Source organism: Paractinoplanes abujensis, from assembly GCF_014204895.1.
Classification (GTDB): domain Bacteria; phylum Actinomycetota; class Actinomycetes; order Mycobacteriales; family Micromonosporaceae; genus Actinoplanes; species Actinoplanes abujensis.
This window is the reverse complement of record NZ_JACHMF010000001.1, coordinates 7,620,049-7,675,541: the sequence shown is the minus strand read 5'-3', so window position 1 is coordinate 7,675,541 and position 55,493 is coordinate 7,620,049. Positions and strand designations below refer to the sequence as shown.

Sequence of the window (55,493 nt, the reverse complement as noted above, 5' to 3'; positions counted from 1 at the left end):
TGTTCGCCGGGCTCGGACCCGCGGTGATCGCCATCGTCGCCCAAGCCGTCTGGCGTGTCGGCAACCGGGCCCTGACCAGCCGGGTTCTGCTCGGCTTCGCGGTCGCCGCGTTCGTCGCGCTCGCGGTCCTCGGCACGCCGTTCCCGATCGTGATCGCCGTCGCCGCCGTGGCGTCCTGGGCGCTGCACCGCCGCCGGCCCGGCCTGATCACCGCCGGCGCCGCGCACCAGGCGGCCGGGGAGACGTCGCCACCGCTGATTCCCGACGACACCCTGCACCACGAGCAACCGTCGGCCCGCCGAAACATCACCGTCCTGGCCGTCGGCCTGGTCGCCTGGTTCGCCCCGGTGGCCGCGTTCGCCCTGGCCACCGGCGGCGACAGCGTCTACACCGAGCAGGGGTTGTTCTTCTCCGGCACCGCCGTCGTCACCTTCGGCGGCGCCTACGCCGTCCTCGCGTTCGTGGCCCAACGAGCCGTCGAACACTACGGGTGGTTGACGGCCGGCGACATGGTCCGCGGTCTCGCGCTCGCCGAGAGCACCCCCGGCCCGCTCATCATGGTGGTCCAGTTCGTCGCGTTCCTCGGCGCCTACCACCAGCCCGGCCCGCTCGACCCCTGGACCGCCGGTATCGCCGCATCCCTGCTGACCACCTGGGTGACGTTCGTGCCGTGCTTCCTGTTCGTGCTGCTGGGCGCGCCCTACATCGAACGACTGCGCGGCAACGAGGGCATCTCGGCCGCCCTGACCGGCATCACGGCGGCGGTCGTCGGCGTCATCGCCAACCTCGGCCTCTACTTCGCCTTGCACACCCTTTTCGCCCGCACCGACACCGTCGACGCCGGCATCATCCACCTCACCGTGCCCGATCCCGGCACCCTCCGGCCCGTGCCCCTGGCCATCACCGTCGTCGCGGTCGCCTTGATCTTCTGGCGGAAGTGGTCGGTCTTGCGGGTCCTCGCAGTCTGCGGCTTGCTGGGGCTCGTCGCCGGTCTCGCCGGGTTGCCCGGCCTGTAGCCGCAACGGCAAAAGGCCCGTCCGCAGGTGTGCGGACGGGCCTTCCGGCTCTGGTTCGATCTTCAGTCAGGTGCGGTTGTCGCGGATCAGAATCGCCGTCCGCCGAGTTCGCGGGTGGCGGCGTGACGCGCCTCCAGGGCTACCTGGCGAGCGGGACGGTGTGCCTCAGGTGTGTAGTCACTCTGAGGCCGACGCATTCGGGCCCGTGATAACGCCTCTTGGAGAAGTCTCATCTTCATTGCTCCGTTCGCGGAGGTCGAGGACATCGCGGTGGTCTGCTTCCGGTAGTCGGTGAGGTTGTCGCTGATCGTGGTCATGTCAGGCCGCCAGTCGGACGGCGTTGCGGGAGTCGAGTCCGTTCGCGGCGAGCCGCTCCTCGACCTCGTGGGCCAACTCGGCGTCACGCGCCACGTCGACCTTGCGAGGACGGCCACGCGGCCGCTTGCGCGGAACCACGGCACCGCGCTCGAAGATCTCGCCGCCCCAGACACCCCAGGGCTCGTTCCGCTCGACCGCGCCGGCCAGGCACTCGACGCGCAGCGGGCAGTCCCCGCAGAGCGACTTGGCCAGTTCCAGCTGGGCCGGGGAGTCCGAGAACCACAGGTCCGGGTCGAACTTCCGACAGGGCAGGTTTGCCTCGATCTCGACGCTCACGTCGAGTGGGGCCAGCGCCAGACTCATAAAGCCCGGTCACCTCTCTCTTCTCATCGATCTTGATGGATCGCCGTTCGGGTCGTGCACCGGCAGTGAACCGGCAAAAAATTAAGGCCGCGGATCCCGGTTAAGGGTTCCGCGGCCTCGAGGTGAGCCAGGGGTCTGTTGATCAGACCGGCCTTCCTCGAGGCGGGACACCGCTGCCACCATCCGTGTAGCGCTTGCTGATGGAGACATTGCTGCCCTTGAACCCAGTGCTGCCTTCGACCCGCTGAAGCTCCAGTGCGCCACCCAGCTCGGCCCGGGCGGAGACCTGGTGCACCTGCGACGCCGGAGCCCGCTCTGCGGCCAGAACCGGACCCGAAACGGGAGCGGTGGCCACGAACGGAGCCCGCTCAGCAGCTGCCGGAGCCCACACGGGGGCCAAGGCGAGCAGCGAGGCGGACGGAGCGCAGGCACGGGTCAGCGGCATCGACGGTCGCGTCATGCTCATCGTGTAGATCTCCATCGGTGCCACCTCCTCCATCGCGTTGCGCTCGTAGTGGTATCGCTGTGTTTCTGCCCGCCGAACATCCCTGCTCGGCGAGGTGTGATCTGAGGCTATGCCTGCCCTACAGGAGAGGGCAAACGAATTATCCAAAGTTTTTTTGAGCAACTTCCTCGACGCTCGCTCCGGCCACCAACGCGAAGACCGACTCGCCGTATTGGCCCAGCTTGCGGGGGCCGATCCCGGCGATCGCGAGCAGCTCGGCCGGGCTGCCGGGCTTGCGCTCGGCCAGGGCCACCAAGGTGGCGTCGGTGAAAACGACATACGCAGGGACTTTGAGCTCGCTCGCGGTGGCCGCACGCCACTGCTGAAGCCGCTCGAACAGCTCCTCGTCGAGGTCCGACGGGCAGGTCGGGCAGCGGCCCAGCTTGCGGTCGGCCCCGGCCAGCAGGGTGGCCCCGCAGACCCGGCAGGAGGACACCTGGGGCCGCCTTCGGTCGGGTTTCCGACTCCGATCGCCGGCCCGCTCGGTCGACGAGTTCCGTTCGAGCTGAGGCAGGAAGCGGCACGGGCGCCGGGCCCTGCCGCCGGGTGAGCGCGACTGCCCGTACGAGAGCCAGAGCCACTGCCGGGCCCGCGTGACCCCCACGTAGAGCAGGCGGCGCTCCTCCTCCAGCTGCTCGGGCGTCTTGGCGTACGTGGTCGGCAGCGTGCCGTCGGCCAGCCCGGTCAGGAACACCGCGTCCCACTCGAGCCCCTTGGCCGAGTGCAGTGAGGCGAGCGTCACACCGGCCATGGTCGGGGCGTGCTGCTGCTCGGCCCGCCGGCTCAGCTCGTCGTTGAAGGCGGTGAGCGTCACCTCGCGCTGCACCGCGCCGGCCTGCCCGATCGGCTCCAGCGTGGGCGACTTGGCGTAGTCCTCGGCCAGGGCGACCAGCGCGGCCAGCGCCTCCCACTGCTCACGGGCGGCGCCACCGGGCGGAGCCTGCTCACGGTGCCAGCCGGTGGCCGCGAGGGCCTCCACGACCGCCTGCACCAGCGGGGTCTCGCCCGGGGTGGACCGGACCGCCGCCCGCAGCGCGATCATCGCCTGGCGGATCTCGGGTCGCTCGAAGAAGCGCTCGGCCCCCCGTACGACGTAGGGCACCTCGGCCTCGGCCAGTGCCTTCTCGTACGTCTCGGACTGCGCGTTAGTGCGGAACAGCACCGCGATCTCGCTGGCCGGGGTGCCCGACGCGATCAGGTCGCGGCAGCGGCGGGCCACCGCGACCGCCTCACCCGCCTCGTCGGGGAAGATCTTGAGCTCGGGCTCGGCCCCGGGCGGCCGTTGCCCGACCAGTTCGAGCCGCAGCCGGGCCTCGTTGCCCCGGGCCTGCCGGATCACGGCGTTGGCCAGCCCGACCACCTGCGGGGTGGAGCGATAGTCGCGGACCAGGCGGATCACCACGGCCTCGCGCCGCTGCCGCGGGAAGTCGATCAGGTACGCCGAGGTGGCTCCCGTGAACGAGTAGATCGTCTGGCTGGCGTCGCCGACCACGGTCAGGTCGTCCCGCCCGCCCAGCCAGGCTTCGAGCAGCCGCTGCTGCAGCGGGTTGACGTCCTGATACTCGTCGACCACGAAGTGGCGGTACTGCGAGCGGATCTGCTCGGCCACGTCCGGGTGCTCCTCGATGCCCCAGACCGCGGCGCGCAGCATGTCCTCGAAGTCGATCACGCCTTGGCGTCGCTTGAGCGACTCGTACGCCGCGAAGACCTCGGCCACCTTGTCCGGCTCGAAGGGCGGCTCGCGCAGCGCCTTCTTGGCCGCCACGGCGTATTCGCCCGGCTCGACGAGCGACGACTTGGCCCACTCGATCTCGCCGGCCAGGTCCCGGGCCCCCGTACGGTCGGCGCGCACGCCGGCCCGGGCGGCGGCCAGCCCGACCGTGCGCGCCTTGCTCTCCAGCAGCTCCGGCATGGCCCGCCCCTCGAGCAGCCGCGGCGCGAAGTAGCGCACCTGGCGCAGCGCCGCCGCGTGGAACGTGCGGGCCTGCACGCCGGCCGCGCCCAGCTCGGTCAGCCGGGAGCGCATCTCGGCCGCGGCCCGCGCGGTGAAGGTGACCGCGAGGATGTGCCGGGGACTCACTTCGCCGGTCAGCGTTCGATAGGCGATCCGGTGGGTAATCGCTCGTGTCTTGCCGGTGCCGGCGCCGGCCAGGATGCAGACCGGGCCGGCGGGGGCGGTCACCGCCGTCCGCTGTTCGGGGTCGAGCCCGGCCAGCACCGCATCAGTCCGCACGGTAGGGAATCATGGCACCCGGGTCGGACGTTGTGCCGGAAGGCGCCATGCCATGTGACCCCTCCGAAGGGATTTGCGACCGATGTTGACCATGTACTCGACGTCCTGGTGCGGCTACTGTCACCGCCTCAAGTCGCAGCTCGACCGTGAGGGCATCACCTATGAGGTGGTGGACATCGAGCAGCAGCCCGACGCGGCCGACTTCGTGATGAGCGTGAACGGTGGCAACCAGACCGTGCCCACGCTGAAGTTCGACGACGGTTCGGCGCTGACCAACCCGTCCATCGTTCAGGTGAAGGAGCGGCTCGCCGCGCTGGCCGCGAGCTAATTCCGTACGGTTTCCGCGATCGCGTCGACGGCGAGCTCCTCGGCCTGCACCACCAGGGCCTCGAGCTCGCCGTCGGTCATTGCCAGCTCGTCCACGAGGCCGGCGAAGAGCAGCAGGTGGGCCCGGCTGCGGACGGCGTCGCCGAGCTCCTCGACCGGCACGGTCTCGCCCAGCGCGTCACGGATCAGCATCTCGGCGGCCAGCGGGGGCACGGCCGCGGCCGAGTGTTCCCGCAGCGTCGTCGTCACGGTGCGCCGGATCTCGGCCAGCGGGCTGTCGGGGTCGAAACGACGCCGCACGGCGAGTCCGAAAGCGATCTCCCACACCTGGCGCGTGGCGGAGGTCGGTTCCTCGCTGTGCGCGGGCGCGTCCTCGTAGGCCACGCGCTGCAGATAGCGTCCGGCGGCGGTGTGGATGCCGGGGACGGGCGTGAAGATGGTGCTCACCGGGCGAACCGCGTGAGCCGCCACTCGGCCTGGTGCACCAGCGCCACCAGTTCGGCCTCGGGCACTCCGGGCGGCCGGGCCAGGTCACCCACGACGCAGCAGATCAGCTCGAAGCGCCGCGGATCCGGGATCCCGTACGCCAGCTCGGGCTCGCCGAGGACCGAGCGGATCACGGCCTCGGTGTCGCGCGCCAGTTCCCCGCCGACCGGCAGTTCCTGATAGTCGAGCAGGTCGCGAACGTACGCCGTGATGTCGCGCGGATCGCGCCCGACGAAGCCGCGCCGCACCGCCACCGTGAAGAGCTCGCGCAGCAGCCGGACGGCACGCGGCGAGTCGCTCAGACGTGACAGCGACCGCGCCGGGCTCTTCCCCCCGAGCGCTTCGAGGAGAAGCCGGCCCGCCGCGGTCGCCGACTTGTCTAGTGTCCCGGTTTGCCCCACATCATCAGATTATCGGGGAAACCGGTGTTACGGGATGAGAGCCGGGATGCTCGAGTCCAGCAGGCCCCGCTCCTTGAGCGCGCCGTAGAGCGGCGTGGTCTCGGGGTAGTGGCCCCAGGCGTGGTCGCCGCTGCCGTCGCCCTGCGGGCAGTGGCCCAGCAGCTGCTTCTGCACGTCGTTGAAGCCGGCCCACTCCGGGGTGTTGGGCAGGTCGGCGACCTCGTCGCGACCGGCGATCCACCGGTAGGTGTAGCCGAAGAAGGCGCCGACGCGGGTCACCTCGGAGTAGTTGTCGGAGCGCGCGTGCCACAGGCGACGGTCAAAGACGACCAGGTCGCCGGGGTTCGCGGTGATCTGCAGCGCGCCCTCGGGCTGCGGCCACGGGGTGCCCCGGTTCGGCGGGCCGGGCAGCCAGTTGGTCTTGTGGCTGCCGGGCAGCACGGTGAAGTTGCCGCGGCCGGTCTCGCTCACGTCGGACAGCCAGTAGGCCAGCTTGACCGAGAGCGTCGGGCGCGGGTCGGTCTCGATCTCGCGGTTCTGCCGGCCACCGTCCTGGTGCCAGTGCCACCAGTCCTTCTGCTTCTCGTGGATCTGCGGGTGCACGTCGATGTGTGAGTGGTAGACGTGCACGTTCCAGCCCAGCAGCGACCAGATGTAGCGGAACGCCACCGGGTGGTCGAGCAGGAAGGCCAGCTCGGGCAGCGAGGTCACCGCGGAGAGCTGGTGCAGCGCACCGGTCGAGCCGAGCCCGTGGCCGCCGGGCTGCCCCGCGCGCTCGAAGGCGCCGAGAACGGCTGTGCGCGCGACCTCGATCTCACTCTCGGAGAGCACCCCCGGCACCACGAGGAACCCGTCCCGGTCGAACTGGGCCCGCTCGTCGGCGGTCATGGGGGTCCAAGTGGGTGCTTCCACCTGCGTCATCGATCTTCCACCTCTCGGTCTTTGTAAACCGTGACGCGGCTGAAGCCCGTTCTGGTTACTCGCTCAGGCGAAAACTTTTCTGATTAGATCAACTTGAATCCGTTAGCGGGTCAAACCGCCCAACCAGCGCTCAATCAGGTAGAAGGCGATGGACGAGGGCATCGGCAGACTCATCGGGACACCACTGGCCGGATCGTGATATTCGCCCGCGATCATCTTGGCCACGGCCTCGCGGGTGAACCAGTGCGCCTCGTCGATCTCGGCCGGGTCCAGCGTGATCGGCTCGGCGGGGTCGGCAGTGGCGTGGAAGCCCAGCATCAGCGAGCCCGGGAACGGCCAGGACTGGCTGCCCGAATAGGTCAGCGAGGTGAGCGTGAGCCCGACCTCCTCGCCGACCTCACGGGCCACACTGGCCTCGGCCGACTCGCCCGGTTCGACGTAACCGGCCAGGCACGAGAAGCGCAGCCCGCCGTCGGCCGCACGACCCCAGGCCGCATTGTGACCGAGCAGGCAGCGCCCCTCGGGGCCGGGCACGTCGTCGTGCACGAGCACGATCATGGCCGGGTCGGTGCGCGGCCACATCGTGTTGCCCGCGGTGTCCTTGCGCGCCCAGCCCGCCTCGACGGCCGTGGTGGGCAGGCCCGTACGGGGGGAGAACTTGTGGCTCGCATGCCAGTTGCCCAAGGCCACGGCCGCGGTGAACACACCCGCATCCCGGTCGTCGAGCAGGTGGCCGACGTCGCGCAGGGTCACCGCCCGGGCGCCGTCGACCTCGGGCAGCGGTGCGTCCACCGTCCACAGCGGGGTCCCGTCGGGGTCGATGCCGAGGAACCAGCGCTCGGCCGCGGGCGCCTCGGCCGCGGGCAGCAGCACCAGCCCCTCGTCGGCCAGCAGGGCCCGGCCGCCCTTGCTCAGGTCGATGACCAGCACGCGGCCCCGATCCCAGGCCGCGGCCAGCCACTCGTCGTCGGTGCGGTGCTCGGCGGCCCGGTCGAGGGTGCTGCGGGCCAGCGGCGGGGCGTCGACCTGACCTCCGGGTTGCTCGCGGACGTCGGGCTCCTCGGGCGCGCTCACTCGGCGCTACGTTCCACCGCGGTAAGCGCCGCCAACGGCTCCTGCACCTTCTCGGCGTCGCCCAGCACCACGGTGACCGCGTTGGTCGGCGCGAGGAAGCGGGCGGCCGCCTCGGCCACCTGCTCGCGCGTCGCGGTGGCGAGCGCGGCCGAGTAGTCGCGCAGGTGATCGAGACGCAGCCCGAAGTTGGCGTACATGCTGGCCAGACCGGCCAGGCCGGCCTGGGTCGACATGCCCAGCCGCAGGGTGCCCAGCGCGTACCGGCGGGCCTGCTCCAGCTCGTCCTCGCCGGGCGGGAGGCTGGCGATGCGGCCCAGCTCGTAGAGGGTCTCGAGCAGCGACGGGCCGGTCACCTCGGTGGCCACCTCGGCCGCGACCGAGAGCACCGAGCCGGCCAGATAGTGCTCGATCGAGGTGTGTGGGCCGTACGTGTAGCCCTTGTCCTCGCGCATGTTCTCGACCCAACGCGACGAGAAGTAGCCGCCGAAGATCAGGTTGGCCAGCTGGAGGGCGGCGTAGCCGGGGTCGGTGCGGTCGACCGCGGGCAGCGCCATGCGCAGCGAGGACTGCACCGCACCGGGCCGGTCGACCAGCAGCAGCGGGCCCGGCTGGAGCGGCGGGGTGGGCGGCACCTCGGCCGTCTTGGCCGGGCCGGTCCAGCTGCCCAGTGCCTTCTCGGCGGCGTCGATCGCCTTCTCCGGGTTGATGTCGCCCACCAGCACCAGCACCGCGCCCTCGGGGCGGACCCGCTCGGCGTGCAGCGTGCGCAGCGCGGCCGGGCGCACCGCGCGCACCTGGTCGGGCTCGGGCGTCTGCACCGCGTACGGGTGGGTGCCGAACATGCGCTTGAGCAGCGCCGTCCGGGCCAGGTGAGCCGGCTGCGACAGCGCGACCTGGATGTGGTCGACGAGGCGGTCGCGCTCCGTGGCCACCTCGCCGTTCGGGTAGGCCGGGTCGGTCAGCACCGCGGCCAGGATCTCCAGCATGCGGTCGAGGCCGGAGGCCAGCGAGTTACCCGTGACCAGCAGCCGGTCGGGGTCGAGACCGGCCGAGAGCCCGCCGCCGACCGCCTGCAGCTCGGCCGCGATGTCGACGCTGGACATCGTGCTCGTGCCGGTGAACAGGGCCTGCGAGAGCAGGGTGGCCCGGGGCAGCGAGGCCTTGCCGAACGGCACCCGCAGCCGCAGCTCGACCAGTGGCACGGCGGCGCGCCGGATGGCGATCACGGTCAGGCCGCCGGCCAGGGTGCGCTCGGCCTCCTTGGGCAGCTTGAGCTTCGCGTCGGGGATGAGGTCGGGCAGGGGCTTGATGCTCATGAGACAGCTCCGGGAAGAACCTCGACGGTGGCGCGCCGCTCGGGGCGCAGGGTGGCGGCCGCGGCGACGATCTGCGCCTCGGTGACCTCGCCGACCAGCTTGGGCAGCTCGTTGAGCATCTCGGGACGGCCGCGCTGCAGCTCCAGCACGGCCATCGGCAGCGCCCGGCCGAGCACCGAGTCGGTGTCGCGCAGCAGGTGGGTCGCGATGCGGGCCTGCACGCGCTCGAGCTCGCCCGGCCGCAGCCCGTCGGCGGCCAGCCGCTCCAGCTCCTCGTCGACCGTGCGCAGCACCTTGTCGCCGTCGCCGCCGGGCGGCATGTGCGCCTGCAGCAGGATCGCGGTGGGGTTGCGGACCTGGAACTCGTCGCCCATGAAGCCGATGTAGCCGCCGATGCTGGTGACCGTGCGGTCACGCTGCACCAGCCGCTCGACCAGCCGGGACGCGTCACCGTCGGTCAGCACCTCGGCCAGCACCACGTACGGCAGGTAGTTGTCGAAGTCGCCGATCGGGTCGGGCACCCGCCACGCGCTGGCCACACCGGGCAGCGGTGCCAGCTTGTCGGTGTAGGTGTCGCGCTTCTCGGCGGTCAGGTCGGGCTCGTCGAAGCTGGGCAGCGGCGGGGCCGGGCGGGCCGGGACGTCGCCGAAGTGGCGGTGGATCATCTCGGTCGCCTTGGCCACGTCGAAGTCGCCCGCCACGGCCAGGGTCGCGTTGCCGCAGGCGTAGTAGCGGTCGAAGAACGCCTGCGCGTCGGCCACGGTGGCGCTGTCGAGGTCGCCGAACGAGCCGTAGCCGTCGTGGGCGTTGGGGAATGTCTCGAACATCACCGGGGGTAGCCGTAGCCAGGGGAACCCGCCGTAGGGCCGGTTCAGCACGTTGACCCGGATCTCCTCTTTGACCACGTCGATCTGGTTGAGCAGGTTCTCCTCGGTCAGCCGCGGCCCGCGCATGCGGTCGGCCTCGAGGAACAGCGCCCGCTCGAGGGCGCCGGCCGGCAGCACCTCGAAGTAGTCGGTGTAGTCGAGGTGGGTCGAGCCGTTGAAGGTGCCCCCGGCGCCCTGCACGTGCCGGAAGTGGGCCAGCTTCTCCAGGTTCTCCGAGCCCTGGAACATCAGGTGCTCGAAGAGGTGGGCGAAGCCGGTGCGTCCCTCGGGCTCGGACCGGATGCCCACGTCGTAGACGACCGCGACCCCGACGACCGGGGCGCTGCGGTCGGGCGTCAGCACCACCCGCAATCCGTTGGCCAGGGTGAATCGCTCCACCGGGTACTTCGTCGCGGGGATCTTGATTCTGCGCGCCACGAAATGACATTAGCGCTTTCGCAGGTCATCGTCGCGACTGCAGGTCACCACGTGGACACCCGGTGAGATTCCCGGACGGCGGACCGGCCTTGACTCCAATCTCCACCTAGACCATCATTCCCATCAACTAGATAGGCGAACGCGGGTTTTGGCGGGACAGGGGGGAACGTGTACGTCTCGGCGCGCACCGACTACGCCGTGAGGGCCATGCTCTCGGTCACGGTGGAACATCCCCGGCTGGTCAAAGCAGCCACCCTGGCCGCCGCCCAAGACATCCCGCTCAGCTTCTTACAGGGCATCCTGCTCGACCTGCGCCGCGCGGGCCTGCTGCACAGCCACCGCGGCGTCGACGGCGGATATGCGCTCGCCCGGCCCGCCGAGGAGATCACCGTCGGCGACGTCGTGCGAGCCGTCGGGGGCGCGCTCGCCACCGTCCGCGGGTTGCCCACCACCCATGCGACCTATCACGGGGCCGCCTTCGGGCTGCACGACGTGTGGGTCGCGGTCGAGGAGGCCATCGAGGGCGTCGTCGACCACAAAACCCTGGCTGAACTTTCCACCATCAAGGAGTCCGCATGAGCTCCCGCACCATACGTGCGCTTGCTGTTGCCGCCACCGCCCTGCTGTCCGCATCGTTGCTGGCCGCCTGCGGTGGCGACGACGAGGGCGCCTCGTCGTCGGGCGACGGTGGCAGCGCCGAGGCCTCTTCCCTCCGGCTCGGCTACTTCCCCAACATCACCCACTCCCCCGCACTGGTCGGCGTGAACAAGAAGTTCTTCGAGACCGCGCTGGGCAGCACCAAACTCGAGACCAAGACGTTCAACGCCGGCCCGGCCGCGATCGAGGCGTTGTTCTCGGGCGCGATCGACGCCACCTACATCGGCCCCAACCCGGCCATCAACGGCTGGGCGCAGTCCAAGGGCACCGGCCTGAAGATCATTGCGGGCAGCACCTCGGGCGGCGCCGGCCTGGTGGTCAAGGAGGGCATCAACACCCCGGCCGACCTCAAGGGCAAGAAGATCGCCACCCCGCAGCTGGGCAACACGCAGGACGTCGCGCTGCGGGCCTGGCTCAAGGAGAACGGGCTCAACGCCGACCAGCAGGGCGGCGGCGACGTCTCGGTGCTGCCGCAGGACAACGCGACCGCGCTGCAGGCCTTCGCCCAGGGCGCGATCGACGGCGCCTGGGTGCCCGAGCCCAACTACAGCCGGCTCATCCTGGAGTCGAAGGGCAAGGTGCTCGTCGACGAGAAGGACCTCTGGCCGAGCGGCCTGTTCGTGACGACCCACCTGATCGTCACGCAGGAGTTCCTCAAGAAGTACCCGGCCACGGTCAAGAAGCTGCTGCAGGGCCACCTGGAGTCGCTCGACTACATCGAGAAGAACGGCGCCGACGCCCAGAAAGCGGCCAACGCGCAGCTCGAGGCGCTCAGCGGCAAGCCGCTCAAGGACGATGTGCTCGCCGCCTCGTTCAAGAACCTGACCTTCACCGCCGACCCGGTCGCCTCGTCGCTGTTCACCAGCGCCAAGCACGCCGAGGACGTCGGTCTGCTCAAGCCGGTCGACCTCAAGGGCATCTACGACCTCGGGCCGCTCAACGAGCTGCTCAAGGCCGCGGGCAAGCCCGAGGTCAGCGACGCGGCCGCCTGAGAGGTCTGAACCGATGAGCCTCCTGGAACGACAGGACGTCAGAACGGATCCGCTCGTACGCCTGGAGAGCGTCTCCAAGAGCTACGGCGACCTGCTGGCCCTCGACCGGGTCTCGCTGGCCGTGCAGAGGGGCGAGTTCGTCTGCCTGCTCGGCGCGTCCGGCTGCGGCAAGAGCACCCTGCTCTCGCTCGTGGCCGGGCTCGACCAGATCTCCGGCGGCACGCTCGACATCGGCGGTCGCAAGGTGTCGCTGATGTTCCAGGAGGCCGCGCTCTTCCCGTGGCTCTCGGTCCGGGGCAACGTCGAACTGCCGCTGCGGCTGCAGGGCGTGTCCCGGTCCGAGCGCCGCCAACGGGCCGAGGAACTGCTCGGCATCGTGCGGCTGAGCGGCTTCAGCGACAAGCGACCGCACGAACTCTCCGGCGGCATGCGTCAGCGCGTGGCCCTGGCCCGCGCGCTGGCCCAGAACGCCGACATCCTGCTGATGGACGAGCCGTTCGGCGCGCTCGACGCGATGACCCGCGACATCCTGCACGACGAGCTGGAGCGGATCTGGCGCGAGCAGTCGCTGACCGTCCTGTTCGTCACGCACAACGTGCGCGAGGCCGTCCGGCTGGGCGACCGGGTGATCCTGCTGAGCAGCCGGCCGGGCCGGGTGATCGAGGACTACGCGATCACCCACGAGCGGCCCCGGCGCATCGACTCCCCCGAGGTGTCCGCCCAGGCCGGTGAGATCACCGATCGTCTCCGCGCGGAGGTCGCCCGCCATGCCCAGTAAGTTTCCGTCCGCACGGGCCGGGCTCGAGGGCACCAGCGGCGACAGCACGGCCCCGGTCGTGGAGAAGGCCGGCGTCAGCCCCGAGGCGGCCGAGGTCGCCGGTCTCGACGCGCTCGAACTGCAGCCCCAGCGGGACAAGGGGCAGCGCGGCAAACGGATCTGGAAGAACACCTGGCCCAAGCTGGCCGCGATCGCCATCGTGCTGCTGGTCTGGCAGATCGTGGTCTGGGCCGAGTGGAAGCCGATCTACGTGCTGCCCTCGCCCGAGACGGTCTTCACCGACCTGGGCAGCGTGATCACCACGGCCGACTTCTGGGACGGCGTACGGGTGACGATGACCCGCGCGTTCACCGGCTTCCTGCTGGCCGTGGTCATCGGCACGATCATCGGCGCCCTGGTGTCGCAGTTCGCGCCGCTGCGGGCGGCCATCGGCTCGCTGATCACCGGTCTGCAGACCATGCCCTCGATCATGTGGTTCCCGCTGGCCATCCTGCTCTTCCAGCTCAGCGAGAGCGCGATCCTGTTCGTGGTGATCCTGGGCGCGGCCCCGTCGGTGGCCAACGGCCTGATCAGCGGCATCGACTACGTGCCGCGGACGTGGCTGCGGGTCGGGCAGGTGCTCGGCATGCGGGGCGTCGCCAAATACCGGCACCTGATCCTGCCGGCCTCGCTGCCCTCGTTCATCTCGGGCCTCAAGCAGGGCTGGGCGTTCTCGTGGCGCAGCCTGATGGCCGGCGAGCTGCTGGTCATCGTGCCGGGAGCGCTGTCCATCGGCGTACGGATGCAGCAGGCCCGCGATCTGAGCGACTCGAGCCTGGTCATCTGCTACATCATCGTCGTGCTGATCATCGGCATCCTGATCGACGTGCTGTTCAACGCGGCCGACAACGCCTTGCGCCGCCGCTGGGGTCTGTTGAGCAGCTAGGTCGGCCGCACCGATTTGAGGACGTCGTCGATCACGTAGTCCCACTGTTTGTGGGTGCCGGGGATCGAGACGTACAGGATCGCCGCAGTGGTTTTGCCGACGTCGATGACCGCCACCGCGGAGAGCTCCTCGGTGGCGGTCAGCCCGGCCGCCTCGAAGTGCAGGCGGAACTCGCTCACATAGGCCGGGCGGCCGCCCACCGTCGTCAGCTCGTCGCGGATCGGGTCCATCGTGTTGGGCTGCGGGTAGTACTCGGCGCGCACGTCCGCCGCGACCTGCCGGCCGACACATTCGAGGTTGAGCGTCACCGCGTCGTTGTCGGCCGCGGGCACCGCCCCCGACAGGATCGAGGCGTGGTAGCTGCCGCCGCTGTACTGCTCGGTGACGAAATGCTGACCCACCTTGTACGGCACTTCGAGGGTGCCCGCGCGCCAGGTGTCGGTCCACGGTTCCCAGGGTGCGCCGTAGGCCTTGTACGAGATGCCGGCCTCGGTGTCGGTGGTGCGCGCGCCGGTCTCGGGCGGCAACGCGCTCGGCGTCTGCGTCGGCGCCGCGCTCGGCGAGCCGGTCGGCGCCGGACAGGCCTGGGCGAGCGGAGGCCGGACGTCGGTCGGGGCCTCGGCCTTCGACCGGAACGGGTCACCGCCGCCCGAGAACGCCACGATCAGCACCACGGTCAGTCCGACGGCCAGGATCGCGCCCGCGACCACACCGAAGATCCGCATCTGCCGCCGGTGCCTGTTCTCCGGCTCCTCCGGCTGCTCCGAGCCGGGGTCGAGCGGAGGCGGGGGCTGCCGCGGCGGGGCGCCCGGAACGGTCGTGACCAGGCCGGATCCGAACCGATCACCCGGCCGGCGCCAGGGCGGGGTCTCCGGAGTCTGCTCGGACATGAATCCCAGTGAACACCACGATCCTGAGGATCAAGTCACGGCCTATGGCGTGGTGTTGCCTTCTGTCGCGCCGAACAGGGCGGTCACGTGCTGCCAGAAGGTCGGGTCGACGCCGGGATAGCCGGCGGCCGGCTGATACCACGGTGCGAAGGCGACCACGAGCACCAGCGCCAGACCGGTGACGGCGAGCGCGAGAACGAACCCGAACTCCCGGCGGGCGGACGGTCCGCGCATGCCCCGTACCTCCCAGGTCACGTCCGAGTGAAAAGAGCCGATAATGCTTAAGACGCACGGTCGGCGCCGGACGTTGCACCTGACCCAGGATAAGTTCAGGGACTTCCGCTACCGTCTTGCCATGGAACTCGTGTATCCGCCGGTCGTCGCCCTTGCCAAGACGATGTTCCGGGTGCTCGACCTCAAGATCGAGATCGATGGTGCGGAGAACATTCCGCGCGAGGGCGGGGCGGTGCTCGCGAGCAACCACGTGAGCTATCTCGACTTCATCTTCTGCGGTCTCGGCGCTCAGCCGGCCAAGCGGCTCGTCCGCTTCATGGCGAAGAAGTCGGTCTTCGACCACAAGGTCAGCGGCCCGCTGATGCGCGGCATGCGGCACATCCCGGTCGACCGTGACGCCGGCGCCGCCTCCTTCCGCGAGGCCAACCAGGCGCTGCGCAACGGGCAGATCGTCGGCGTGTTCCCCGAGGCCACGATCAGCGAGTCGTTCACGGTCAAGGAGCTCAAGTCGGGCGCGGTGCGGCTGGCCCGCTCGGCCAAGGTGCCGCTGATCCCGATGGCCGTCTGGGGCCCGCATCGGCTCTGGACCAAGGGTCACAAAAAAGAGCTGACCAAACGGCACGTGCCGGTGCTCATCAAGATCGGCCAGGCGCTCGAGATGCCCAAGGGCACGTCGCCCGACGCGCTCACCGCAGCCCTCAAGGAGCGCATGAGCAGCCTGCTCGACGCGGCACAGAAGGCGTACCCCGAGAAGCCGGCAGGCCCCGACGATCGGTGGTGGCTGCCGGCTCACATGGGCGGGACGGCGCCGCTGCCCCAGGCCGCGGCCGTTTAGACCAGGCAAGGCAGAAGCGCCGCACCCCGGCCGGGGTGCGGCGCTTCTTGTTACATCAGAGCGGGCGGATGTTCGCGGCCTGCGGGCCCTTCTGGCCCTGGGTCACCTCGAACTCGACACGCTGGTTCTCGTCCAGGCTGCGGTAGCCGGAGGTCTGGATAGCGGAGAAGTGGGCGAAGACGTCGGCGCCGCCGTCGTCCGGGGTGATGAACCCGAAGCCCTTGTCCGCGTTGAACCACTTCACAACGCCGGTAACCATGATCGTCTCCTCGACGGTCGATCGTTCTCGCCCATTATGGACGAGAACGAGGTAATAAGACCCGCACTTCGCGAGTCTCGTGCTGCCGTACTGATCGCCCGTACCGGAGATATCCGGGTTACGACAAAGAGCGCCTGGGGCAGACTTCCCCACAGGCGCTCCTGAGTACTTGGGAACCAAACTGACAACGCGGAGAGCTTAACACGTTCAAGGAGGTCCGCCGGTGATCGGCGTACAACTGGCACAGCAGCTCAGAGAGGCCGGACTGACCTGGAAGCCGGCGCTCGGCGACCGCTTCGCGATTCCGGACCACGACCTCGACGACGAGGTGTTCGTGCTGAGCAACATGACTATCGAGGTACACACGATGCCGGAGGGCCCGGTGATCGGCTTCAACGGCACCACCGAGTGGGCCCTGGACGACGTCGAACTGGACGAGACGGTCTGGCTGCCCCGGGAGGATCAGCTGCGCGAACTGCTGGGCGGGACGTTCCGCGGGCTGCGGCGCGGCCCGGCCGGCTACGAGGTGCTCATCGACCTGCTCGGTGAGGAGCGGGCCTTCACCGCCGAAACGGCCGAGGCAGCGTACGCGGGAGCGCTGTTGCACCTGCTGGCCGCGGCCGGGGCCGCCTAAATCACCCGTTCGGGCAGACGCTCGACCAAGGCCGCGAGCTGGGCCGCGTCCAGCAGATCGACCGGGCGGACGGTGACCTGATCCCGTACGTAGTGGAAGCCCGCCCGCACCCGGTTGAGCGGCACCTTGGCCAGGGCGGCCCAGGCGATCCGGTACGCCGCCAGCTGCACCGCCGCGGCGTCGGCGTCCGCTCCCTCGGGCCGCCGGCCGGTCTTCCAGTCGATCACGTCGAACCGGTTGGCGGTGTCGGCGAAGACGGCGTCCATCCGCCCCCGCACCACCACCCCGGCGATGGTGGTCGCGAACGGCACCTCGACCTCGATCGGCGTGCGCTCGGCCCACTCGCCCGACAGGAAGGCCTGCTGCAGCGCGACCAGCTCGGCGTCGTCGGCCGCGTCGTCGTCGGCCGCGCCCGGCAGCTCGTCGATGTCGATCAGGCGGACCGCGCCGAACCGCTGCTCGAGCCACGCGTGGAACGCCGTGCCCCGCCGGGCGTGCGGCATCGGCCGGTGCGGCAGCGGGCGGCGCAGCGAACGGGCCAGCGCCTGCGGGTCGCGGCGCAGCACCACCAGCTGCGACACCGACAGATGAGCGGGCAGGGCGACCTCGATCGGGCCGTCCCGCCGGGACCGCTCGTCGCGCTCGGCCAGCAGCAGCTCGGCCTCCCGCCGCCAGCGCGCGATGTCCGGATCCTCCGGGAGGCCGACCAGCTCGGCGGCCAGCCCGGCCCGGGCCGCGACCTCGGGCTCCCCCTCGGCCAGCTCGGCGAACGCCTCCGCGGCGGCCGGGTCGGGAGCGGAGATCATCCGGCGGATCAGGTCGGCCGCGGCCGCCATGGCCGGGCGGCGCAGACCCAGCGGGTCCGACGGCCACTGCGCCGAGACCACCGCCTCGGCCGCCGGGTTGGCCGCGCCGGGCGCCGGCTCGGGCGTCCACACGTCGACCACACCGGCGCCCTCCTCGCAGGTCGCGCGGATCTCGTCGAGGAACACCGACGGGCCGCGCGGGCGCTTCACCCCGTCACCCCACCAGTAGCCCGAGGCCAGCAGCAGGCGGCGAGGGCGGGTGACGGCCACGTAGGCGAGCCGGCGCTCCTCCCGTACGTCGTGCTCGCGCCAGGCCGCACCGAAGGCGGAGACGGCGTTGACCACGCCCTTCTGGTCGGCCGCCTCGGACAGGTCGAGCACGGGCAGGCCGTCGGAGTCGCCACGCAGCGGGAACGGCAGCACGCCGATACCCATCAAGTACTGGTCGGAGTTGCGGACCAGGCCCGGCCAGACACCCTTGCTCAGCCCGGCCACCGACACGACGTCCCACTCCAGGCCCTTGGCGGCGTGCGCGGTGAGGATCTGCACGGCGCCCTCGACCACGTCGACCTGCCCCGGTTCGAGACCGCGCTCCTCCTCCTCGGCCGCGGCCAGGAAGGCCAGGAAACCGGCGAGCGTGCCGCCGTCGGTCTCGGCGGAGTAGCGGGCCGCGGTGTCGGCCAGCGCGTCGAGGTGGCCCCGGGCCAGCCCGGCGTCCCCGGCCGCCCACCCCCGCACGGCGACCTCGACATCCAGCCCGATCGTGCGCTCGATGTCGGCCACCAGGTCGGGCAGCGGCTGGTCGAGGCGCTGCCGCAGGGCACTCAGTTCCCGGCTGTACGCGTGCAGCCGGCCGTAGCCCTCCGCCGAGTACTGCTGCGGGGCCCCCAGGTCGGCCATCGCCTCGACCAGGGTGGCGTCGTCCAGACGGTCGGCCACCACGTCGTCGGGCTCGGCGCCGGTCACCACGGCGGCGCGGGCCGCGGCCAGCCCACGGGCCCGCCGGTGCAGCGCCACCAGGTCACGCGGGCCGATCCGCCAGCGCGCTCCAGTGAGCAGGCGCAACAGGGAGGCGCCGTCGGTCGGGTCGGCCAGCACCCGCATCGTGCAGACGACGTCGCGCACCTCGGGGGTGTCGAGCAGCCCACCCAGGCCGACCACCTCGACGGGCAGGCCCCGGCGGCGCAGCGCGTCCTCGATGGCCGGGATCTGGCTGCGCACCCGCACCAGCACGGCGCTGGTCGGGCGCTTCTCGACCGGGATCTCCTCGGGCAGCGCCTGCGGCATCCCGGCGATGATCCGCCACGCGGTGAGCATCGAGTCACCGATCCAGTCCGCCTCCTCGGCGAACGTGGGCAGCAAGGCGCAAGCCACCGTACGGCCCCCGACCGCACCCGACACCCGCTCGGCCGCGCGCAGCTCGGTCACCCGGGCCCCGAACGCGCGCAACGGGGCCGAGAGCGTGTTGGCCACCCGCAGGATCTCGGGACGGTTGCGCCAGCTGCGGGTCAGGCTGCCGACCCGGGCCGGCTCGCCGCCGGGCAGCGTGAACTCGTCGGGGAAACGGTCGAGCGTGCCCGCCGAGGCGCCGCGCCAGCCGTAGATGGACTGGCAGGGGTCGCCGACCGCGGTCACCGGGTGCCCGCCGCCGAACAGCGCGTTGAGCATGGTGACCTGGGCGTGGCTGGTGTCCTGATACTCGTCCAGCAGAACGATCTTGTAGCGGCCGCGCTCGATCTCGCCGACCTCGGGATGATCGCGGGCCACCAGCGCCGCCCGGGCCATCTGATCGCCGAAGTCCATCGCCTCCAGGTCGATCTTGCGCTGGTCGTACAGGCGGACCAGCGGGAGCAGGGTGAGCCGCTGCCGCTGCCGGGCCAGGGCGTCGGCCACGTCCTTGTAGACCTTGCCCGGCAGCTCCTGCACCTCGGCGAAGAACCGGCCCGTCCAGGCGGCCAGCTCGTCGGGCGAGACCAGATGCTCAGCCAGCTCGCCGGAGAGCGCCAGCACGTCGTCGGTGACCGTGCTCGGGGCACGGTTCACGCCGGTCATCTCACCCGTGTACGACCGGACCAGCGAATCGACGATCTGCCAGCGGGCCGCCTCGGTGAGCAGCCGCGCCGACGGCTCGAAACCAGCGCGCAGACCGTGCTCCGTGACGACCCGGGCCGCGTACGAGTGATAGGTCGAAATGGTGGCCTCACCGGCGAACGCATCGTCCCGGCCCAGACGGCGGATGAGCTGACCGAGCCGGGTACGCACGCGGTGGGCCAGCTCACCGGCGGCCTTACGGGTGAACGTGAGGCCGAGGATCTCGTCGGGATGGGCGTAACTGTTCGCGACCAGCCAGACGACACGGGAGGCCATCGTCTCGGTCTTGCCCGAACCGGCCCCGGCCACCACGAGCAACGGCTCCACCGGGGCCGAGATGATCTCGGACTGTTCGCTGGTGGGGCGGGGCAGCCGGAGCAGGTGGGCCAGCTCCTCCGGGGTGAACCGGGGGCCGGAGTCGGCACGCCGCCGGGGCCTCGCCGGTTCCTCGGCGAACAAACTGGGTTGGGTCACTGGCCCTCGTCGACGATCTGGCGGCCCTTACCGGAGATCGGGCAGCTGGTGCGGACCGGGCAGACCCGGCAACGGCTGTTGGCCACGGCCGAGAACGTGGACGCGGCCATCGTCTCGGCAGTGCGGCGAACCATCTCGTACGCCCATTGCGGGTCGGCGGCGTCGGCCAGCGGCAGCTGCATCTGCTCGCGGGCATCCTTGCCCGGACCCAGCTGCACCAGCGCCGCACCGCCGCTCTCGTCCCCGTAATCGGCGAACGCCCCGGCCGCGACGGCGGTCTGATAACCGGCCAGCTGGGCGTGCTCGGCCACGTCGGCCGCCGCGACCGCGGTGGTCTTGCCGGTCTTGAGGTCGATCACGACCAGGCGGCCGTCCTCGTCGATCTCGAGCCGGTCGACCCGGCCGGTGAGCTGGATGGGCCGCTTCTCGTCCTCGATCCGGACGGTGAACTCGTGCTCGATGGCCAGCAGCCGCCGCGGGTTGACGGCCAGCCAGCGCAGCAACTTGTCCACCATGGCCTGGGCGCGTTCCTGCTCGGGGCCGGCCAACCAGCGGGCGGCCAGCTCGATCGCCTCGAACCGGGCGCTGACGTACTCCACCAGCTTCTCGCGGTCGGCGTTGGCGTCCTCGGCCAGCATCGCGGCCGCGTGCACCAGATTGCCCACGCCCTGCGCCGGGCCCGGGGGCGCGGCCCCGCCGTGCCGTTCCAGCAGCCAGCGCAGGCTGCAGCGCAGCGCGCTCTCCATCGAGGACGGGGTGACCTTGACGGGTTCGCCCTCGTCGACCAGCGGGCGGTCGTCGGAGAGCGGGCGCAGGCCCCACCACTCGTCGGGATGCGCGCCGGGGACACCGGCCGCCGCGAGCCGGGCCAGTTCCGCGGCGGCGGCGCGCCTGCGGGCCGGCGTCTGGTCACTGCCGACCACCACCGTACGCAACTCGGCCACCAGCGCCGCCAAGGTCAATGCGCGCGGCGGCCGGCCCACGGGCAGCTCGCCGGGCCCGGCCTGACCGGGCTCGTCGGGCGGCTCCTCGGTGGGCCACTCCCCCGGGCCGGCCATGGCCTCGAAGAGGTCGGGCCCCGGGTCGGCCGCCACGTGCCTCGGGCCACGCGCCGGCAACCGGCCTTTCGGGCCGTCGGCGGCGAGAGCTTGCGCTTTGCCCGCGCCCTCGCGCCCATCAGCGCCCGGCGACTGCGGGTTGTCCGGGTCGGTCTCGACCGGGCCGCTCGCCCGGTCCACACCCGGCTGCTGCGGGTTGTCCGGGTCGGTTTCGATCGGTCCGGCCGGGTCCGGAGACGGCTGGTCCTCCGGGTCGGTGTCCGGCGGGCCGGCCGGGTCCGGGTCGTCGGGGTCGGTGTCCCACAGGTTGGGGCCCGGGTCCTCCGGCGGGGGCGGAGGCGGGTTGCCGGGGCCGTCGCCGGAGATGCCCAGCTCGGTCAGGAAACGGCTGGGCTGCTCCTCACCCTCCGAACCGCCCACACCGGCCGAGGCCACGGCGGTGACGATCAGCTTGTGCCGGGCCCGGGTAGCGGCCACGTAGAACAGCCGGCGCTCCTCGTCGAGCAAGGCCGACGTCTGCCCCACCACCGCCGCCTGGCCCGAGGCGACCCGGCCCGCGAGCACGTCGACCAGGCGTTCCGAGCCGAGCAGGCTGCCGCGCAACCGCAGATCGGGCCAGATGCCCTCCTGCACGCCGGCCATCACCACGACATCCCACTCGAGGCCCTTGGCGGCGTGCGCGGTGAGCAACCGGACCGCCTCACCCCGGTCGGCGCTGGGCGCGATCGAGTCGGCCGGCAGGTCCTGCCCCAGCACATGGTCGAGGAAAACTTCGGTGCGCGCGCCGGGAAGCCGGTCGACGAAGCGGGCGGCCGCGTCGAAAAGCACCACCATCGAGTCGAGATCACGGTCGGCCGCCTCGGCCCGCCACTGCCGGGCCCGCGCGACGTCGGCGTTGTCGGCGGTGGGGGCCGCGCGGGTGCTCATCGCATACCAGCGGTCGGCCAAGCCGCTGGCCCGCCAGACCGTCCACAGCACCTGCTCGGCCGTGGCGCCGGGCGCGGCGGCCGCTTCCCGGGCCGTGGCCAGCAGCCGGGCCACCTGCTGGGCGGGCACGGCCCAGCGCCGCTCCACCATGTCGAGCCCGGCCGGATCCCGTACGGCGTCGACCACCAGCTCGCCGGACGGGCGCCGATCGCCGGCCGCCAGCGCCAAGGCGCGCAGCCCCTGCCGCAGCCGTCGCTCGGCCAGCGGGTCGGCCCCGCCCAGCGACGAGTGCAGCAACGCGACGGCTGTCTCCTCGGTGAGCGCCTCGGGGTCGAGCGCACAGCGCAGAAGCAGCAGAAACGGCGCAACAGCGGGCTGCAGGTGCAGCGGCAGGTCCTCGGCGTGGGTCACCGTCGGCACACCGGCCGCGGCCAGCGCCCGCTGCAACGACGGCAGCTGCAACGACGTGCTGCGCAGGAGCACGGCCATCTTGGACCACGGAACGCCCTGCAGCAGATGGGCCTCGCGCAGGGCGTGCGCCACGTAGGCCGCCTCCGCCGTCGCCGCCCGGAATGTCCGCACGACAGCCTCGGCCGGAACGGCCGGCCGCCCGGACCCGACAGGTCCCGCCGCAGTCGCGGACGCGCCAAGCCCGGCCGATCCCGCCGCAGTCGCGGACGCGCCAAGCCCGGCCGATCCCGCCGCAGTCGCGGACGCGCCAAGCCCGGCCGATCCCGCCGGCGTCGCGGGCGCGTCAGAACCGGGCGTGACCGAACCAGCCGGCATCGCTGACGCAGCAGAACCAGACAAACCAGGCGCCACAGAACCCGGCGCACCAGGCGCGGCAGAACCGGGCGAACCGGGCGCGGCCGGGCCGGATGTCACTGCGGACGCCCCGGGACCCGACGGCGGTAGCGGGGTGGCGGAGCTGCCCCGCTGAACGCGTACGGCGGGGGTGGCGGTCGGCCCAGCCGAGGAGGGGGAAGACGGCAACGCGGGACCGCCGCCCGCTGACTGCGCGGCAGCGGCGGCGGCGGCGGCGGCGGAATCTGGGACGGGCCAGGCGGCAGCGGGCGGCACGGCGGCGGACGGCGACTCGGCGGGTGACGAGGCGGCGGACGGCGACTCGGCAGCGGCGGGCGACGCGGCAGCGGACGACCAGGCGGCGGGCGTCGCGCCCGGCGCCGGGGGCGGTTCGGGGCCGATCAGCGGGGCCGGCGGATGCATGGCGCGATGCCGGATCGGCCCCCGCATGCGGCGGGCCACCCGCAACGTGGCGGCGAGCAGCGGGCTCGGGGCGCGGTAGTTGGTGTGCAGCGTCAGCGTCTCGGCGAGCGCCCCCGAAGCCGTGCGGAAGGTGGCCGGGAACGAGGCGACCGCGCCCGGGTCGGCGCCGCGGAAGCCGTAGATCGAGGAGTCGGGGTCGGCGAACGCGACCAGCGGTCTGCCGCCCCCGGCGACCAGGGCGAGCAGCTCGATCTGGGCCGGGTCGGTGTCGGCCAGCTCGTCCACGTAGACGTAGTCCAGCCGGCGGCGTTCCGACTCGAGCAGGCCGGGCGTGTCGGTGAGCAGGCCCGAGGCGGCCCGCACCAGCTCGGCCGGGTCGTAGGCGGAGGAACCGCGGGTCGTCACGTCGCGCAGGGCCAGGACGGCGACGTATTCGCGCAGGAAGCGGGCGGCGGCCGGCCAGTCGTCGCGGCCCAGGCGTTCGCCCAGGCGGGCCAGTTCGACGGCGTCGATGCCGCGCTCGGCGGCGCGTTGCATGAGGTCGCGCAGCTGCTGGGCGAAGGCCCGGGTGGGCAGGGCCGGGCGCAGCGCCGCGGGCCAGCCGATCGGGTCGGGCTCTTCGGTATCACCGGAGACGGCGAGCAGCTCGCGGATGATCAGGTCTTGTTCGGGGCCGGTGAGCAGGCGCGGGGACGGCTCGCCCCGTTCGGCTGCGGCCCGGCGGAGCAGACCGAACGCGTACGCGTGGAAGGTCCTCACCAGGGGCTCGTGAACGATGCGGCCCGGGTCGGCGGCGATCCGGGCCTCGATGCGGTCGCGCAGCGCCATGGCTCCGCGGCGGCCGAACGTCAGCACCAGGATGCGTTCGGGGTCGACCCCGGCGGCGATGCGCGCGGCCACCGACTCGACGAGTGTGGTCGTCTTGCCCGTGCCGGGGCCGCCCACCACGAGCAGCGGGCCGTCGACGTGATCGGCCGCATATCGCTGGAGGGGGTCGGGGAGCAGCGACGGGAGCGCGCGCGGGGGACGCCGGACGAGGCGATACGCCGGGCGGCGCACCGCGGCGGACGAGGAGACCGGCGTGCTCACGGCATAAAGGAAACCACGAGGGTCCGACGTTATCGAACGGCCCGTTTCGCCACGGAGGCGCGACGGCGGACGGGCATGGGCAATCGCAGCACCGCCGGCTCGGACGGCGGGCCCAGCAGCTTCTCGACCGCCTGCCGGCCGAGCTCGTAGTGCGGGAGCGAGATGCTGGTGAGCTGGGGCCGCAGCCAGGCCGCGAGCTCGGAGTCGTCGAACGAGATCACCGACACGTCGTCCGGGATCACCCGGCCGGCCTCGCGCAGGGCCTGGTAGGTGCCGAGCGCGATCCGGTCGTTGAGGCAGATCAGCGCGCGCGGCGCCAGCCCGTCGGCCAGGGCACGGCTCACCGCCTCGTACGCGGAGTCGGGCCACCATTCGCACTCGACCGTTCCGGCCAGCCGGGTGCCGCCGCGCTGCAGTTCCTCGCGGATGCCGGCCAGCCGCTCACGCCCGGCGAAGACGTGCTCGCTCGCGGTGCCGACCAGGTGGATCCCGTCGTTGTGGCCGGCCTCGAGCAGCGTCGCGGCCGCGCTCGCCCCGGCCGCCAGTTCGTCCGGGACGATCTGGTGCTGGGCCGGTCGTGTCCCGCCGGTGAAGCAGTTGAGCAGCACCACCGGCCGGCCCTTGAGCTGCTTGGGCAGCCGCACGTGGCGGGTGAACATGCTGGCGTAGACGAACGCGTCGACCTGGCGGTCCAGGAAGTCGTCGATCAGCCGCGCCTCGACGACCGGGTCGCCCTCGGTCTCGCCGATGAAGAGCAGGTGACCGTGGGCGACGGCGGCGGCCAGGCTGCCGTTGATGGCCCGGCCCGCGTACGGGTCGGAGGCCAGCGTGTCGGAGACCAGCGCGATCGTCCGGGTGACCTTGGTGCGCAGGCTCCGCGCCATGAGGTTGGGCCGGTAGTCCAGCTCCTGCGCCGCCCGGAGCACCCGTTGCCGGGCGTCTTCGGAGATCCTCATGTCCAGGTGGCGTCCGGCCAGGACGAAGGAGGCCGTGCTGCGGGACACGCCGGCCCGCTGTGCGACCTGAAGCAGGGTCGCCCGTTGCGGGGGCATGGTTCGCAGTGTTCCACGGTTCCCTGAACGAGCACCATGCGCACGTTCGCAGTTGCTCAATTGACGCGTGCGGAGCCCGCGGGGCAAGGTCGGCTCAACCTATGCAGCAGCCGTGCCCCAGCGGGCGCGACGCCGCCGGACAAGCCGGAAGTGTGCGCACCGGCGTGTCCCGGTGAGAGCGCGTTGGCGCGCCCCCGTGCCGTCCGGCGGGCCCGCCGGGGCCCCGGTCACGCCGGGTGGGTGTGGTGACACCCACCCGGCGTGACACCTTCAGGCGGGCTGTACCCGTTCCTCGATGGCGTCCAACGCGGCGCCGATCGACTTGGCCACGATCACTCGTTCGAGTGCCTCGGCCCGGACGAAGGCGGTGTCGGCGAGCTGCCCGAGCCACGCCATCAGGCCGTCGTAGAAACCGTCCGGGTCGAGCAGCACGATCGGCTTGTCGTGCAGGGCGAGGGTGGCGGTGGTCCACACCTCGAAGAGTTCGTCGAGGGTGCCGAGGCCGCCGGGCAGCGTGATGAACGCGTCCGACCGGTCGATCATGATGTTTTTGCGCTCGCCCATGTCGCCGGTGATGATCAGTTCGTCGGAGGCGCGGTCGGCCACCTCCCAGTCGACCAGCACCTGCGGGATGACGCCGAGCGTGTGGGCGCCGCCGGCCCGGGCCCCGTCGGCCACCGCGCCCATCATGCCGACGCTGCCGCCGCCCGAGACCAGCGAGTGCCCGCGGGCACCGATCTCCTCCCCCGTACGGGTGGCCAGGTCCAGCCATTTCTGTTCGAGCGTGCTGGAGGATGCGCAGAAGACGCAGATGGCCGCCATGTCAGCGCTGCCCCTGCGTCTCGGCCAGTGCCGCGTCGGCGTCCACGATGATCTGAACCGCCTCGTCCACGTCGTCGGTGAGCTGGATCAGGTCGAGGTCGCTCTCGCTGATCTTGCCGTCGGCCAGCAGCGTGCCCTTGACCCAGTCGAGCAGACCCGACCAGTACGAGGTGCCCATCAGGATGACCGGGAACCGGGTGACCTTCTTCGTCTGCACCAGCGTGATCGCCTCGAACAGCTCGTCGAGCGTGCCGAAACCGCCGGGCAGCACCACGAACGCCTGGGCGTACTTGACGAACATGGTCTTGCGGACAAAGAAGTAGCGGAAGTCGATGCCGATGTCGACCCAGTCGTTGAGGCCCTGCTCGAAGGGCAGCTCGATACCCAGGCCGACCGACATGCCGCCGGCCTCGGTGGCGCCGCGGTTGGCCGCCTCCATCACGCCGGGCCCGCCGCCCGTGATCACCGCATAGCCCGCCTCGGCCAGGGCGGCCCCCAGGGCGGCGGCCATCTCGCATTCGGGGCTGTCGGGGTGGCTGCGCGCCGAGCCGAAGACGCTGACCGCCGGGGGCAGGTCGGCCAGCGTGTCGAAGCCCTCGACAAACTCCGAGAGGATCCGCAGCGCCCGCCAGGCGTCCTTGGTCTTCCACTCCCGCCGGTGGTGCGAATCGAGCAGTTTCTCGTCGGCCGTACTCGGCGGTATCGATTCACGCCGCAGCGTCACCGCGCCACGATGACGCTCCGGCGCACCGCTGCGTCGCCCGTTGGTGCTGTCCGTCATGCCTAAAAGGTAGTGCGGACGGTCAGTGGCACGGTGAACAACCGGGTGGGTTTCGGTAAGAGGATTGCGGGTCGGCGACCTTTTTGCCAGATTGAAGCAACGGACGGTAGCTCTAGGGCGTCTGTTCAGTTACGAAGATCTCTCGGCCTCGGCCGGGCTCCCGGGCTTAAGGAGCCACCGTGACGACCCGATACGAGCGAATGAAGATGCAGCGTCGCATGCAGCGGCGCATCCAATTGGTGGTCGAGGAGCGCCGCATGGCGTTCGCCGATCGGCCCCGGCCCGGCTTCGATCCGGAGGCGACGGTGGAGATCCCGCCGGCGAAAGTGGCGCGGGCCATCGGCCGGGTGACCGTCCGCCCCGCCCTCTAGCTCGACAGCCACCGATAGAGAGTGGCCGCCCCGTCCCGGATCTTGCCGATCTCGACGTGCTCGTCCTGTGCGTGGGCCAGCAACGGATCGCCCGGGCCGTAGTTGAGCGCCGGAATGCCCAGCGCGGCGAACCGGGCCACGTCGGTCCAGCCCAGCTTGGCCGCCGGTTCCGCGCCCACCGCGGTGAGGAACTCGCGGGCCGGGGCCGCGCCCAGGCCGGGCAGCGCGCCCGGGGCCGAGTCGGTCAGTTCCAGCTCGAAGCCTTCGAAGACCTCGTGCACGTGCTCGAGAGCCTGCTTCTCCGTACGGTCGGGGGCGAAGCGCATGTTGACCTCGACCACACACGCGTCGGGCACGACGTTGCCGGCCACCCCGCCGTTGATCTTCACAGCGTTGAGGCCCTCGCGATAGGTGCACCCGTCGATCGTGACCGTGCGCGGACGGTAGTCCGACAGCCGCCGCAGCACCTCGCCGGCCGCGTGGATCGCGTTGACCCCGCGCCAGGCGCGCGCCGTGTGGGCCCGCCGCCCGGTGGTTCTGACCTCGACCCGCAGCGTGCCCTGGCAGCCCGCTTCGACCACCCCGTACGTCGGTTCGAGGAGCACGGCGAAGTCGGCCAGCAGCCATTCCGGGTGCGCCTCGGCGACCAGCCGGAGCCCGTTGTACTTGGAGTCGATCTCCTCGGCCTCGTAGAACAGGTAGGTCACGTCATAACGCGGGTCCGGCAGGGTGACCGCGAGGTGCAGGGCCAGCGCGACACCGGACTTCATGTCGGCCGTGCCGCAGCCGTAGATCAGGTCGTCGACGACCGTGGACGGGAAGTTGTCGTTCAACGGCACGGTGTCCAGGTGGCCGGCGAGCACCACCCGCTGTTCGCGCCCCAGATCCGTACGGGCCATCACGGTGTTGCCGAGACGGTTCACGCTCAGATGTGCGACCTGACGGAGCGCTTCTTCGACGTGATCGGCGATCGCCTGCTCGTCGCGGGAGACGGACTCGATGTCGACCAGGGTGCGGGTGAGCTCCACGGGGTCGACCAACACGTCCGGGGTTAGCGGGTTGGCCATAGCGCGCACGATACCGGCCGGACGTGAATCATCGCGGGTGCTGGGCCTTTAGTAGTGTTCGCCACGTGGACACAACGATCTCGACCTCCCCCGCCTGGGGCATCGGCCTGGCCACCGTCACCGCCGAGGGGCAGGTGCTCGACACCTGGTTCCCCGAGGGCTTCCTGGGGCTGGGCGAGGCCCCGGCGCCGGCCCCGGTGCTGCCGGCCGGGCTGACCGGGCCCAAGGCGCTGCCCGGCCTGTCGACGGTCGAGGTGCGGACGACCATCGCTTCGCTGGCCGACCCGATCAAGGACGCCTCCGACGCGTACCTGCGGCTGCACCTGCTCTCGCACCGCTTCGTCGTGCCCAACTCGCTCAACCTCGACGGCATCTTCGGCGCGCTGGCCAACGTGGCCTGGACGTCGGCCGGCCCGTGCCCGCCCGACCGGGTCGACGAGCTGCGCTTCCTCGAGCGCGCGGCCGGCCGCCACCTGGCCGTCTTCGGCGTCGACAAGTTCCCGCGGATGACCGACTACGTCGTGCCGTCGGGCGTGCGGATCGCCGACGCCGACCGGGTGCGCCTCGGCGCCCACCTGGCCTCGGGCACGACGGTGATGCACGAGGGCTTCGCGAACTTCAACGCGGGCACGCTCGGCACGTCGATGGTCGAGGGCCGCATCGTGCAGGGCGTCGTGGTCGGCGACAGCTCCGACGTCGGGGCCGGGTCGTCCATCATGGGCACGCTCTCCGGGGGCGGCAAGGACAAGGTGCGCATCGGCGAGCGCAGCCTGCTCGGCGCGAACGCGGGCATCGGCATCTCGCTCGGCGACGACTGTGTGGTCGAGGCGGGCTGCTACATCACGGCCGGGTCGAAGATCACGCTGCCCGACGGCCGGGTCGTCAAGGCGCGCGAGCTGTCGGGTGTCAACGGGCTGCTCTTCTGGCGCAACTCGGTGACCGGGGCGCTGGAGGCCAAGCCGCGCAAGGGCACGGGCATCGAGCTCAACGCGGCGCTGCACGCCAACTCCTAGATCCGCAGGAACGGGGCGGCCGCCGCTTTGACGGCGGCCGTCAGCTCCTCCAGCACCGTCGAGCCGATCCGCCAGTACTGCCAGTAGAGCGGGACGTCGAGGTGCCGGCCCAGATCGTGATAGCGCCCGGCGGCGATGTCTTCGCGGGCGATCCACTCCTGCACCATCCCCCAGCCGAGCCCGAGCCGGATCGCTTCGATGTAGGCCGACGCGGACGGCACGTAATGAACTGACATTTCAGACATGTCACGGGCCCGGTGCTGCAACTGATCTTTGCGGTTGTAGAGAACGGCGGCGGTTGCGTCGGGCCGCCCGCACGCCACGTAGCGCATCGCGCCCAGCCGCTCGATCCGGCAGCCCTGCACGACCTCCTCGTCGGCGGTGACGGCGGCCATGGCCGTACCGGAACGCAAAAGGTCGGCCGTGTAGTGCTCGTCGTCGGTGTGCAGCTCGTACTGCGGCCCCGGCACCGCGGCCAGCGCCGGCAGGAACCAGGTGTGCAACGAGTCGGCGTTCACCACGATCGAGATACGGGTGCCGTCGCGCGCCTGATCCAGCGCTTCCCGCTCCAGCAGCGCGACCTGCCCCGCGAATCGCACCAGCGCCTCCCCGGCCGGGGTGGCCACGCACGGCTTCGCCCGCCTGACGAGAACCTGCCCCACCGAACGCTCCAGCGCCTTGATCCGCTGACTCACCGCGGACGGCGTGACGTGCAGTTCGCGCGCCGCCGCGTCGAAGCTGCCGGTGTCGATGACCGCCTGGAACGTGGCGAGCTGGGCAAAGTCCACGATTAGCGATGCTAATGCAACATCAAAATCTTTAGCTTGAGTACGGCGTGCGCCCCACCTAGCGTCGAGACGTGCTCACCTCCGCCATCGCCGGTTTCGCCGCGTCAGCCGTGCTCATCATCGCCATCGGCGCCCAGAACGCGTTCGTCCTGCGCCAAGGCCTGCGCCGCGAACACGTGCTCGCCGTCGTGCTGGTCTGCGCGCTGTCCGACCTGCTGCTGATCCTGGCCGGCATCGGCGGGCTGGGTGCGGTGGTCACGGCCCGCCCGGACGCGGTCACCGTGATCAAGTGGGTGGGTGCGGCCTTCCTCATCACGTACGCGGTGCTGGCTGCCCGCAGGGCCCTCAAACCGGCGGCCCTCAACCCGGCCGGCCGCGCCCCCGCCACGCTGCGCGCGACGATCCTGACGTGCCTGGCCCTGACCTACCTGAACCCGCACGTCTACCTGGACACGGTGCTGCTGCTCGGCGCGGTCGCCCAGCAGCACGACCACCGCTGGATCTTCGGGCTGGGCGCGGCCGCGGCCAGCGTGGTCTGGTTCACCGCCCTCGGCGCGGGCGCCCACCGCCTGGCCCCGCTGCTGGCCCGGCCGTCGGCGTGGCGGGTGCTCGACGGGTTCATCGCCGTCGTGATGCTCGGCGTGGCGGCCACCCTCCTGCTCGGCTAACGTGCTTGACCCTCGACAAGGTTGAGGCACCAGGGTTCCGGCGGTGCGAGGAGACATGTTCGGTATCGGTGAGGCGGCCCGGGCCAGTGGGCTCAGCGTCAGCGCGCTGCGGTTCTACGACGGCGCGGGCGTTCTGGTGCCGGCCGAGGTCGATCCCGCCACCGGCTACCGGCGCTACTCCGGTGAGCAGATCCGGGCCGCGCGGCTGATCGCCGGGCTGCGGCGGGTGGGCATGCCGGTGGCCGAGATCGCCGCGGCCGTCCGTGATCGCCCGGCCGACGTGCGCCGGCGGCTCGACGAGCACCGGCGCCGGCTCGAGGACGGTCTGGCCGACGCCAAGCGTGAGCTCCTCCGCATCCACGCCCTGCTCGACCTGGAGGAAAAGCTCATGACCCGGATCAGCCTGCCCGCTTCCGCCCTGGCCGCCGCGCTCGACGCCGTCCGTTTCGCCGCGGGTGCCGACCCGCGGCTGCCGATGCTCCAGTGCGTTCTGTTCGACGTGACCGACGGCGCGTTGACGCTGGTCGCGACCGACCGCTTCCGGATGGCCGTGGCCACCGCCGCCGTCGAGGTCGAGGGGCCGCCGACCCGCCTGGTGCTGCCGTTGATCTTCGTCGACGAGGTGCGGGCCCGGCTCACCGGCGGCCCCGTGGTGCTGGACCTGACACCGGTGCGGGTCACCGCCGACGACCTGGAGGCCAAGCCCCTGGATCAGGACTACCCCGACCACCGCCGCCTGCTCGACGGCCTCGCCGCCACCGGAGCACGCCTGACGGTCGACACCGCGGTCCTGCGGGACAAGCTGGCGGCCGCCCCGGTCGCGACGCGGGAGCACGAAGGCACGACGTACGAGGTCGTGATCCTGAACGACGAGGCCACCCCGGTCCCGGAGGCCGAATGGGACGCCGCCCATGTGGCCGTGAACCGGGAGTTCCTGCTGCAGGCGCTCGAGGCGGGGGCGGCGGGCCAGCTCGTGCTGGAGCTGGACGGGCCGATCAAGCCGCTGGCCGTCCGCGTCCCCGGCGACGATTCGCGCTTCTCGATCCTGATGCCCGTACGGGCTTGACGTGTCGGAGACTCCGGCTGGTCAGTGAGGAGCCGCGCGGCCGCCACCGCTACTACCACCTGGCCGCCGGACCGCTGGCCGGCGTGAGTGACTGGCTGCACCCGTTCGAGCATTTCTGGCGCGAACGCCTCAAGGTGCTGCGCGACGTAGCCGAAGGAGAAGACCTGTGAGCAGCATCGAGTGGGTGGGCCGCCGGCGACATCAGGCCGGTCGTCGGGCACCGGTTCACGCTCGACATGGGATCGTGGGGTGAGCAGCAGTGCCAGATCTTCGAGGTGGAACCCGAGAAGATGCCGCGCTGCACGTTCGCCGAGGGTGTGCTCGAAGGCATGGGCCGCGGCTGTCCGGGCCTGCTGAGCCGGCCCAGGAGCACGATGGTCGCGGCCGAATAACGAAGTCGCGGCGGCGTAACAATTTACGTCCCCTTCACGCGTACGCGCTTGAGCCATGTCACATCGGGGACCCGGCGCACAGGCCGACTGGCTACGGTCGTCGGGTGCGCATCGGGCAGCAGTACGAGGACTCCGCAGCCGGCGAGCGCGCCACTGGCTGGGAGTTCGCCTGGCTGGACGGGCGTGACGTGGGCTCCGAGCCCTCCTGGTCGTACCCGTCGATCGCCCGCACGCTGGTCCGCCGGGCCGCCTCGCTGCTCGACCTCGACACGGGCAACGGCGAGTTCCTGGCCGAGCTGGCACCCCTCCCGTCGCACACCGTCGCGGTCGAGAGCTGGTCGCGCAACACCCCGGTGGCCCGCGACCGGCTCTATCCGTTCGGCGTGCAGGTGCTCACCGAGCTGCCCGGCGGCGAGGACGAGTTCGACGTGGTGCTCAGCCGGCACGGCCGCCTCCCCGCGGCCGACATCGTGCGTCTGCTGCGCCCCGGCGGCACCCTGCTCAGCCAGCAGGTGGGCAGCGACGACCTGGCCGGGCTCAACGTGGCGCTGGGGGCGCCACCGGCCCACCGCCAGCCGTGGAACGCCGACGTCGCGGTGGCGGCCCTGACCGACGCCGGTCTGGAGGTGCTCGACGTCCGTGAGGAACGCCCGCCGGTCGCGTTCCCCGACGTCGGCAGCATCGTGCGCCAGCTTCGCGACCTGCCCTGGCAGATCCGTGACTTTTCCCCGAGGCTGTATCAAGACGCATTGGAGCGCCTCGACACGTTCATCCGCCTCCACGGCGACTTCACCGTCACCGCTCACCGGTTCCTGGTCGAAGCCGTCCGCCCGTGACCCCCCACCCCCCGAAGGAAGATCGGCCCATGCGCTCGTTGATCCTGGCCGTCGCCCAGCCGCCCGTCCACGCCCTCGACGTCACCGCCAACGTGACCCGGCACGCCGCCGCGGTGCGGGCCGCGCGGGCCCGGGTGGTCGTCTTTCCCGAGCTCTCCCTGACCGGTTACGACGTCGAGGCCCCGCTGATCGCGCCGGACGACCCACGGCTGCAGCCGCTGGTCGACGCCTGCGCCGCCACCGACACGATCGCCCTGGCCGGCGCGGCGATCGCCGGTCCGCACATCGCGACGCTGCGCATCGACGGCGAGGGTGCACGGGTCGCCTATCGCAAGGTGTACCCGCACGGCTCGTCCGAGGCCCGCTTCCGTCCCGGCCCCGGGCCCGAGGTCATCGAGGTCGACGGCTGGCGGCTGGGCCTGGCGATCTGCCGTGACACCGGCGTCGAGGAGCACTGGGCGGCCACGGCCGAGCTGGGCATCGACGCGTACGTGGCCGGCGTGGCCGAGGAGCCGGCCAACGACGTCGTGGTGGCCGAGCGAGCCCGCAGGATCAGCACCACGTACGGGGTGTGGACAGCGATCGCCTCGTGCGCGGGCCCGAGCGGTCCAGAGTTTCCGGAGACCGCGGGCCGCTCCGGCATCTGGGCCCCCGATGGCCTGGTCGCCGCCCGGGCCGGCAAGACCGTGGGCGAGATCGCGCGGGCCACCCTCTACGCCGAGCAGCTCGCGCGCGTCTGAGTTTTCCGCCCCAGCACGAGACTCGTCCGCAGCTCGATCGTCACCGAGCCACCGAGCGCCGCGTCGATACCGTCCAGGGCGCGGCGCTGTTCGTCGGGCGTGTGCCGCAGGAACGGCGAAAACGTCTGCAGCAACGCGAGATAGCGCTGCTTCGGATACACCGGGTACGTGACGATGCGGCGCTCCTCGACGTCGGCCCACACGCCGGCCGCGGCCACGTCGTCGCGCACCCAATGGTCGGCGCGGTCGGCCACCGTGGGGTCGATCCCGGTCAGCACGCGGCTGATCGCCTGCTCCTGCGCCTGATCGGCGTAGGCGAACTTGTGCTGGAAGACCGCCAGCGTGCCACCCGGCGCGAGATCGTCGAAGGCCTTCCGGTTACGGGTCGCGGCGTCCATCCAGTGCCACGCCATCGCGCAGGCGATCAAACCCGGTTTCCCGTACGGGGACCAGCCCTCGAAGGTCGTCTCGAGCACGTCGACCGCAGGGAACTTGCGGCACAGCACAGCCGCCATCCGCGCGTCGGGTTCCAGCGCCGTGAGCGGCGCCCCCAGCCCCAGCAGCAGTTCGGTGCCCTTGCCGGTGCCCGCCCCGAGCTCGACGATGCTCCCCGGCCCACCGGCATAGTCGGCGATCATTTCCCGTACGGCTGCTGGATAGCCCGGCCGCACGTCGTCGTAGAGCGCGGCGACCCCGCCGAAGACCTGCACCATGGCCCCGACGCTAGCGGCTAGGCTCATGATCGTGCAGCGTCATTACGGGCGTCCCGACGGCTCGCCGCCCACCAACGGCTACAGCCACGCGGTCGCCTTCACCGGCCCCACGGTTGCCGTCTCGGGTCAGGTGCCGCTGGACGCCGAGGGCCGCCTGATCGGCCCGGACAACGCACTCGAACAGACCCGCCAGGTCTTCCGCAACCTGGCGACCGCCCTGTCCGCCGCGGGCGCCACGATGTCCGATGTGGTCAAGCTGACGGTGTTCCTGACCGATCTGGCCGACCTGCCCGCCTTCCGCACGGCCCGCGACGAGTTCATCGACCTGCGGAATCCGCCCGCCAGCTCCCTGGTGCAAGTGGCCGGCCTGGTCAGCCCCGACTTCCGCGTCGAGATCGAAGCCATGGCCGCCCTTCCAACAGAGGCGTAGCCACTAAGCCTCTTTCAGGTGACCCCGGCCTCCTCATTAGTGGAAAGCCGCAGTCGCCCCCAGGCAATCATCACGCCTCCGTTTCACTGCAACCCCCTCGACTTAGGGGTTACGGCGCACTCCAGATCCTTTCCGGCTTGAGCAATCCACGCTCGCCTGATAGCCCCGCCGTTCCCCCAGCCCAGCCCCGCCCACCAGCACACCCCAGCCCACACCGACCCGCCGGTAACGGTTGACTCGGCAGGCCCGGCTCCGCCTTTCGGGGTAATCCGATCATTCCGCATAGGACGGGCGGTTGCACTATCGCGTCCCTGTTTCCATTCCGCCATCTTTGTCCCAGCGCCGGAACGCATCGATGCACCGGCACACAAATTCCGAGCACCAAACGATTAGCCAACCGTTCCAGGAGGAACTCCCCCATGCGTAAGCTCACGAAGCGTTCCGCCGCTATCGTCACCGGCTCGGTCCTCGCCGTCGCCGGCGGAACTGCGGCCTTCGCCTACGCAACCAACTGGTTCTCAGGTAGCACGACGACTCAGGTGACGACCTCGACCATCAAGAGCGTGACCGCGACCGTCAACCTGCGCGGCAACGCGGACAACAACTTCTACCCGGGCAAGGCCGTGCCGATCACCAACGCCACGGTCACCAACCCGAACGACTTCCCGGTACAGATCACCGGTCTGACCAACATCGCCGTCACGGGCGGGAGCTGCGATCAAGGGAAGGCGGGCTTCGAGCTCACGAACCTGACGACGCGGACGTTCGAGAAGAACTCCGGGCCCGTCACCAACGTCGCCCTCGGAACGCTGACCATGTCGCGGACTGCCGACCCGGCCTGTGCCGGCAGCAGCCTGACCATCACCGCCACCCTCGCGGGCGGTATCGCTGAGGCCGCCGACACCGGCACCGGCACCGGCACCGGCACCAACCCGTAACGGTTCTCTGTGCGAGGGCGGGCGCCATGCGCGTCCTCCCTCGCTCGATCTTCGAGCGGCCAGCAGGGTGCCCAGCTAACGGCCGCCCTGGCCAACCGGCAGGAAGGTAAGCCGATGAGGAAGCGCCTCGCATACGTCTTAGTCGGTATGACTGCCGTGGGCGCGATCGTCGCCGGAACCTTGGTCGCCAACGCGGAGTGGTTGATCGGCGCCAGTGCCGACGCCAAGGTCCGCGCGACGAAGATGCCGAAGGGCGTTAAACCGAGCGTCGCCGAGCAGAACAAGGGCGCCGTGGTCAGCTGGAGTGCGCAGGAGATCGCGCCGGGCGTGAAGATGGACCGCTACACGATCACCGCGCACAGCCAAGGCGCCCCGGCCCGGGCCGCGATCGTCCGCCGCGTGGACAGCACCGGTGGCGAAAGCCAGTCGATCACTTTCGCCGCCGACGAGGTTGCCGGTGGCACGTGGAGGTGGACCGTAAGGCCGCATTTCGCCTCCTGGACCGGAGCCGAAAGTGGTCTCAGCAGCGCCCTCAAGTTCGACCCGGCACCGAGCGCCCGGCCCGCCGACGTCGTCGCGCCCCGGCCCGTGGCGCCCTCCGCCACGACCGCTCCCGTGACCCAGCCGACGGCCGAGCCCTCCCGTGCGCCCACCAAGCCGGCCGCGCCGGTCGAAGCACCTCCCCGAGAAGAGGCCACGACCGCGGCCCCGGCCGTCTCCTCATCCGCCGGGCTGGAGCCTGGAGTCGGGGAGTCCGTTCCGTCCGCCAGCGGATCGGCTCCTGCGGACATTCCTCAATAGGTGGGGAAATGATCGAGCCCGCGGCGGGGTCCCACGCCGCGGGCTCGGTCTATTTGTGCGTCCGAGGCGCCCCGAATGGTGAATCGAGCGAATCGGAATCGCGCGCCGTGAAAGTTGCACATTTGGCTGGGCCGGGCGCCGGTGGTAGTGGGTCGTCGGGCCACGACAATCGGGGCCGTCGTGTATGCCCAGGTCAGTGCGGTGACGTCGATGAAGCGGACCTTTCCCTCTTTGGGATTAGGCCGGTCAGGCGCAACTGTGCGATTTATGCGCGCAGAACCGCGGACGGAATGCCGATCACATGACCAGGCGTCGTCAGCGACCGTTGTTACACACGAGTCTCGCATCTGTCGCTGAGGAGGAAGGCCCCGCATGTTCATCCCGATCCCTCGGCCTGCCCGAAATTCGACGGCGGCCCGGTCATGATGCGGCACGAGGCGCTCACTCGACTCCGGGAGGGCGGCGGCCTCCCCGGACCCGGCCAGGACGGCAACAGGATCCCCGACATGCACATCGAACTCGACCCGTCCGAACACGAGGAGCCGACGTGGGAGGTCCGACGGGCCGACCCCGGCCGTAAACGGCGGCTGGACCGGCGGACCCGCCTGATCCTCGGCATCGCGGCGGCCCTGGCGGTGGTCGTGAACGCCAGCGCAGCCTGGGCTTACTGGCAGATCACGGGCTCGGAGGTGGCGGCGGCCGACGGTCCGCCGGTCGAGTTGTCGCTGCGGGCCCGGTCCGATCTGAACAAGTCGTTGCAGCCGGGCACCAACGGCGATCTGGTGGTCACGGTGACCAACGTCAACGGCTTCCCGATCAAGATCAGCTCGGTGTCGGCCAACGGGCCGGTCACCGCCGACCCCGAGCACGAGAAGGCGGGGTGTGACCCGGCCGCCGTCCGCATGGCCCAGCCCAGCTTCGACGTGGCGTGGGAGGTGGGCCGCAACGCCATCGGCGCCTTCAATGTGCGCGGCGGGCTGAGCATGCGGGCGGACGCCAGGAAGGCCTGCGCCGGCGCGGTCTTCACGGTGCCGGTGCGGGTTTCCGGCGTACGGGAGAACGGGTCTTGATCGTCACTCGTATCTGAGCTCCTCGGTGCTGGTGAAGCGGCGGGCGGCGGGCAGAAGCACGGCGAGCGTGGTGCCCAGCACAAGCGCGGAACCGACGGCCACGGGGGTGAGGACCGCGGCCAGGTCGAGCGCGACCGGCACCCGCGCGATGAGCATGAGCACGCTCCCCAGGCCGGCGCCGGCGACGATCGCCAGGGCGAGCCCGGCCAGCACGGGCACGAACGCCTGCAGCAGCACCGACCAGATCACTGTGGAGCGGCGGGCGCCGACCGCGGCCAGCACGCCGAGGAGCCGGCGCCGGTCGTGCAGGCGGGACGCCACGTCGAGCAGCAGCCCGACCCCCATCATCAGCAGGATCACTGCCGATCCGAGGTTGAGCGCGATCCGCAGCGAGGCGTACTTGTCGGACTCGGGCGCGAGGGCGGTGAACTGGGCCAGCGGGTCGATCTCGGCCGCGAGCCCGCGCAGCTGACCGGCCGCCGTGTCCGGGGCGTCGTCGGAGGCGAACATCCTGGTCTCGACGAACCAGGGCTCCACGGTCGCCAGGGCCGCGGGGGCGGAGGTCAGGAGGAGCCCGAGGTCGATGTTCTGCGCGTCGGTGCCGATGAAGCGGGCAGGCCGGGCCCGCGGCGGAACCGGAACCTTCGTACCGCGTACGGGTTGGAGCTTGCCCGCGTCCAGGGTGACCGCGCGGCCGAGGTCGCCCACGACGAACGCGTCGCCGTCGGCGCACCGGTCGAAGGTCGCGATCTGGGCCAGCGCCGTGCAGTCACCGACCACGAGGTAGGCGCTGCCCATGCTCTCCAGGCTGCCGTACAGGGTGTATTTGGCGACCGTGCCCGCCCGGATGCCGTCGACGGTCTCGAACCGCGCGGTGCGCTCCCGCATGGCAGTGGTGGTCTGTCGTCCCGGAGCCTGCAGCACGTACGCGGGGTCGTGGGGGTTGTCAGGGGTTTCGCGGCGCAGCGAGGCCGCGCCGAAGAACGCGTGCAAGGCGATCGCCCCAGTGACCGCGACGACGATGCCGGTGACGGCCCGGGTCGAGGCGGCCGGGTTCTGGCGCAGTTGCTGCGATGCGAGCTGCCACGACGCCGAGCCGCCGGGCAGGACCCGGGCGGCCAGCGGCACGAGGTACGGCACGAGCGGGATCAGCGCGACGACCATCAGCACCACACCGAGCCCGGCCCGCTCCTCGTCGGGGTCGGACGCGCCGGTGAGGACCGGCCACAACAGCCACAGGCCGGCCGCGAGGGGCAGCAACCGCCACCACAGCCGCCCGTTCCAGGTGGTCGAGCGGCGGAAGACGCCCAGCGGTTCGACCGCGACGCCTCGGAAGCCGAGCAGGGTCAGGCCGGCCGACAGGGCAAGCACCACCACGACCACCAGCAGGGCCAGGACCGGCACGGGACGGATGTCGGCCGGGAAGACGCTCACGTCGAAGAGCCACAGATCGGCCGCGCGGCCGCGCACCATCAGGTAGAGCACCGTGCCGGCGGCCAGCCCGAGCCCGGCCGGCACCAGGCTCTCGCCCAGCGCGATCCGGAGCACCGCCCGGCCGTCCGCGCCGACCAGGCGGATCGCGGCCAGGCGACGGTCGCGGGCGTCGGCCCCGAAGCGCAGCGCGGCCCCGATGAAGATCGCGATGGGCAGCAGCAGGGTGGCCAGCATGGCCGCGATCACGACGTAGGTGCCGGGGCCGGGTTCGTCCTCCTGCGCGTAACCGAACCGGTCGACACGCCACGACCCCGTGCCGACCAGGTCTTTGGCGCGCTCGTAACCCGCGTAGTAGGCGAACTCGTGCGGTCCCGACAGCCCGCTCGGGGCGATCGTGCCGACGACCTCGTACGGCATCTGGCGGCGCAACGTCGCACCGTCCGGCCCGGACAGCGCCTCTTGCAGGGCGGGCGAGGCGTACATCTGGTGGTCGGCCGGGAAGGCGGGCACCCCGGGCGGCAGCGGCGCCTCGGGCGAGTCGGGCCAGATCAACCTTCCCCGTACGGCGTTGCTGCCCCACTGCGCGTCGACGCCCGCCACGATCAGCGTGCGCCCGGCCGGCACCTCCTGCGCGCCCACGCTGTCGGCCCGCTGCACGATGCGCGCCTCGCGAGCGTCCAGCATGACCGGCACCGAGGCCCCCAGCAGCAGCGCCGCCGCCCCCAGCGCGACACCGGCCGAGGCCATCGCCGTGCGCAGCCAGCCCCGGCGGCCGCTCGGGAAGGCCAGCCGCACCCCCAGGGCCAGCTCGGCCAGGATCCGCCTCACCGCGCGGCCATCCGCTCGGTGCTGCGGCCGTCACGCACGACGATCCCGCGATCCGCGTACGCCGCCACCCGCGCGTCGTGGGTGACCAGCACGACCGCCGCCCCGGCCTCACGGGCGGCCGACGTCAGCATCTCCATCACCTGTTCACCGGCGACCGAGTCGAGGGCGCCGGTGGGCTCGTCCGCGAAGATCACCCGCGGGCCGGTGACCAACGCCCGGGCCACGGCCACCCGCTGCTGTTGCCCGCCGGAGAGTTCCCCGGGCCGCGAGCGCGCCTTGTCGGCCAGCCCCAGCCGGTCCATCAGCCCGGTGGCGCGGCGCTCGGCCCGGCGCCGGGAGACACCGTCGAGGCGCAGCGGCAGCGCCACATTCTGCAGCGCGGTCAGCTCGGGAACCAGCTGGCCGAACTGGAACACGAACCCGAACTCGCGCCTCCGCAGGGCGCTGCGCCGGACGTCGTTCAGCCCCGGCAGCTCCTGGCCGTCGTAGCCCACGTGCCCGGCGTCCGGCCTGGTCAGCCCGGCCGCGCAGTGCAGCAGGGTGGACTTGCCGGAGCCGGACGGGCCCATCACCGAGACGATCTCGCCCGCGTGCACCCGCAGGTCGGCCCCGGCCAGCGCGGTCGTCGGCCCGTACGCCTTGTGCAGTCCTTCGGCCTCCAGCAGCGGGCTCATCGTCGGATCCGCTCGGCCAGGTCGTCGAGCTGCGTGGCGGTGTGTTCGAGCCAGCGCAGGTCGGCGTCGAGGTGGAACAGCGCGTGGTCGCAGATGAGCCGGTCGGCCAGGTCGCCGTTCTGTTTGCGCCGGGTCAGCTCACGCATCGCCACCAGGTGCTCGTCGCGCTGCACGTCGAGCACGGCGGCGGCGGACCGGCCGGTCAGCAGGGCGCCGATCACCTTGGCGTACAGGGCGCTCTGCAGGTATTGATCCGGCTTCTCGGGCTCGTCGAGCCAGCGCCGCACGTCGGTGACCCCGGCCTCGGTGATCGTGTAGCGCTTGCGGTCGGGGCCGGACCCGCCCTCGACCCCGTCCACGCTGACCAGGCCGTTACGCAGCAGCTTGGCCAGGGTCGTGTAGACCTGCCCGTAGTGCAGCGGCCGGTCACCGGCGAAGTGCTCGTCGTAGCTGCGTTTCAGGTCGTAGCCGTGCTGGGGCCGCCCCTCGAGCAACGCGAGGAAAGCCGTGGCGATCGTCATGGCGCGCCACTATACACATGGCTACATAGTCCTACTCGGGCTCGGACGGCAACGCGCGCAGCGGGCTCCGGTGCCGCCCGGCCTCGTCGGTGCCGTGCCGGAACTCGGCGTGCACGGGCCGGTGATGGCGTCCGTTGTGCGAGGACAACCGGCGGATCTCGGGCGGCACGACCACCGACGTCCGCAGCACCGCGCTGGCCCGCTCAGCCGAATCCCGGGCCACCTCGGCGTCGTGGGTGGCCGCCTCGATGCCGTCGGCCACCACCCGGGCCATCGCCTCGCCGTACGTGCGCGCGTCCTGGATCTCACGCTCATGGATCAGCGTGGCCTCGTGCTCGCGGCGGCGAGCGATGCGGGCCTCGTTGCGCTCGTAGCCGTTGCCGCGGGAAGCGAACTTGAGCCCGACGGCGGCGCAGTCCAGCGCCACCAGCAACAGCGTGATGCCGAGATAGAAGACCCCGACACCCCAGAAGTCGCTGGTCACAAGGTGCCACATGGCCGCCGTACGGGCCCCGAAGCCCGCGTCCGCCTTGACCGCGACCTCGTTGGCCTCCCGCTGCTCGGCGATCCGGCGGGTCAGCTCGACCTGCTCCTCCGAGCGGGCCTCGCGCGCCGCGCGCTGGGTGTCGAGCAGGCGCCCGGCCTGCACGTCGAGCGCGGTGGCCTCGTCGTCCAGCGAACGCGACCGCCGGACCAGCTGGTCACAGGAGCCGCCGCTCGGGCAACCGGCTGCGCGGGTCACGCCGTCCCCGGCCGAGTCGGTGACCGCCTGCTGATACAGCTTCCGGGCGTCCTGCCGCTTCTGCGCGGCCCGGTCGGTCAGGCCACTCACCACCGCGTCGTCCGCGGCTGTCTCCCGCTTGAGCGCTTCGATCCGGGCGGCATAAGTTCCCACCACACCCGTACGGTCGATCCGGCTCAACTGCTGGTTGTGCACCTCGTTGAGGCGCGCGTCGATCTCACCCTGATAGCGCGAAAGCATCAACGGCTCGGTGATCAGCACCGCGAACAGCAGCGCCAGTCCGAGGCGTCCCGCGTACAGGGCGAAAGTCGGTTTTCTCAGGAAATGCTGGGGGTCGGTCGACTCGAGCTGCTCGTAACTGATCGCGACCCGCCCCACCACCGCCCGGTCGTAGGCCACCACGCCCGCGGCCACCATCGGGCCGACCAGCCAGCGATACCACGGGTGCTGGTAGTTGGAGCCGGCGTCGATGAACGCGGCGCCACCGATCGTGGCGTACACGAAATAGAGCAGGATGAAGACGCCGATCGCGGAGTAGAGCACCCGGTCGGTGTGTGTGGTCACGCTGGCCGGGTTGACGTTCGCCACCCGCAGCAGCACGTCTCTGCGGCCCTTCGGCATGCAGCCGAGTCTTGCCGATCATGGGGCGTTGCGTGCCGAAACGCCGGGTTTTACCGCGGTGCGAGATCCGGTTCGGTGATGGTGACGCGGACCGTGACCGAGGCGTGCACCGTCTGCGGCTGAGGGTCGACGTCGAGACCCGACGACTCCGGCGCCCCCGCGTCGAACGCGGCCATCCGCATCATCGGCTGGCCGCCGCCCACGCCCTCATCGGCGATCTCGACCAGTTTGTCGACCTCGGCCCCCACAGCCGCGGCGTACTCCCGGGCCCGGGCCAGGGCATCGGCGATCGCCTCACGCCGCACCTCGGCGCCGGCCCGGCTGCCCGGCCGCAGCTGCCACCACGGGCCCGACACCGCCGCGTGCTCGAGCCGGGCCAGCCGCAGCAGCAACTGACCGAGCGGCTCGAAATCGGTCACGGTCACCGTCGTGGCGATGCTGCCCGTGTACGCCACCACGCGCTCACTGCCCCGCTTCAGCTCGGGCAGCACGTGCACGCCACCGGTCTCGCGACGCTCGACGGCGTCACCCGGGCCGGCCTCGGCCAGCAGGGTGTGCAGCTCACCGGAACGTTCGAGCAGGCGGTTGACCACGGCCTCACGGTCTCGGTCACGCGCCGACAGGGTGACCGTGAGAAGCGCCTGCTCGGGCGGCACCTCACGGGACGCCTCGCCGCGAACCACGATCATCGGTTGCTCCGCCATGCCCCGACGCTACCCGGCGGCGACCCATCGCGCTCTCCGCCACCGGCCCCGCGCGCGCCACTGATCCCAGCGCGCTCCGCCACAGTCACCCGCGCCCCGCCATCAGTCATCCGCGGTCCGCCACCGGTCTCCCGCGCTCAGCCACCGGTCCCCGTGCTCAGCCACCGGTCTCCCGGGCTCAGCCACCGGTCCCCGTGCTCAGCCACTGGTCCCTCGTGATTCGCCACCGGTCACCCGGGCGCTTCGCCGTTGGAGCGTCGCGCCTCAGGCCGCCCGTCCCGGCAGACGCTTCGCCACTCGGCTCGGAGCGCGCTCGGCGGCGCCGGTCGCCGTTGGATCGCCCTGCGGGAAGCATCGTCCGCCGCCGGACGTGGGCCCAACCCTGCTCGACATGAGCCGCGCCCGCCGGACGTAAGCCCAGCCCGCCGCACGTAGACCCAGACCGCCCGCCGGACGTGAGCTCGGCCCGCTAGGCGAGGGCGGGCGGCGCTGAGTTCAGCCTGCTGGGGCGTATCGGGCGCCAACCCGCCCGCCGGCCAGCTCGGTCAGCACGTCGCGGGCGTCGGCGGCGATCCGCTCGGTGTCGGCCGGCGTGACCGGGCCGACCTCGGCACCGTCGACGCGGCCGCCCCGCACATGCAGCCGGAACAGGCCGCGCGGACCGATGATCACTTGAAGGGCCGGCTGTTCCCGCCCCTCGTCGATCAGCCTGTACGCCGCGGTGATGCGCGAACGAGCCCTGTCGCGCCCCTCGCCGCGCTGCACGAGCGGCGCCAGTGCCGCCTGCATGCGCGCCGCTTCCAGCGCCTCGACCAGGGCCGCGGCCACACGAACCGGGCCCAGCGCCGGCCACCAGCCGGGACGCAGTCCAATATCGACGAATCGACCCACCGGGTCGACGACCGCGTAGGCCGAGCCCGTGCGGTCCACACCATTGATTGTGTTTTTCACCGGCGCTCCCCCGATCTCCGGTAACACCGAGGGTAGCGCAGGTATCGACCGCGGCGAGCGCCCGTATCGGGTGGCCGACCGAGCCGTTATCAGGAACTTCGGCGTGCCCGAACGAGCGTGAGGACTGACACCCCGACGACCGGAACCAGCACGCCGACGGTCACGATCAGCCACGGCGGCACGCCGCTGTCGTCAGTGGACGTCGACGAGACCCCGTTCGGGGCGGGTTTCTGCTCCGGTGTGCCCGTCGGTGACCGGGACGGCTCGGCCCGCGGCCTCGCGTCGCGCCTGCGCCTCGGTCGCGGCCGTGACCAGCGCGCCGTCACTCACGACCGCCCCTCCGTAGCCACGTCGTCTCGCAACGCACCGAGGGTGACGACCGTTGTCTACATCACAAAGCGGTCCGCAATACCATGATCACGTACGGTTTCCGGACAGCCGGGCGACGGCGGCGGCCACGCGCTCGTCGGTGGCGGTCAGCGCGACCCGTACGTGTTGTTCCGCGGCCGGGCCGTAAAAGGCGCCCGGAGCGGCCAGGATCCCCCGCTCGGCGAGCCAGTCGACGGTCTTCCAGGAGTCTTCGCCACGGGTCGACCACAGGTAGAGGCCGGCCTCGGAGTGGCTGATCTCGAAGCCCGCCGCGGTAAGGGCGGCCCGGAGCTGGTCGCGGCGCGCGGCGTAGACCGAGCGTTGCGCGGCCACGTGCTCCTCGTCGCCCAGCGCAGCAATCATCGCGGCCTGCACGGGGGCGGGCACGATCATGCCCGCGTGCTTGCGGACGGCGAGCAGTTCGCCGATCAGCGCCGGGTCACCGCCCACGAAGCCGGCGCGGTAGCCGGCCAGGTTGGACCGCTTGGACAGCGAGTGCACGGCCAGCACGCCGGTGTAGTCGCCGCCGGTCACCTCGTCGTCGAGCACCGAGACGGGCTTCGTCTCCCAGCCCAGCGACAGGTAGCACTCGTCGCTGATGACCACCGCGCCACGCTCGCGGGCCCAGGCCACAACCTTGCGCAGGTGCTCGACGGGCAGCACCTGGCCGGTCGGGTTACTCGGCGAGTTGATCCAGACCAGCCGTACGGACGGGTCGGGCCCGACGGCGGTCAGCGCGTCGGACCGGACGACCTTGGCCCCGGCCAGGCGCACGCCGACCTCGTACGTCGGGTAGCCGACGGACGGGATCACCACCGTGTCGCCGGGGCCGACGCCGAGAAGGGTGGGCAGCCAGGCGACCAGCTCCTTGGAGCCGATCGTGGGCAGCACACCGGGCCGGCCGGAGGCGCCGCACTCGCGGGCCAGCCACTGCGCGATCGCCGAGCGCAGAGCCGGGGTGCCCGCGGTGAGCGGATAGCCCGGCGCATCCGACGCGTCCGCGAGGGCGCGCCGGATCAGCGACGGCACCGGGTCGACGGGGGTGCCGACCGAGAGGTCGACGATCCCGTCGGGATGCGCGGCGGCCCGGGCCTTGGCCGGCTCGAGCAGATCCCAGGGGAAGTCGGGCAGGGCCGCGGACAGCCCGCTCAGCTCTCGCCCCGGGGCGGCTGCGAGGCCACGAACGGCGTGTCCTTCTCGATCTTGCCGACCTTGGCGGCACCGCCGGGCGAGCCGAGGTCCTCGAAGAACTCGTAGTTCGCCGTCGTGTACTCCTTCCACTGGTCGGGGACGTCGTCCTCGTAGAAGATCGCCTCGACGGGGCAGACCGGCTCACAGGCCCCGCAGTCGACGCACTCATCGGGGTGGATGTAGAGCATCCGGTTGCCCTCGTAGATGCAGTCGACCGGGCATTCCTCGATGCATGCCTTGTCGAGCACATCGACGCAGGGCTCAGCGATGATGTAGGTCACGGGTCTTTCCCTCCAAAGCCACGCCGCGGGGACCGCCGGCGACAGTTGCAGAGCCTAGTATCACCGCCGGAGGAGGTGACACGTGCTCCGTCGGCAGGATGTGGGACACCGGGTGGTGGTACGCCGAATTGTAGGCGTTTCCCAGAATCGGACGCTCTACACGGATGCCCTCGGTGAGCTGGTCGATCTCACCGAGACCGATCTTACGATCGCCACAGAGAAGGGCACCGTCCGCGTCCCCCTCCGTGAGGTTCATCGCGCGAAACGGGTGCCACCGGCCCGTCGCCCGCCCGCGGCCGAGGTGATCGCCCTCGAGCTGGCCGCCAACGACGCCTGGCCGGCCCCGACGCAGGCCAAGCTGGGTGGCTGGCTGCTGCGGGCCGCCGAGAACTGGACGGGCCGGGCGAATTCGGCCCTGGCGGTGGGCGATCCCGACCGCCCGCTCGAGGCCGCCATCGACGCGGTCGAGGAGTGGTATTCGGCACACGGACAGCGGCCGCTGATCAACGCGCCGATGCCGCTGGCGGCCCCGGTCAACGCCGCCCTGGACGCGCGCGGCTGGGGTGCCCGGCCGCTCACCCTGGTGCAGACGGCGGCGCTGCCCGCTCTGACCGGCGCGCTGCCGGTCCGGCCCGAGCTGCCCCCGGTGGAGCTGGCCGACAGCCCGGGCGACGACTGGTTCGCCATGGTCGCCGAGCACAAGGGCACGCTGCCGCCGGCCGCCGCCCGCATCCTGACCGCGCCCGCCGATGTCGTGTTCGCCCAGGTCCGCGACGCCGACGGGGGTCTGCTCGCGGTGGGCCGGGGCGCGGTCACCGGGGCGGACCGCTGGCTCGGCGTGGCGCTGCTGCAGACGGCACCGCACGCCCGCCGGCAGGGCCTGGCCCGGCACGTGCTGCGCGCGCTGGCCCTGTGGGGCGCCCAGCACGGCAGCTCCCGGGCCTATCTGCAGGTCGAGGAGCGCAACACGAGCGCGGTCGCCCTCTACGGCCGGGCCGGGTTCACGACCCACCACACCTACCTGACCCGGGAGGCGCCGGCTCCCTAACGGCGAACGATCTTGCGCGGCTTGGCCTGGCGCGTCTCGGAGTAGGCCTTGAGCGAGCGGGACCGGTAGTCGTGGCCCAGCGCGACCGAGATCCAGTACCCGACCAGGGTGCCGCCACCGGCGAACGCCGCGTACAGGGCGATCTGCGCGAAGAAGTGGTCGGAGCCGCCGGAGAACGGCTGGTCACCGCTGACGAACGGTCCCACCAGGAGGGTCAGCACCATCGCGCCGGCCACGCCGGCGACCCAGTCGGGCACGAGCCACTCCGACGGCGGGCGGCGGTGCGACGCGCGGAACGCGTAGCCGGCCAGCACCACGCCGATCAGCGCAAACATGATCACCGTGGTGCGGGTCTCGGCGGCGTCGTTGTCGTCGAACGCGAACCGGGTGATCAGGCGGGCCACCACGTTGATGGCGAACAGCCCGACCGCCAGCGCCACGATCGGGAACCAGCGCTGCTGTCTCATATGCCCTCCCGGAACCTGCCCGGCGGACTACTCCGTGCCGCCGCAGACGAATCGTGGCTCGGGATCGTAACGCCAAGTGAACTTCTTGCGCTCGACCTCCTGGCCATCCTTGCGGATGACGCGCCATGCGTCCTGGGTGAAGCCTGGGAGTCCGCTGGTAGAAATGCATTTCGGGCCGGCTTCGCGCCGCACGGTGGGCGGGCTGGTCTGGTTGCGCCGGGGGCCGTAGACGGTCTTCACGCTGTCGTAGACCTTGGTGCTCCACAACGTGACGGTCACCGAGCGCCCGGTGGTGGCGGTGTCGATCAGGATCCCGTACGGGGTCGTGTTCTTGAATTTGAGATCCAGCGTGGGGTAGAAGATCGTCGCCTCGATGACCGACGGGTAGCGCGAGAAGTAGAACGAGTGCGGCTTGTGCTCGACGTCCTGCAGGCCCGCGTAGTAGGCCGCGTTGAACAGCGTCGTCGTGAACTGCGAGGCGCCACCGCCGACGCCCGGCTCGAGCACGCCGCCGACGATCACCGGCGCGTCCTTGTAGCCCTTGGCGTAGGTGCGCTCGCCGGTGTGCCGGTTCAGCGAGAACGTCGCGCCCGGCTGGACGACCGCGCCGTCCACGGCCTTGGCGATCGTGATGATGTTCTGGCTGCGCGGGGCGTTGCGGCCGCCGGTGAAGTACGTCGTGAAGGTCGACACCTTCTGCTTGATGCCGAGCTTGGTCACGTCGGCCGCACTCGTCTCCGGCTCGGCCGCCGCGAGCACGCCGGTGACCTTGCGCGGCCCTGTCGCCGGCAGCACCTCGAGCAGCTCGGGACCGAGCTTGGCCACGTCGACCAGGCGGCCGGGGGTGCCCGGCACGACCTGCGGCCGGCCGTTCCGCAGACGTACGGTGGCCGGTTCGGCGGGGGTCTCGACGGGGCCGAACGCGGTGGCGCCGGCCGCGCGCAACCGCTTGGCATCGATCGCCGGGCTCAGCCGGCCCTGGCCGTCGGGCCGGAAGACCAGACCCTTCGCGATGGCCGCGGGGCCGAGTTCGATCGATTCGCCGCCCACGGTGACCGTCACCGGTGCGGCCACGGCGGGTTTGGCGACGCCTTCGACCAGCGCGTCGACCTGCTCGTCAGTCATCACCGGGGTGCGTTCGGTGAGCGGCACGTCGGCCACCCCGCCGGTCGGCCAGGCCGCCTTGACCCGCTCGGCTGCGAGCGCACGGTCCAGATCGACACCGGCTTTCGCGTACCGGGCCACGGGTGTGACGCCGCGGAAGGCGATCGCGGGTCGCAGCACGGTGACGCGCTCCGGGTCCAGCTGCTTGCGGAGCGCCGTCTCGAGTTTGGTCTCGTCAACCCGTACGGCGGGGGGAATGGTTTTGGTCCCGAAGAGCCGGATGCCGCTGGTGGCGGCCGCGTCGACGGTGGCCGGCACGTCGAAGGTGAGGTCGACCGACGCGGGCGTGACCGTGACGTCCTGACCGTCGAGGCGGACGCGGGCCGGCTGGGCCGAGCGGGTCGCGACGTGCTCCCGCAAGGCCTTCTCGGCCTCGGCCAGGGTGAGCGCGCCCAGGCTGAGACCGAGCACCTCGACGCCGCGCGGGATGTCTCCGGTGGTCGCGTACGCCGCCGAGCCCGCCGCGCCGGCACCCAGCAGCGCGACCACCGCGACCGCCACCGGCCGGCGGCGACGCTTCCGGGGCGGCGGAGGTGGGGTCTCGATCTTTTCCTGCGGCGGCACCGGACGCGGCGGCGGGATGATCACCGTTTCCGAGCTGGTGGGCAGCGCAACCGTGGCATCCGCCCCATCGGGGGTCGCAACGGTGCCGTCGGGAGTCTCGTTGAGAATGACGGTGTCGTCCGGCCTCGCTCCCGAGGACGGCTGCGGACCGAACCATTCCGACGACGTCACGTGCTCACCTCACCGTGGCGTTGGTTACGGCAACCGCCCCTTCAGGATCAGGCGATAGGAGTAAACAGCGTACGTCAGGCTTCCGACCAGGATCATCACGAGAGCGATCCAGTTCTCGCCGCCCAGCAGGTAGTCGCCCTCCTCGGTGCGCACCCCGGCCGCGCCCAGCATGAGCAGCGTCCACAGCGCCCACGGCGGGCCGAGCGCCCAGCGGCGGCGGGTGGTCGAGACCGCGAACCAGGCGATGGCCCAGTTCAACCCGCCGGCCAGCAGGATCGACAGGCCCAGCAGCGGGCCGCCGCCGGAGCCGATCGCGTCGCCGCGCCAGATCGTCACGAAGTCACCGGCCCGCAGCGTGCTCAGGTTGATCTCGAGGAAGCCGCTGATCAGGGCGGCCAGGATCGAGATCACGACGCCCGCGACCCGGAGCAGCGGATCCCAGTCGAGCTTCTTGGCCTCGGGCGCGGGTGGTTCCTCCAGCGGCGTGCTCACCTCGGTGCTCATCGGGAGGCGGCGTCGGCGGCCGCCGGCTGCTCGAGGTCGAGACCGCCGAACAGGTCGCTCTCCCAGCCGTGCGGGCCCTCGCCCGGGCCGCGCGACCCCTTGGCGATCGTGAAGTACTCCACGCCCATGAACTCGCCGCCGAAGTCCCCGGCGATGCCGTAGAGCCAGGAGTTGTCGGGGATCTGCGTGGCGTGGGCCTGCATGGCCGCGACCTTCTGCTGGTAGTGGTCGGTGCCGTCGATGCGCGCGGCGATCTCGTCGTCGGGGTGGCCGAACGGCAGGTCCTCGACCTTCTCCACCCCGGCGAACGGGTTGTCGGAGAGCTCGCGGAACGCGTCCATGCCGTCGCGCAGCACGCTCAGCGGCATCGCCGTCCAGTAGATCTTCTGCGGGGCGTCGGCGCCGGCCAGCTCGGCCGCGCGCATGGCCACCCGGTGCGCCTGGATGTGGTCGGGATGCCCGTAGAACCCGTTCGGGTCGTACGTGATCATCACCTGGGGCCTGATCTCACGCATGATCTCGACCAGGTGCGCGGCGGCCTCGTCGAGGTCGGCCTGCCAGAACGCGCGGGCGTGGTCGTTGGTGGGCAGGCCCATCATGCCGGAGTCGCGATACCGCCCGGCGCCGCCGAGGAACCGGTGGTCGGTCACACCCAGCGCGGCACACGCCCGGGACAGCTCGACCAGCCGATAACCCCCGAGCTGGTCGGCCTGGGCCGCCTCCAGCTGGGCCAGCTCGGGGACGTGGATCTCGCCCTCCTCGCCGAGCGTGCAGGTCACGAGCGTCACGTGAGCGCCGGTGGCCGCGTAGTGGGCCATGGTGGCGCCGGTGCCGGTGACCTCGTCGTCGGGGTGGGCGTGGACCAGCAGCAGTCGTCGCGCGGGCAGGGCGTCAGTCACGCGCGCAACTGTACGCGGGATCATCGGCGACGGTTCGGACGCCGTGCGCGGGTTTGGGGCGCACAAGTGGCCCTTGATCAGCGATGCTGTCCAGGTGGACTTCCCTGGACTCGCGGAGCGCACCGGCCACTTCCGCCACGGCGCGCCGCACGCGGTGAAGGTCGGCGGGGACGGCCGGCGGGTCACGTTCCTGCGTTCCAGCGGCCCCGAGGACAGGGTCGCGTCGCTCTGGGTGCTCAACGTCGCGACGGCGGCCGAGTCCCTCGTCGCGCCGGGACCCGTTTCCTCGTACGCGACCGACCGCGACGCAACGGTGGCCGCGTTCACCCGCGAGGGCCGTCTGTTCCGGGCCGACCTGGTGCGGGGCACGGTGACCGAGGTGCCGACCGACGCCCCCGCCGAGGACCCGCGGCCCGACCCCCGCGGCGTCACCATCGGCTACGTGAGCCCGGCGGGCGGCTCCCCGTCGCTGCGGGTCGTCGGCCCCGACGGCGACCGGTTGCTGGCCGGCGAGCCGGGCAACGCGTGGCGCGAGCACTGCGGCACGATCGGCTGGGGGGTGCCGGACGAGACGGCCCGGCGCTTCGGGCGCGACCGCGGCTGGTGGTGGTCGCCCGACGGCAGCCAGATCCTGGCCGCCCGCACGGCCGCCTCGACCAGCCTGCACCTGCTCGACCTCGACTTCGGCTGGGTCGACGTGCACTGGGACCGCGAGACGTATCCGCACGTCGTCAGCGTGCGCTGGGCCGACGGCGGCGGGCCGCTGATCACCGTGCTGCGTCGCATGCAGCAGCACGGTCTGGTCCTCGCGGTCGACCCCCGTACGGGCGAGACCCAGGTGCACGCCGAGCTGGCCGACGCCCGCTGGGTCGAACCGGTGGCCGGCACGCCCCGGCACCTGCCCGACGGCCGCGTGCTGGTCGGCGGCGAACTGGCCCACGACGGCTTCGACGCGCGCTGCTTGTTCGCCGACGGCAGCCTGCTCACCCCGCCCGGCCTGTACGTGCGGCGGGTGGTGGGCACGGTGCCGCGGCCCGGCAGCCCCGCGCCCGACCTGATCGTCGAAGGCACCGACGACGACCCGGCCGACCAGTCGGTCTTCCGCGTCCGCACGTCGCTCGGCGGCGGCGGGGCCGAGGCCCGCAGCATCACCGGCACCCCCGGCTGGCACCACGCCCACACCGGCGGCGACGTGCTGGTCGTGGACGACGTGGTGTGGCGCGGCGAGGCCCGGGTGGCCGCGCTGGGCAACCTTTCGATGCCGCTCCCGTACGCCCCGGCGCCCGTGCTCGGACGGGTCACCGACCGCCGCCTGCCCGCCGCGGTGCTCTACCCGGCGGCGTTCGTCGGCGGCAGGAAGATCCCCGTGCTGGTCACCCTGGGCGACGGCCCCGGCCACCAGCAGGTGGTGAACGACCCCGCGGCCTGGCAGGAACGGCAGTGGTGGGCCGACGCGGGGTTCGCCGTCGTCAGCATCGACGGCCGGGGCACGCCCGGGGTCGCCCCCAGCTACGAGAAGGTGGTGCACCGCCGGCTGGTCGACGTGTCGTTGTCGGACCAGGTCGACGCGCTGCACGCCCTGCAGGGCAAACACCCCGACCTCGACCTGAGCACGGTCGCCGTACGGGGAACCGGTGTCGGGGGTTGGCTGGCCGCGATGGCCGTGCTGCGCCGGACCGACGTCTTCCACCGAGGCGTGGCCCGCAACCCGGTGATCGACTGGCACGACGAGCCCTCCGTGCCGGCCGAACGCTACCTGGGCGACCACCGCGACTCGGCCGACGTCTACACCCACCACAGCCTGCACGGCGCCGAACCCACCGACGCCCTGCTCCTGATCGGCGCCGACCTTCCCGGCCTGCCCTCACACCCCGCGGCCACCCTTGACGAGGAGCTAGCCTTCCTGCAGGGACACAGCACGGCTGCTCCACAGCGTTAGCAGGTAGTCGCGAGGAGAGTTGTCATGAGACTAGTCTTTGTGGGAGAGTCCGAACCCGACAGCTCGGGAGACGCGATGACCACGTTGTTCACGGCGGACCAGCCGCCCGCGACTTCGATCTTCCCCGATGGTCGGCCGATGACCGGCGACGACTACCTGGCCCTCGGCGTGACCTCCCCCCGAGTCGAACTCCTCGACGGGAGCCTGCTCGTGACGCCCAACCCCACCAACACGCATCAGCGGATCGCCCGCCGCCTCGCCAACAGGCTGGAGGAGAACGCGGACGCAGCACACCTTCAGATCGACGAGGCCGTGAACGTCCGGTTGACTCCCGATCGGTTCTTCATCCCCGACGTCGCGGCCTACTCGGCCGACGTCGGGGAGGTGGTGTTCGTGGAGGCCGAAGCGGTGGCGCTGATCTGCGAGATCCTCTCCCCGTCCAATCCGACCACCGACAAGGTGTTGAAGATGCACCTCTATGCGGAGGCAGGCATCCCGTGGTACCTGGTGGTCGATCCCACGAGCCCGGCGCTGTACCTCTATGAATTGTCCGGCGCCTCGTACAAAGAGCATTCGGCCGCCCAGGCGGGCGAAATCCTCCATCTAAGCGCACCGGTGGCGGCCCACCTGGACGTGGAGGCGTTGTTCCCCGGCGGCGCCGGTCATCGGGACTGATTTCTGTCGTACCGGTCCCCTAGGGTCGGGTCATGAGTCACTTCGATGAGGCTTCCGCGGCGGTGCAGGCCGCTCTCGAGGCCGGGGCGCGTTACGCCGACTGCCGCGTGATGGTGCGCCGCGGGGAGTCGATGAGCGCCCGCGACGGCGACATCGAGGATGTCGGGTCGGGCGAGAGCGCCGGTCTCGGCGTCCGGGCTCTGGTCGGTTCCTCCTGGGGTTTCTACGCCGTGCCCGATCTGTCCGACGGGGCCGCACGGGCTGCCGGGCGCCGGGCCGCCCAGATCGCCGCGGCCAGTGCCACCGTGCCGGGGCCACCGGTCGACCTCGTGCCCGCCGCCGCCGTCGAGGCCAGCTGGGCCAACGCATGCGAGATCGACCCGCTCGAGGTGTCGCTGTCGGCCAAGGGCGACCTGCTGGTCGGGGCCACCACCGCGGCCAAGCAGGCCGGGGCCGACCTGGCCGAGGCCGCCTACCAGGTCTGGGACACCCGCAAGTGGTTCGTCTCCAGCGAAGGCCACCGCATCGACCAGCACACCCGAGAGTGCGGCGCCGGCGTCTGGGCCAGCGCGTTCGGCGACGGCGAGATCCAGCGGCGCTCCTGGCCGTCGTATGGGGGCCAGTACGGCACGAGCGGCTGGGAGCTGGTCGAGAGCCTCGATCTGATCGGCAACGCCCCGCGCATGGCCGAGGAGGCCCGCGCCCTGCTCAGCGCGCCGCTGTGCCCGTCCGGCGAGACCACGCTGGTGCTCGGCGGCGAGCAGCTCGCGCTGCAGATCCACGAGTCGGTCGGGCACGCCATCGAGCTCGACCGCATCCTCGGGTGGGAGGCCGCGTTCGCCGGCACGAGCTGGCTCGATCTCAGCCAGTTGGGTTCCCTGCGCTACGGCTCCGAGCTGATGAACATCACGATCGACCCGGGCCGGCCGGGCGCGCTGGGCAGCTTCGGCTTCGACGACGAGGGCACCCCGGCCACCAAACGCGACGCCGTGCGCGACGGCATCTGGGTCGGCGTGCTGGCCGGGCGCGACTCGGCCGCCGTGGCCGGGCTCGACTACGCGGGCAGCGTGCGCTCCGACGGCTGGGCCCGGCTGCCCATGGTCCGGATGACCAATGTGGGCCTCGAACCGGGCCCGCACACGCTCGACGAGATCATCGCGAACACCGACGACGGCGTCTTCATGGACGTCAACCGCTCCTGGTCGATCGACGACCGCCGGCTCAACTTCCAGTTCGGCTGCGAGATCGGCTACGAGATCAAGAACGGCAAGCTCGGCCGCATGCTGCGCAACCCGACGTACACCGGCATCGGCCCCAAGTTCTGGCAGTCGATGGACATGCTCTCCGCCGAGACCGTCGCCTGGGGCACGCCGAACTGCGGCAAGGGCCAGCCCGGGCAGGTGGGGCACACCGGCCATCCGGCCGCTCCGGCCCGGTTCACCAACGTGCGTGTGGGGGTGCGGGGATGAGCATCGACATCATCCGGACGGGGGCCGAGCTCGAACTGGCGGCCCGGGTCGTCGAACTGGTGCGGCAGGTGGCCGGTCCGGGGGCCGAGGCCGAGGTCATGGTGCGGCACGACGCCGAGGCGCTGACCCGCTTCGCGAACTCGATGATCCACCAGAACGTGGCCGACGCCGCCACCAACGTCCGGCTCCGGCTGCACCTCGACGGACGTACGGCAGCGGGCGCGACCACTCTCGTCGACACCGACGGCCTGCGCGGGCTGGTCGAACGCACGGTCGCGGCGGCGCGGCTGAGCCCGCCCGACGCCACCTGGCCCGGCCTGACCTCGCCCACCCCGCTGCACCGCTCGTCGGGCCACCACGGCTCGGGCGAACGGTCCGGCCTCGACTTCGGCTTCGACGAAGCGACCGCGCGGGCCGACCCGGCCGAAAGAGCCGGCCGCGTCCGCGACTTCGTGCGGGCCGCAGGCGGCCTGGAAACGGCGGGCTACTGCCGCACGACGTACAGCTCGGCGGCCTTCGCCAACAGTGCGGGGCAGTCGGTCGAAGGGCGCACGGCCGAGGCCGCGATGGACGGCATCGCCCGGGCCGG

58 protein-coding genes (2 of these 58 only partly in view) are annotated in these 55,493 nt (G+C 71.6%); 25 read left to right on the top strand and 33 right to left on the bottom strand.

Going from position 1 to position 55,493, the window contains the following annotated elements; translation table 11 throughout:
- Positions 1–1,016: the 3' portion of a chromate efflux transporter gene (chrA, locus tag BKA14_RS35320; RefSeq protein WP_184955095.1), read on the top strand. The gene continues 358 nt to the left of window position 1, outside the view; the window shows 1,016 of its 1,374 coding nt (coding positions 359–1,374); the start codon falls outside the window, past its left edge; it ends in the stop codon at positions 1,014–1,016.
- Between the two features lie 318 nt (positions 1,017–1,334).
- Here chrA and BKA14_RS35315 read toward each other — a convergent pair whose 3' ends face one another.
- From BKA14_RS35315 to BKA14_RS35305, 3 genes are all read right to left on the bottom strand, one after another.
- Positions 1,335–1,697: a WhiB family transcriptional regulator gene (locus BKA14_RS35315; protein WP_184955094.1), complete on the bottom strand. Its 363-nt coding sequence runs from the start codon at positions 1,695–1,697 to the stop codon at positions 1,335–1,337.
- A gap of 142 nt (positions 1,698–1,839) precedes the next feature.
- Positions 1,840–2,178, bottom strand: a complete 339-nt coding sequence (locus BKA14_RS35310; RefSeq protein ID WP_184955093.1) for a hypothetical protein — start codon at positions 2,176–2,178, stop codon at positions 1,840–1,842.
- A 124-nt stretch (positions 2,179–2,302) separates the two neighbouring features.
- Entirely contained in the window at positions 2,303–4,435 is a 2,133-nt protein-coding gene (locus BKA14_RS35305; protein WP_184955092.1) for an ATP-dependent DNA helicase UvrD2, read from the bottom strand.
- A gap of 82 nt (positions 4,436–4,517) precedes the next feature.
- Here BKA14_RS35305 and BKA14_RS35300 point away from each other — a divergent pair, with 82 nt between their 5' ends.
- The gene (locus tag BKA14_RS35300) at positions 4,518–4,763 is read left to right on the top strand and encodes a mycoredoxin (protein WP_184955091.1); all 246 of its coding nucleotides are present in this window, start codon (positions 4,518–4,520) and stop codon (positions 4,761–4,763) included.
- On the opposite strand, the gene BKA14_RS35295 is transcribed toward BKA14_RS35300, so the two are convergent.
- The 6 genes from BKA14_RS35295 to BKA14_RS35270 form a co-directional block, all read right to left on the bottom strand.
- Positions 4,760–5,209 (bottom strand): hypothetical protein, encoded by a 450-nt coding sequence (locus tag BKA14_RS35295; RefSeq protein ID WP_184955090.1) that lies wholly within the window; start codon positions 5,207–5,209, stop codon positions 4,760–4,762. The genes BKA14_RS35300 and BKA14_RS35295 overlap by 4 nt on opposite strands.
- A complete protein-coding gene (locus tag BKA14_RS35290) occupies positions 5,206–5,649 on the bottom strand; it encodes a hypothetical protein (RefSeq protein WP_184955089.1) in 444 nt (147 codons plus the stop codon). Before BKA14_RS35290 ends, BKA14_RS35295 begins: the two co-directional genes overlap by 4 nt.
- Before the next feature lie 27 nt (positions 5,650–5,676).
- The gene (locus BKA14_RS35285) at positions 5,677–6,570 is read right to left on the bottom strand and encodes a phytanoyl-CoA dioxygenase family protein (RefSeq protein WP_184955088.1); all 894 of its coding nucleotides are present in this window, start codon (positions 6,568–6,570) and stop codon (positions 5,677–5,679) included.
- A gap of 102 nt (positions 6,571–6,672) precedes the next feature.
- The gene (gene nudC / locus BKA14_RS35280; protein WP_184955087.1) at positions 6,673–7,644 is read right to left on the bottom strand and encodes an NAD(+) diphosphatase; all 972 of its coding nucleotides are present in this window, start codon (positions 7,642–7,644) and stop codon (positions 6,673–6,675) included.
- Positions 7,641–8,960, bottom strand: a complete 1,320-nt coding sequence (locus tag BKA14_RS35275; protein WP_184955086.1) for a M16 family metallopeptidase — start codon at positions 8,958–8,960, stop codon at positions 7,641–7,643. Before BKA14_RS35275 ends, nudC begins: the two co-directional genes overlap by 4 nt.
- Positions 8,957–10,264, bottom strand: a complete 1,308-nt coding sequence (locus BKA14_RS35270; protein ID WP_184955085.1) for a M16 family metallopeptidase — start codon at positions 10,262–10,264, stop codon at positions 8,957–8,959. The genes BKA14_RS35275 and BKA14_RS35270 overlap by 4 nt, the downstream gene beginning before the upstream one ends.
- Before the next feature lie 168 nt (positions 10,265–10,432).
- Here BKA14_RS35270 and BKA14_RS35265 point away from each other — a divergent pair, with 168 nt between their 5' ends.
- The 4 genes from BKA14_RS35265 to BKA14_RS35250 are packed head-to-tail and all read left to right on the top strand — an operon-like array spanning position 10,433 to position 13,616.
- Positions 10,433–10,843 carry an RrF2 family transcriptional regulator gene (locus tag BKA14_RS35265; RefSeq protein WP_184955084.1) on the top strand — a complete coding sequence of 137 codons (411 nt, stop codon included), beginning with the start codon at positions 10,433–10,435 and terminating at the stop codon, positions 10,841–10,843.
- Positions 10,840–11,913 carry an ABC transporter substrate-binding protein gene (locus BKA14_RS35260; RefSeq protein WP_184955083.1) on the top strand — a complete coding sequence of 358 codons (1,074 nt, stop codon included), beginning with the start codon at positions 10,840–10,842 and terminating at the stop codon, positions 11,911–11,913. The genes BKA14_RS35265 and BKA14_RS35260 overlap by 4 nt, the downstream gene beginning before the upstream one ends.
- Before the next feature lie 13 nt (positions 11,914–11,926).
- Positions 11,927–12,691 carry an ABC transporter ATP-binding protein gene (locus BKA14_RS35255; RefSeq protein WP_184955082.1) on the top strand — a complete coding sequence of 255 codons (765 nt, stop codon included), beginning with the start codon at positions 11,927–11,929 and terminating at the stop codon, positions 12,689–12,691.
- On the top strand, positions 12,681–13,616 hold the full coding sequence (locus BKA14_RS35250) for an ABC transporter permease (protein ID WP_184955081.1): 936 nt from the start codon (positions 12,681–12,683) through the stop codon (positions 13,614–13,616). The genes BKA14_RS35255 and BKA14_RS35250 overlap by 11 nt, the downstream gene beginning before the upstream one ends.
- Here BKA14_RS35250 and BKA14_RS35245 read toward each other — a convergent pair.
- Positions 13,613–14,506: a hypothetical protein gene (locus BKA14_RS35245; RefSeq protein WP_184955080.1), complete on the bottom strand. Its 894-nt coding sequence runs from the start codon at positions 14,504–14,506 to the stop codon at positions 13,613–13,615. The genes BKA14_RS35250 and BKA14_RS35245 overlap by 4 nt on opposite strands.
- Positions 14,507–14,548: 42 nt before the next feature.
- The gene (locus BKA14_RS35240) at positions 14,549–14,740 is read right to left on the bottom strand and encodes a hypothetical protein (protein ID WP_184955079.1); all 192 of its coding nucleotides are present in this window, start codon (positions 14,738–14,740) and stop codon (positions 14,549–14,551) included.
- A 121-nt stretch (positions 14,741–14,861) separates the two neighbouring features.
- On the opposite strand from BKA14_RS35240, the gene BKA14_RS35235 reads away from it, so the two are divergent.
- Positions 14,862–15,575 (top strand): lysophospholipid acyltransferase family protein, encoded by a 714-nt coding sequence (locus tag BKA14_RS35235; protein WP_184955078.1) that lies wholly within the window; start codon positions 14,862–14,864, stop codon positions 15,573–15,575.
- Between the two features lie 55 nt (positions 15,576–15,630).
- Here the strand turns inward: BKA14_RS35235 and cspE are convergent, their stop codons facing one another.
- Positions 15,631–15,834 (bottom strand): transcription antiterminator/RNA stability regulator CspE, encoded by a 204-nt coding sequence (gene cspE / locus BKA14_RS35230; RefSeq protein ID WP_015625344.1) that lies wholly within the window; start codon positions 15,832–15,834, stop codon positions 15,631–15,633.
- Between the two features lie 223 nt (positions 15,835–16,057).
- Between cspE and BKA14_RS35225 the strand changes: the two genes are divergently transcribed.
- Positions 16,058–16,468, top strand: coding sequence for a pilus assembly protein CpaE (locus BKA14_RS35225; protein WP_184955077.1), 411 nt, complete (start codon positions 16,058–16,060; stop codon positions 16,466–16,468).
- Here BKA14_RS35225 and BKA14_RS35220 read toward each other — a convergent pair.
- From BKA14_RS35220 to BKA14_RS35200, 5 genes are all read right to left on the bottom strand, one after another.
- Positions 16,465–19,839: an ATP-dependent helicase gene (locus tag BKA14_RS35220; RefSeq protein ID WP_184955076.1), complete on the bottom strand. Its 3,375-nt coding sequence runs from the start codon at positions 19,837–19,839 to the stop codon at positions 16,465–16,467. The two genes, BKA14_RS35225 and BKA14_RS35220, sit on opposite strands and share 4 nt — an antisense overlap.
- Entirely contained in the window at positions 19,836–24,140 is a 4,305-nt protein-coding gene (locus BKA14_RS35215; protein ID WP_184955075.1) for a PD-(D/E)XK nuclease family protein, read from the bottom strand. The genes BKA14_RS35220 and BKA14_RS35215 overlap by 4 nt, the downstream gene beginning before the upstream one ends.
- 29 nt (positions 24,141–24,169) lie before the next feature.
- Complete coding sequence (locus BKA14_RS35210; RefSeq protein ID WP_184955074.1) at positions 24,170–25,192, bottom strand: LacI family DNA-binding transcriptional regulator; 1,023 nt, start codon at positions 25,190–25,192, stop codon at positions 24,170–24,172.
- A gap of 270 nt (positions 25,193–25,462) precedes the next feature.
- The gene (locus BKA14_RS35205) at positions 25,463–26,014 is read right to left on the bottom strand and encodes an LOG family protein (RefSeq protein WP_184955073.1); all 552 of its coding nucleotides are present in this window, start codon (positions 26,012–26,014) and stop codon (positions 25,463–25,465) included.
- A gap of 1 nt (position 26,015) precedes the next feature.
- Complete coding sequence (locus BKA14_RS35200) at positions 26,016–26,795, bottom strand: LOG family protein (protein WP_184955072.1); 780 nt, start codon at positions 26,793–26,795, stop codon at positions 26,016–26,018.
- 179 nt (positions 26,796–26,974) lie between these two features.
- On the opposite strand from BKA14_RS35200, the gene BKA14_RS35195 reads away from it, so the two are divergent.
- Positions 26,975–27,166, top strand: a complete 192-nt coding sequence (locus tag BKA14_RS35195; RefSeq protein ID WP_184957306.1) for a hypothetical protein — start codon at positions 26,975–26,977, stop codon at positions 27,164–27,166.
- Here BKA14_RS35195 and dapE read toward each other — a convergent pair.
- The gene (gene dapE / locus BKA14_RS35190) at positions 27,163–28,233 is read right to left on the bottom strand and encodes a succinyl-diaminopimelate desuccinylase (RefSeq protein ID WP_184955071.1); all 1,071 of its coding nucleotides are present in this window, start codon (positions 28,231–28,233) and stop codon (positions 27,163–27,165) included. The two genes, BKA14_RS35195 and dapE, sit on opposite strands and share 4 nt — an antisense overlap.
- 65 nt (positions 28,234–28,298) lie before the next feature.
- On the opposite strand from dapE, the gene dapD reads away from it, so the two are divergent.
- Positions 28,299–29,246: a 2,3,4,5-tetrahydropyridine-2,6-dicarboxylate N-succinyltransferase gene (gene dapD / locus BKA14_RS35185; protein ID WP_184955070.1), complete on the top strand. Its 948-nt coding sequence runs from the start codon at positions 28,299–28,301 to the stop codon at positions 29,244–29,246.
- Here dapD and BKA14_RS35180 read toward each other — a convergent pair.
- On the bottom strand, positions 29,243–30,037 hold the full coding sequence (locus tag BKA14_RS35180; RefSeq protein WP_184957148.1) for a LysR family transcriptional regulator ArgP: 795 nt from the start codon (positions 30,035–30,037) through the stop codon (positions 29,243–29,245). The two genes, dapD and BKA14_RS35180, sit on opposite strands and share 4 nt — an antisense overlap.
- 68 nt (positions 30,038–30,105) lie before the next feature.
- Between BKA14_RS35180 and BKA14_RS35175 the strand changes: the two genes are divergently transcribed.
- The 6 genes from BKA14_RS35175 (at position 30,106) to BKA14_RS35150 (ending at position 33,736) form a co-directional block, all read left to right on the top strand.
- Complete coding sequence (locus BKA14_RS35175; protein ID WP_184955069.1) at positions 30,106–30,702, top strand: LysE/ArgO family amino acid transporter; 597 nt, start codon at positions 30,106–30,108, stop codon at positions 30,700–30,702.
- Positions 30,703–30,757: 55 nt separating this feature from the next.
- Complete coding sequence (locus BKA14_RS35170; RefSeq protein ID WP_184957147.1) at positions 30,758–31,768, top strand: DNA polymerase III subunit beta family protein; 1,011 nt, start codon at positions 30,758–30,760, stop codon at positions 31,766–31,768.
- Positions 31,765–31,938 carry a hypothetical protein gene (locus BKA14_RS35165; protein WP_184955068.1) on the top strand — a complete coding sequence of 58 codons (174 nt, stop codon included), beginning with the start codon at positions 31,765–31,767 and terminating at the stop codon, positions 31,936–31,938. The genes BKA14_RS35170 and BKA14_RS35165 overlap by 4 nt, the downstream gene beginning before the upstream one ends.
- Before the next feature lie 66 nt (positions 31,939–32,004).
- Entirely contained in the window at positions 32,005–32,160 is a 156-nt protein-coding gene (locus BKA14_RS35160; RefSeq protein WP_184955067.1) for a hypothetical protein, read from the top strand.
- Positions 32,161–32,264: 104 nt separating this feature from the next.
- Complete coding sequence (locus BKA14_RS35155; protein ID WP_184955066.1) at positions 32,265–32,996, top strand: class I SAM-dependent methyltransferase; 732 nt, start codon at positions 32,265–32,267, stop codon at positions 32,994–32,996.
- A 29-nt stretch (positions 32,997–33,025) separates the two neighbouring features.
- Positions 33,026–33,736, top strand: a complete 711-nt coding sequence (locus BKA14_RS35150; protein ID WP_184955065.1) for a carbon-nitrogen hydrolase family protein — start codon at positions 33,026–33,028, stop codon at positions 33,734–33,736.
- Here the strand turns inward: BKA14_RS35150 and BKA14_RS35145 are convergent.
- Positions 33,709–34,476: a class I SAM-dependent methyltransferase gene (locus tag BKA14_RS35145; protein ID WP_184955064.1), complete on the bottom strand. Its 768-nt coding sequence runs from the start codon at positions 34,474–34,476 to the stop codon at positions 33,709–33,711. The genes BKA14_RS35150 and BKA14_RS35145 overlap by 28 nt on opposite strands.
- A gap of 4 nt (positions 34,477–34,480) precedes the next feature.
- Here BKA14_RS35145 and BKA14_RS35140 point away from each other — a divergent pair, with 4 nt between their 5' ends.
- The 4 genes from BKA14_RS35140 to BKA14_RS35120 all read left to right on the top strand — a co-directional run bounded on the left by BKA14_RS35140 (position 34,481) and on the right by BKA14_RS35120 (position 37,688).
- Positions 34,481–34,879 (top strand): RidA family protein, encoded by a 399-nt coding sequence (locus BKA14_RS35140; protein ID WP_184955063.1) that lies wholly within the window; start codon positions 34,481–34,483, stop codon positions 34,877–34,879.
- A 419-nt stretch (positions 34,880–35,298) separates the two neighbouring features.
- Positions 35,299–35,817: a hypothetical protein gene (locus tag BKA14_RS35130; RefSeq protein ID WP_184955062.1), complete on the top strand. Its 519-nt coding sequence runs from the start codon at positions 35,299–35,301 to the stop codon at positions 35,815–35,817.
- Between the two features lie 147 nt (positions 35,818–35,964).
- Positions 35,965–36,618: a hypothetical protein gene (locus tag BKA14_RS35125; protein WP_184955061.1), complete on the top strand. Its 654-nt coding sequence runs from the start codon at positions 35,965–35,967 to the stop codon at positions 36,616–36,618.
- A 506-nt stretch (positions 36,619–37,124) separates the two neighbouring features.
- Positions 37,125–37,688 carry a hypothetical protein gene (locus BKA14_RS35120; RefSeq protein WP_239092568.1) on the top strand — a complete coding sequence of 188 codons (564 nt, stop codon included), beginning with the start codon at positions 37,125–37,127 and terminating at the stop codon, positions 37,686–37,688.
- A 3-nt stretch (positions 37,689–37,691) separates the two neighbouring features.
- Here BKA14_RS35120 and BKA14_RS35115 read toward each other — a convergent pair whose 3' ends face one another.
- From BKA14_RS35115 to fdxA, 9 genes are all read right to left on the bottom strand, one after another.
- Entirely contained in the window at positions 37,692–39,950 is a 2,259-nt protein-coding gene (locus tag BKA14_RS35115; RefSeq protein WP_184955059.1) for an ABC transporter permease, read from the bottom strand.
- Positions 39,947–40,624, bottom strand: coding sequence for an ABC transporter ATP-binding protein (locus BKA14_RS35110; protein WP_184955058.1), 678 nt, complete (start codon positions 40,622–40,624; stop codon positions 39,947–39,949). Before BKA14_RS35110 ends, BKA14_RS35115 begins: the two co-directional genes overlap by 4 nt.
- Positions 40,621–41,145 (bottom strand): PadR family transcriptional regulator, encoded by a 525-nt coding sequence (locus BKA14_RS35105; RefSeq protein WP_184955057.1) that lies wholly within the window; start codon positions 41,143–41,145, stop codon positions 40,621–40,623. Before BKA14_RS35105 ends, BKA14_RS35110 begins: the two co-directional genes overlap by 4 nt.
- Positions 41,146–41,176: 31 nt before the next feature.
- Entirely contained in the window at positions 41,177–42,508 is a 1,332-nt protein-coding gene (locus BKA14_RS35100) for a DUF4407 domain-containing protein (protein WP_184955056.1), read from the bottom strand.
- A gap of 50 nt (positions 42,509–42,558) precedes the next feature.
- A complete protein-coding gene (locus tag BKA14_RS35095; RefSeq protein ID WP_184955055.1) occupies positions 42,559–43,212 on the bottom strand; it encodes an SIMPL domain-containing protein in 654 nt (217 codons plus the stop codon).
- A 495-nt stretch (positions 43,213–43,707) separates the two neighbouring features.
- The gene (locus tag BKA14_RS35090) at positions 43,708–44,142 is read right to left on the bottom strand and encodes a hypothetical protein (protein ID WP_184955054.1); all 435 of its coding nucleotides are present in this window, start codon (positions 44,140–44,142) and stop codon (positions 43,708–43,710) included.
- A 213-nt stretch (positions 44,143–44,355) separates the two neighbouring features.
- The gene (locus tag BKA14_RS35085; protein ID WP_184955053.1) at positions 44,356–44,493 is read right to left on the bottom strand and encodes a hypothetical protein; all 138 of its coding nucleotides are present in this window, start codon (positions 44,491–44,493) and stop codon (positions 44,356–44,358) included.
- Between the two features lie 87 nt (positions 44,494–44,580).
- On the bottom strand, positions 44,581–45,684 hold the full coding sequence (gene dapC / locus BKA14_RS35080) for a succinyldiaminopimelate transaminase (protein ID WP_221478418.1): 1,104 nt from the start codon (positions 45,682–45,684) through the stop codon (positions 44,581–44,583).
- Positions 45,681–46,004: a ferredoxin gene (gene fdxA / locus BKA14_RS44550; protein WP_239092569.1), complete on the bottom strand. Its 324-nt coding sequence runs from the start codon at positions 46,002–46,004 to the stop codon at positions 45,681–45,683. The genes dapC and fdxA overlap by 4 nt, the downstream gene beginning before the upstream one ends.
- An 82-nt stretch (positions 46,005–46,086) precedes the next feature.
- Between fdxA and BKA14_RS35075 the strand changes: the two genes are divergently transcribed.
- Positions 46,087–47,052: a GNAT family N-acetyltransferase gene (locus BKA14_RS35075; RefSeq protein WP_184955051.1), complete on the top strand. Its 966-nt coding sequence runs from the start codon at positions 46,087–46,089 to the stop codon at positions 47,050–47,052.
- On the opposite strand, the gene BKA14_RS35070 is transcribed toward BKA14_RS35075, so the two are convergent.
- Genes BKA14_RS35070 through mshB form a run of 4 tightly spaced genes read right to left on the bottom strand, consistent with a single transcriptional unit; the run spans position 47,049 to position 50,821 of the window.
- Positions 47,049–47,519, bottom strand: a complete 471-nt coding sequence (locus tag BKA14_RS35070; protein ID WP_184955050.1) for a hypothetical protein — start codon at positions 47,517–47,519, stop codon at positions 47,049–47,051. The genes BKA14_RS35075 and BKA14_RS35070 overlap by 4 nt on opposite strands.
- A 27-nt stretch (positions 47,520–47,546) precedes the next feature.
- Entirely contained in the window at positions 47,547–49,418 is a 1,872-nt protein-coding gene (locus tag BKA14_RS45335) for a VanW family protein (RefSeq protein ID WP_184955049.1), read from the bottom strand.
- A gap of 24 nt (positions 49,419–49,442) precedes the next feature.
- Positions 49,443–49,922, bottom strand: coding sequence for a hypothetical protein (locus BKA14_RS35060; protein WP_184955048.1), 480 nt, complete (start codon positions 49,920–49,922; stop codon positions 49,443–49,445).
- The gene (gene mshB, locus BKA14_RS35055) at positions 49,919–50,821 is read right to left on the bottom strand and encodes an N-acetyl-1-D-myo-inositol-2-amino-2-deoxy-alpha-D-glucopyranoside deacetylase (RefSeq protein WP_184955047.1); all 903 of its coding nucleotides are present in this window, start codon (positions 50,819–50,821) and stop codon (positions 49,919–49,921) included. The genes BKA14_RS35060 and mshB overlap by 4 nt, the downstream gene beginning before the upstream one ends.
- Positions 50,822–50,975: 154 nt before the next feature.
- Here mshB and BKA14_RS35050 point away from each other — a divergent pair, with 154 nt between their 5' ends.
- From BKA14_RS35050 to BKA14_RS35035, 4 genes are all read left to right on the top strand, one after another.
- A complete protein-coding gene (locus BKA14_RS35050) occupies positions 50,976–52,760 on the top strand; it encodes a prolyl oligopeptidase family serine peptidase (protein ID WP_438861954.1) in 1,785 nt (594 codons plus the stop codon).
- A gap of 75 nt (positions 52,761–52,835) precedes the next feature.
- Positions 52,836–53,435, top strand: coding sequence for a Uma2 family endonuclease (locus tag BKA14_RS35045; RefSeq protein WP_184955045.1), 600 nt, complete (start codon positions 52,836–52,838; stop codon positions 53,433–53,435).
- Between the two features lie 32 nt (positions 53,436–53,467).
- A complete protein-coding gene (locus tag BKA14_RS35040; protein WP_184955044.1) occupies positions 53,468–54,904 on the top strand; it encodes a TldD/PmbA family protein in 1,437 nt (478 codons plus the stop codon).
- Positions 54,901–55,493, top strand: partial view of a TldD/PmbA family protein gene (locus tag BKA14_RS35035; RefSeq protein ID WP_184955043.1) — the 5' portion only. It continues 859 nt past the right edge of the window; only the first 593 of its 1,452 coding nucleotides appear in the window; it begins with the start codon at positions 54,901–54,903; its stop codon lies beyond the right edge, outside the window. Before BKA14_RS35040 ends, BKA14_RS35035 begins: the two co-directional genes overlap by 4 nt.

Excerpts from the sequence above, each read along its gene's own strand:
- BKA14_RS35130 (WP_184955062.1), top strand. The coding sequence starts at position 35,299 with ATGCGTAAGCTCACGAAGCGTTCCGCCGCTATCGTCACCGGCTCGGTC.
- BKA14_RS35105 (WP_184955057.1), bottom strand. The coding sequence starts at position 41,145 with ATGACGATCGCCACGGCTTTCCTCGCGTTGCTCGAGGGGCGGCCCCAG.
- BKA14_RS35125 (WP_184955061.1), top strand. The coding sequence starts at position 35,965 with ATGACTGCCGTGGGCGCGATCGTCGCCGGAACCTTGGTCGCCAACGCG.
- BKA14_RS35170 (WP_184957147.1), top strand. The coding sequence starts at position 30,758 with ATGTTCGGTATCGGTGAGGCGGCCCGGGCCAGTGGGCTCAGCGTCAGC.
- BKA14_RS35060 (WP_184955048.1), bottom strand. The coding sequence starts at position 49,922 with ATGAGCACCGAGGTGAGCACGCCGCTGGAGGAACCACCCGCGCCCGAG.
- BKA14_RS35100 (WP_184955056.1), bottom strand. The coding sequence starts at position 42,508 with ATGCCGAAGGGCCGCAGAGACGTGCTGCTGCGGGTGGCGAACGTCAAC.
- BKA14_RS35150 (WP_184955065.1), top strand. The coding sequence starts at position 33,026 with ATGCGCTCGTTGATCCTGGCCGTCGCCCAGCCGCCCGTCCACGCCCTC.
- BKA14_RS35200 (WP_184955072.1), bottom strand. The coding sequence starts at position 26,795 with ATGACGGACAGCACCAACGGGCGACGCAGCGGTGCGCCGGAGCGTCAT.
- BKA14_RS35145 (WP_184955064.1), bottom strand. The coding sequence starts at position 34,476 with ATGAGCCTAGCCGCTAGCGTCGGGGCCATGGTGCAGGTCTTCGGCGGG.
- BKA14_RS35250 (WP_184955081.1), top strand. The coding sequence starts at position 12,681 with ATGCCCAGTAAGTTTCCGTCCGCACGGGCCGGGCTCGAGGGCACCAGC.
- BKA14_RS35045 (WP_184955045.1), top strand. The coding sequence starts at position 52,836 with ATGACCACGTTGTTCACGGCGGACCAGCCGCCCGCGACTTCGATCTTC.
- BKA14_RS35070 (WP_184955050.1), bottom strand. The coding sequence starts at position 47,519 with ATGAGACAGCAGCGCTGGTTCCCGATCGTGGCGCTGGCGGTCGGGCTG.
- BKA14_RS35260 (WP_184955083.1), top strand. The coding sequence starts at position 10,840 with ATGAGCTCCCGCACCATACGTGCGCTTGCTGTTGCCGCCACCGCCCTG.
- BKA14_RS35040 (WP_184955044.1), top strand. The coding sequence starts at position 53,468 with ATGAGTCACTTCGATGAGGCTTCCGCGGCGGTGCAGGCCGCTCTCGAG.
- dapE (WP_184955071.1), bottom strand. The coding sequence starts at position 28,233 with ATGGCCAACCCGCTAACCCCGGACGTGTTGGTCGACCCCGTGGAGCTC.
- cspE (WP_015625344.1), bottom strand. The coding sequence starts at position 15,834 with ATGGTTACCGGCGTTGTGAAGTGGTTCAACGCGGACAAGGGCTTCGGG.
- BKA14_RS35315 (WP_184955094.1), bottom strand. The coding sequence starts at position 1,697 with ATGAGTCTGGCGCTGGCCCCACTCGACGTGAGCGTCGAGATCGAGGCA.
- BKA14_RS35240 (WP_184955079.1), bottom strand. The coding sequence starts at position 14,740 with ATGCGCGGACCGTCCGCCCGCCGGGAGTTCGGGTTCGTTCTCGCGCTC.
- BKA14_RS35300 (WP_184955091.1), top strand. The coding sequence starts at position 4,518 with ATGTTGACCATGTACTCGACGTCCTGGTGCGGCTACTGTCACCGCCTC.
- BKA14_RS35235 (WP_184955078.1), top strand. The coding sequence starts at position 14,862 with ATGGAACTCGTGTATCCGCCGGTCGTCGCCCTTGCCAAGACGATGTTC.
- BKA14_RS35120 (WP_239092568.1), top strand. The coding sequence starts at position 37,125 with ATGCACATCGAACTCGACCCGTCCGAACACGAGGAGCCGACGTGGGAG.
- BKA14_RS35255 (WP_184955082.1), top strand. The coding sequence starts at position 11,927 with ATGAGCCTCCTGGAACGACAGGACGTCAGAACGGATCCGCTCGTACGC.
- BKA14_RS35095 (WP_184955055.1), bottom strand. The coding sequence starts at position 43,212 with ATGGCGGAGCAACCGATGATCGTGGTTCGCGGCGAGGCGTCCCGTGAG.
- BKA14_RS35275 (WP_184955086.1), bottom strand. The coding sequence starts at position 8,960 with ATGAGCATCAAGCCCCTGCCCGACCTCATCCCCGACGCGAAGCTCAAG.
- BKA14_RS35245 (WP_184955080.1), bottom strand. The coding sequence starts at position 14,506 with ATGTCCGAGCAGACTCCGGAGACCCCGCCCTGGCGCCGGCCGGGTGAT.
- BKA14_RS35210 (WP_184955074.1), bottom strand. The coding sequence starts at position 25,192 with ATGCCCCCGCAACGGGCGACCCTGCTTCAGGTCGCACAGCGGGCCGGC.
- BKA14_RS35205 (WP_184955073.1), bottom strand. The coding sequence starts at position 26,014 with ATGGCGGCCATCTGCGTCTTCTGCGCATCCTCCAGCACGCTCGAACAG.
- BKA14_RS35110 (WP_184955058.1), bottom strand. The coding sequence starts at position 40,624 with ATGAGCCCGCTGCTGGAGGCCGAAGGACTGCACAAGGCGTACGGGCCG.
- BKA14_RS35285 (WP_184955088.1), bottom strand. The coding sequence starts at position 6,570 with ATGACGCAGGTGGAAGCACCCACTTGGACCCCCATGACCGCCGACGAG.
- BKA14_RS35310 (WP_184955093.1), bottom strand. The coding sequence starts at position 2,178 with ATGGAGATCTACACGATGAGCATGACGCGACCGTCGATGCCGCTGACC.
- BKA14_RS35160 (WP_184955067.1), top strand. The coding sequence starts at position 32,005 with ATGGGATCGTGGGGTGAGCAGCAGTGCCAGATCTTCGAGGTGGAACCC.